Below are 57,671 nucleotides of genomic sequence, written 5' to 3'. Positions count from 1 at the left end.
CCAGTGCGGCCGTGACGAGCAGGCCGCAGACGACGATGATCACCATCCCCGCCGCCGGGTCGGCGGCGGCCAGTTGCTCATGGGTCGTGTGCATGGGCGCCGAGTACCCGTTGCCCGGTGGCGAATGCCGTGGGAAGAGGCGTGGCTGACGTGGTGTGTGCCTGGTCGCCGGTAGCGTCGCCGTGGAGTGGACGAAGAGGTATGTATCGGCCGTTTCGTTGAGCGGTGCCCTTGCGTGGGAGCCGACGGTTGACCGGGAGGGCGAGCACCCGCGAGGCGCTTTGCGCGCTCGGCTCGGCTGAGGAGGAGCATGAGCGAACTGTCACAGCGGGCCGGTAGCGGGACCGGGTCTTCCGTCGCTCCGGCACCGCTGGGCCGCGGGCTGCTGGCGTTGAGCGGTACGGCCGATCACAAGGTGATCGGCCGGCTGTACATGGTGACGGCGTTCTGCTTCTTCCTCCTCGCCGGTCTGCTCGCCCTCGGCATGCGTGCCGAACTCGCCCGTCCAGGGCTCCAGTTGATGAGCCAGGACGTCTACAACCAGCTGTTCACCATCCACGGCACGATCATGATGCTGCTGTTCGCGACCCCGATGTTCGCCGGGTTCGCGAACGCGGTGATGCCGTTGCAGATCGGTGCCCCGGACGTGGCCTTCCCGCGGCTGAACGCGCTGTCGTACTGGATGTATCTGTTCGGCGGGCTGATGGTGGTCTCCGGGTTCGTGGTGCCGGGGGGCGCGGCGTCGTTCGGGTGGTTCGCGTACGCGCCGCTCAACAGCGCGTACCACTCCCCGGGCGCGGGCGCCGACCTGTGGGTGATGGGGCTGGTGGTGACTGGCGTGTCGACCACGCTGGGCGCGGTCAACTTCGTCACGACGATCCTGTGTCTGCGCGCGCCGGGCCTGACCATGTTCCGGATGCCGATGTTCACCTGGAACGTGCTGTTCACGTCGATCCTGGTGCTGCCGGCGTTCCCGGTGCTCACGGCCGCGCTGCTGGCGCTGGAGTGCGACCGGAAGTTCGGCTCGCACGTCTTCGACGCGCACAACGGCGGGGCGTTGCTGTGGCAGCACCTGTTCTGGTTCTTCGGGCATCCCGAGGTGTACATCGTGGCGCTGCCGTTCTTCGGGATCGTCTCGGAGATCATCCCGGTGTTCTCGCGCAAGCCGCTCTTCGGCTATCTGCCGATGATCGGGGCCACGACCACCATCACCATGCTGTCCGCGGTGGTGTGGGCGCACCACATGTTCGCGACCGGGGCGGTGCTGCTGCCGTTCTTCTCGGTGATGTCGTTCCTGATCGCGGTGCCGACCGGGATCAAGTTCTTCGCCTGGATCGGGACGATGCACCGGGGTTCGCTCTCCTTCGAGACCCCGATGCTGTGGTCGGTGGGTTTTCTGGTGTCGTTCCTGCTCGGCGGGTTGAGCGGGGTGCTCCTCGCGTCGCCGCCGCTCGACTTCCATGTCACGGACTCGTACTTCGTGGTGGCGCATCTGCACTATGTGCTGTTCGGCACGGTCGTGTTCGCGATGTTCGCCGGGTTCTACTTCTGGTGGCCGAAGTTCACCGGGAAGATGCTCGACGAACGGCTGGGCAAGGTGCACTTCTGGCTGCTCTTCCCGGGGTTCCAGCTGACGTTCCTGGTGCAGCACTGGCTCGGCGAGGCGGGGATGCCGAGACGGATCGCCGACTATCTGCCGGCGGACGGGTTCACCCTGCTCAACACCCTGTCCTCGGCGGGCGCGTTCCTGCTCGGGATCTCCACGCTGCCGTTCCTCTACAACGTCTGGCGCACGGCCCACCGGGGACGGCAGGTCGACCAGGACGATCCCTGGGGATACGGACGCAGCCTGGAGTGGGCCACCTCCTGCCCGCCGCCCCGGCACAACTTCGTGGCGCTGCCCCGGGTGCGGTCGGAGTCCCCGGCGTTCGACCTGCACCATCCCCGGATCGTGCGGCAGGCGGAGCAGGAGGGCCTGCGGTGAAGGCCGAGGCACTGCTCTTCGGCGGGGTGGCCGTCTTCTTCGGTGCGTCCGCCGCGCTCTACGGCGTGTGGTCCCACGCCGATCCGGCCGGTACGGCGGCGCTGATCGTGGCGTTCGGGATGGCCGCGCTGGTGTCGTTCTTCTGCGCCACCCAGTACGTCCGGCGCGGCCCGCGCGCGCAGGACCGTACGGATGCGGAGGTGGCGGACTCCGCCGGGCCGCTGGAGTTCTTCCCGCCGCACAGCCCCTGGCCGATCGTCACCGCGTTCGGGTTCGCCGTCGCGGCGGTGGGGGTGGTGTTCGGGCTGTGGCTGTTCCTCATCGGCTTCGGCGTTCTGGCTCGGGGGGTTGCCGGGCTGGTGTTCCAGTACGCGAGCCGGGGGGCCGGTCCGGAGGACTGAGCGGCCTGCGCGGGGCACCCGGCCGGAACGACGTGACCGGGCGGTGGCCGCTCTCGTAGCCGCCGGCCAGGGTCTGCCGTACCTCCCCCGTCTCCTCGCCCTCGGTCAGCAGTTCCTGTTCCGAGTGCAGCAGCGCGCGGCACACCGTGCGGGTCACGAAGAACGCGGCGACCGGGGCCACGACCAGGGCGACCCGGAAGATCCACGTCAGGGCGTTCACCGAGATCCGGAAGCTCAGGGCGATGACGTCGTTGCCGCCGGCCAGCAGCAGCACGGCGTAGCAGGTGACGCCCGCGGCGCCGAGGCCGGTACGCACGGGCCGTTCGCGTGGCCGGTCGCCGAAGTGCTGCTCCTGGCCGTCCTCGCCGGTGAGCCGCTGCTCGACGAAGGGGTAGGCGTACAGGACGAGGAAGAGCAGCGCGGGCAGCACGACGGCCGGCAGCAGGACGTTCCACATCAGGGTGTGCCCGGCGAGGTTCGTCTCCCAGGGCGGGACCAGGCGCAGCGAGCCTTCGAGGAAGCCGACGTACCAGTCCGGCTGGGAGCCGGTCGACACCTGGTCCGGCCGGTAGGGGCCGTACACCCACACCGGGTTGATCTGCGCGACGGCGGCGAGCGCCACCAGCAGCCCGGAGACGGCGAGGGACAGACCGGTCGAGGAGGCCGCGAACTGGGGGTGGAGCGGCTTGCCGGTCACGTTCCTGTCCGTGCGTCCGGGGCCGCGCCACTGGGTGTGCTTCAGGTGGAACACCAGCATCAGGTGGACGGTGACCAGGGCGAGCAGCACGCCGGGCAGCAGCAGGATGTGCAGGGTGTAGAGCCGGGGCACGATGTCGTGGCCGGGGAACTCGGAGCCGAACGCGAACATGGCGAGGTACGTCCCGACGACCGGGATCGACAGCATGATGCCCTGGGCGATCCGCAGACCGGTGCCGGAGAGCAGGTCGTCCGGGAGCGAGTAGCCGGCGAAGCCCTCGGCGAGGGAGAGCGCGAAGAGGGTGACGCCGATGGCCCAGTTCATCTCGCGCGGTCGGCGGAAGGCGCCGGTGAAGAAGATCCGCAGCAGGTGCAGGCCGATCGCGGCGACGAAGACCAGCGCGGCCCAGTGGTGGGTCTGCCGCATCAGCAGGCCGCCGCGGACGTCGAAGCTGATGTGCAGGGTCGAGTCGAACGCGCCGGACATCAGCGTTCCGCGCAGGGGTTCGTAGGGGCCCTCGTAGACCACGTCCCGCATCTCGGGCTTGAAGAAGAACGTCAGCCACACGCCGGTCAGCACCAGCACGATCAGGCTGTAGAGGGCGAGCTCGCCGAGCAGGAACGACCAGTGGTCGGGGAAGGACTTGCGGATCAGCTGCCCCGCCCCGTCGTGGACGGGCAGCCGGGCGTCGACCGCGTCGGCGAACCGCTCGCCCCGGCCGCGTGCCCTCTTCATACGGCTGCCACGGCGGCGCCGGCGCCTTCCCCGCATCGCACTGGACCCATGTGACGCCCTCCTCAGGACCGGGTGCCGTCGTACTCTCGCCATCCCTTGCCCGAGAGGCGCGGAGCGAGTACCGCACCCCCGCGAAACACTCGCGCGGCAGGACCTCGGCACCCGATCGGACGAGCCGCCGGAGACGGCGCCGTCGTCAGGCCTCCCGGTCTCCCGGGGGCGATGACCCAGGAGCCCCGCGCGAAGGCACTCCTCCCGCTGCCACGGGGTACTCGGCAGCGGTCAGCCGGACGGACCCGGTTCAGGAGGCACGACGGCGGACTTCGGACATCGCCGGACGCGCCCGTGGTGGCGCGGGCTGAGTGAAGGCGGTGACCGCGGTGGACGGTTCCCCGAAGACCGAGGGCACCGTACTCGTCGTCATCGACCACGAGGACGCCGAGCTGCTCGTGCCCGGCGTCGGCCGGGGTGTCGTGGAGGCAGTGCCGTGTCGGCCGTGCGGGCGGGTACTCGGCGGGGGACCATCGGGGCACCGGCGTCTCCGTGGCCCGGCGGCCCGGAGCCCGGGCTTGAGGTCCGGCGGGGAGCACGAGAGGCGGCTGTCGGCGGTGGAGCCAGATCTGTTGCGGCAGGCGGTGGAGCAGCTGGGCACGGCCATGGCCGTGATCGACCCGGCCGGGCGGATCGTCGCGGTCAACCGGGCCGCCGAGCGGCTGCTGGGCCGCCCGGCGGCGGCGGTGTACGGGCGGGACCTGCATGACCTGTGCCATCGGGATCCGGGAGGCGCCCGCGTCCCGCGAGAGCGCTGCCCGCTGCTGCGGGCGCTGGCCGAGGGGCGTTCGGCGCGCGGGGACGACGACAGGTGTCTGCGGGGTGACGGACGGCTGATCCCGATCTCCTGGTCGGCCACGCCGCTGACGGACGACGGCGTCGGCGGCCGCTCCCCGGGCATGGTCGTGCTGATCGTCGAGACGGTGGAGGACCGCCGCGCCCGCAGGGAACGGGCGGAACGGGCGGAGCAGTCGGAGCGGGGGGAACGGGCGGAACGGGCCGCGCGTACGAGCGCTCTGGAGAGTCTCACCGAGCGGCTGACACTCGTCGCGGAGATCACCGATGTGCTCGGTCAGACCCTGGAGGTCGACGAGGCTCTCGCCCGGTTGAGCCGGCTCCTGGTCCCCCGCCTCGCCGACTGGGCCGCGGTGGACCTGCGGGTCGGCTCCCGGCAGGTGCACCGGGTGGCGGTGACCGGCCCCGACGGCCGTGCTGCCGGGCAGGAGGACTGGCGTGGCCAGCTGCCCCCTGCCGGGGAGTCGGTCCACTCGCCCCTGGTCCAGGTGCTGAACGGAGGCGGCCCCGTCCTCCAGGACCGGGCGGCCCTGGACGCGCCGTCCGACTCCCCGCTGGCCATCGTCCACGGCGCTTTCCTCAGAGCGACCGGCGCGGCTTCCGTCATCACGGTGCCGCTGGGGAGCAGACGGCAGGTCACCGGTGCCCTCACGCTGGTGCGCACCGACGCGGCGCGGCCCTTCGACACCGGCGATCTGGACGTGGTGAGCGACATCGGCCGCCGGGTCGGCCTGGTCATCGACAACGCCCGCCGGTTCGGCCGGCAGCGCGCGGTCGCCGAGGCCATGCAGCGCAACCTCCTCCCCCCGCTGCCCGAGCACGGCCGCATCCAGCTGGCGGCCCGGTACCAGCCCGCGCCGGCCGGCTCGCAGGTCGGCGGCGACTGGTACGACGCGTTCATGCTGAGGGACGGCGCGCTCGCCCTGGTCATCGGCGATGTCGTGGGCCACGATCTGACCGCCGCGGCCGGCATGGCGCAGTTGCAGGGCGTCCTGCGCTCCCTCGCATGGGACCGCACCGGGCCGACCGGTGCCGTCGTGGACCGCCTCGACGAGGCCATGCACGCCATCACGACCGTGCCGTTGGCCACCCTCGTCCTCGCCCGGGTGGAGGGCCCGGACACCGGCCCCTGGACGCTGCGCTGGACCAGTGCCGGGCACCCGCCGCCCCTGCTGCTCACCCCGGACGGGAACGCGCAGTACCTGGAAGCCGGGCAGGGGCTGATCCTCGGAGCCAGTCCGGACGGTGGCAGCCACCGGCCGAGCGCGGCCCACGCCCTGCTGCCGGGGTCCACGCTCCTGCTCTACACCGACGGCCTGATCGAGTCTCCCGGCAGTGACCTGGACACCGGGCTCGGCCGACTGCGCCGCCACGCCCTCACCCTCGCCCACGAACCGCTGGACACGCTGTGTGACCAGGTGGCGGCCCGGATGTCGCCCGGCAGCACCGACGACATCGCCCTTCTCGCCCTGCGCCTGCCGCTGCCCCTGCCCCTTCCTCGTTCCCTGCCTGTGATCGGGGCCGGGAGGTGATCCGTGAGGAGGCGGCCGCTCACGTCCCCGGATCCAGTACCAGGATGCGGAACGGACCGGGCGGCACGGCCGGCCGCACAGCCGGGGGGCTGTCGTCTCCTGCGTCCCGCCAGCCCCAGGACCGCATGGTTTCCACCGTCCTGTGGTCCCGGGCGTCCACCAGCGTGACGCCGAGCGCGGCGCCGTGGTCGGCGAGCAACCGCCGCTGCAGGCGCCGGGCGAGGTTCCAGACCTGGTCCTTGTACTCCCGGCGCACGCGGGGCGGCACCACGATTCCGGAGACGACGAAGAGCCCGCCGGAAGCGGCACGGCGAAGCAGGCTCTCCGCGACGTGTCCGCCGAACCCCGCCCACCACGGACCCGCGCCGGCCGTGGGGAAGCCGTAGGCGTATCCGGCCAGGGCGGTGGTCTCCGCGATCAGCAGCGCGAACCCCGGTCGTCGTGCGTCGGCCGCGAGATGGAGCAGGAAGGTGGCACGCGCCTGGTTCCACGCCTGCGCGTCCCCGCCGGAGGTCTCCGCGTACAGGTCGCCCAGCTCCTCCAGACGGTCCGCGACCTGACCACGGGTCAGCGGGCGGACGCGTTCCGCCACCTCGGGCGAGGAGCGGCGCTCCGCCTTCGCCGAGTCCGGCAGGCGAGTGCGCGGCCTGCCCCGTGCGGGTTGGAGCGCGGGGAGGGTCAAGGTCGTCGGGAGGAACACCTGCGCGGGCATCAGCAACCCTGCCCCGGGCACGGGCGAAGGCCGACCCGGCGTCGTCGATCCCCGAGAACGGCACCGGTGTCGGAGGCGGTGCACGGCATGCCCTCGGTCCCTCCACGGTACTCCCGGCCCGGCCCGCCCCGGCGGCCCGGCGGGCCTGTCACGGCGCCCGGGTCAGCCTTTGCCGAGGGCGCCCGCCGCGGCCGCCATGAGCGGTTCGGCGGTGTCCTCGGCGGTGTCCGGAGGCACCACCACAAGGTCCCAGCGCCCGCGGCCGGGGGCGAGCAGGACGACGGTGTGCGGGGCGTTCGCCGCCACGGCTCTGCGCAGTCGTACGACCTGGTTGGAGACGAGTATCCGGCCGGGCGTCGCGGACCACACCGCCCCGTTGACGGTGGCGCTGGTGATATGGCCCCATGCACGCGGCAACCCGGCCAGCAGCCGGGGGAGTTCGACGAGGAGGTCGTAGGAGCGCGGCCACCATGCTCCGTCGATGGACCGGGACAGATCGCTGTGGGGCGCCAGGCGCAGGCGGAGGACGGGGTGGGAGGGAAGCGGGGGTTGCAGTGCGGTGGTCATGAGGCTGCTGCCAACTTCCGTAGATGGATGCGCGGTTGCCGTCAGGTGCGACGCGCGGCGAACCTGTCCGTCGTGGCCTCGGACCGGCGAGGCGGTGTCCGGGGTCACGGACTGCCCCTGGGGATGGGTGGTGTGCTGGTGACGACCTGTCGGAGAGGCACGACACACCCTCGTTCGCCCCACCGTACTCCTCGGGCCGGGGGGTACCTGATTCCGCTGATCAGCGCCCGTTGGCCGGACGCGCCGGGGCGGACGTCGCGTTGACACCCATCGTCGCCGGACGTTGACTGGCAGGACGGCCGAGGGCCATGAAGGGCAGGCAGGGCGGACCGGGCCCCCGGAGCCTGAATCAGGCCGTCGAGAAGGCGAAGGGCGCCTCCAGGCGGTGATCCGCATCGCGAACGGAAGCGGTACACACGACGATGTACGACCAGACACGCGCCCAGCAGCCCGTGGAGCGGCCCCAGGGCCCGGGTGGACGCCGCACCACGGGACCGGAGCCGTTGCTCCCCTCGGCAGAACGGGAAGAGATCGTGCGCCGCCTCGGACATGCCGTCAACACCTTCGCGGACACCCCGCGCGAGGCACTGGAGGAGGCCGAGGGCGCCTTCGACGAAGCCGCCGCCCAGCTCGCGGCCGCCCTTACGGAGGTACGGCGGGTCCTCCGCGCAGGCTGGCAGGACCGGGACCCCGAAACGGACTCCGCCGAACTCCGGGCCTCGCTGAGGCAGTACCGGGAGCTCACCCAGCGGCTGCTGCGGACCTAGGCGGCGGTGGGCTCCCGCCGGAAGACGGCGGGGGCCCGTGCTGGCTCCTTCTCGGTGGCGGCGAGGGACGGGCCTCCGGCCAGGGGCGGTGCCCCGGCCGCCCGGGCTCCCCGCGCGGTTCTCCGGCCCGGCACCGCGGTTTCCGACGGCCGCCGCCGGTCGTCCGGACCTCGACGGCGGCCGCCCGGGCTCCCCGCGCGCTGCTCCCCCCTCCTTTTCGGGCGCGCGAACGGGAGCCGGGTGCCCCACGTCGGACCGTGCGTCGGCAAGCGGGGAGGCCGCCGTGCCGGTCTCGGGACGAGGGGAGGTGAAGGAGGTGCCACACCGGGGCAGCCGGCCGGGGTGGGCCACGAGAGTGACTGTTCTGCGGAGGCTGCGAACTCGGTCCTTGCCCGGATTCGGGGGCACGAGCAGCCGACGGGCTGCCGAACGGGCTGCCTTCCGCGGAAGCCGGTGGCACGGCGGAATGCCGCAAGCGTAGGTGGCTTTCCTCCGGATGAGAACCTTCCGGGGGCCTTCTCGTCCGGCCCGGCTCCGTTCGGTCACCGGGAGCGGGCAGCCCGTGAGGGCAGGACCGCTCTCCGGGTCGCCGTGCGGCCGTGGCACGCACGGGCGGTCCTCCCCGGCATACCCTTCAGAAAAGAGAGCGCTGGAAAAATGCCGACGGGCCCGCGTGGAACCCGCCGCAGCCGCCCCCGCACCGTCTCCCGGCGTATCGGGCAGCGATGCGTCCGCGTTCTGCCGGTCGCCCGCCAGGAGGTCCCTATGGAGTACGACTCCCTGCCCTCCCGGGATCACGCGGAGGTGCGCATCGTCGCCGCGACCCCGGAGGTCGCCCGGCGCGTGGCCGAGGTCCTCCGGCACTGCTTCGCCTCGACCGAGCAGCGCAGCTACCCCGCCGGGGAAGGCGGAGGCACCCGGCTCCATCTCACCCTCGACACCGCCCACACCGCGGAACCCGCACGGTCGTGGCTCACGGCCGGCGAGGCGACGGGCCAGGCGTCGGCACACGCCGATGAGGTGTGAACCGGGTCTGTGCGGCCAGGAGGGTCCGTCGTCCCGGCCGTCCCCACGCGGCCGTCAATACCTCGGAGAACGACAGACATGACGAAACTCCGCGAACGCAAGAACAACCGGAAGGCGGTCCTGCGATCCCTGTACGGGGCTGTGGAGCACAACCGCCCCGAGGTCAGCGGATCGGCGCTCCGTACCGAACTGGGCCTGCCCGACGAGGACCTCTCCGCCGCCTGTGTCTACCTGGCCGACGAGGGCCTGATCAACGTGGACTGGACCTCGCACCGGACCCCGGCCGCCGTGTCGCTGACACACGAGGGCATCCGCCTGATGGAGGAACAGGAGGAGGAACAGGAGGAGGAACAGGAGGAGGAACGGGAGGTGCAGGAGTAGCGAGAGGCAGGAGTGACAGGAGCGGCAGAAGGGGCAACGGGGTACCGGACGTTCGGGAGAGGACGCACCAGAACGCCGCCCTCCGACACGCACACGTACCGGACGCCCATGGTCCACGGCGACCCGTACCTCGACGTCCGGATCCGGTGCCAACTCGTCGACGGGCGCGGGCAGTTCAAGCTCCAGGGCGTCACAGCGCGGCCACCGGACACTGGCCGGCCGGCGTCGACTCCCCTCCCCGCGCGCACCGTTGACGGCCCAGGGCGAAGCGCCCGCGCTTTTCGAGGAGTGCCGCATCGTCCGCGCGTACGGCGAACTGGACGCGCAGACCGTCGGCCCACTGGTCCGCGCGGCCCGGCCCGGCCGGCTCCTGATCATCGTGGACCTGAGCGCGGTCACCTTCGCCGACTGCAGCATTCTGCGTCCACGACAACCACACGATCGGCCTGGTCCTCCGCTGTACCGGCATGCCCGGCCGGTTTCCCGCCCACGCGAACGCACAGGACGCCTGGGAGGGGCGGACGGCCCACGCGACGGCGTACCGCGCCCGAACCGAGGCCTGCTCCGACGGCCGGTGACGACACGCGGCAGCACACCGGACAGTGCTGCCGAACACCGGCGGGACCGGCACCGGGGTGTACCCGCGAGGAAATCTGTCATGGCGAGGCCACATCTCCGTGCCCGCCGGAGATAGGGTTGTGGCACGACGCAGATGGTGCTGATTCCTTCGGAGCACGGGTCCCACGCACACCTGGGTCCCTGGCAGCGCTCCCGGAACGAAGGTGTCATGCCCGCCGAGAACGACTCTGTCATCGGCAACCTCGACGATGACGACTACCCCGCCTACACCATGGGCCGGGCCGCTGACGTGCTCGGCACCACCCCCGCCTTCCTGAGGGCCGTCGGTGAGGCCGGTCTGATCACCCCGCTGCGCTCGGAAGGCGGTCACCGCCGGTACTCCCGCCGCCAGTTGCTCGTCGCCGCCCGCGCCCGCGAGCTGGTCGGCCAGGGCACCCCCATCGAGGCCGCGTGCCGCATCATCTCCCTCGAGGACCAGCTGGACGACGCCCTCCGCCTGAACCGCGAGATACGCCGGAAGCTGGACGAGGGCGACGCGCATATCTAGTTCCGCCGGTGCAGAAATTCCGGCTGCGGCGGGATGAGAATCGCCGGGCCGACGCCAAAGTGCACGGGCGGTTCCTCCCGGGCTGTGTTAGCGTGATAGCTGTTGCAGTTTTGGTTACCAGAGGTTTTTTCTTTGCATAGCTTTCCGGAATCTTTCCGGAGGGGTGATCATCGCGGCGACTCGACCCCGCAAAGTGCAGGGTCCGGCACTGCCCCCCAAGGGAGATTCAATATGGCATCTGGCACCGTGAAGTGGTTCAACGCGGAAAAGGGCTTCGGCTTCATCGAGCAGGACGGTGGCGGCGCTGACGTGTTCGCCCACTACTCGAACATCATCAGCAACGGTGGTTTCCGCGAGCTTCGGGAAGGCCAGAAGGTCAGCTTCGACGTCACGCAGGGCCAGAAGGGCCCGCAGGCCGAGAACATCGTCGCTGCCTGAGACTGACACGCATCGTCGCGAGCCGGTGGCTCGCGCGTCATATGGCTGGGGCCCGCGCTCTTGGGGTGCGGGTCCCAGCCATTGCGTTACCCCTACACCCCGGCACCCGGATATTCGACCTCCGGAGTTTCCGGGTTCTCCGGGATATCCGGGTTGTCCAGGTTCTCCGGGATCCCTGGTATCTGCGGATTGATGACAGCCCCGGCCTCGGCACCGAGAGTGAGAGGCCCGGCGTTCCGTTTTTTTCTTCGGCTCATTCTTGTGATTCCTCGTACGGCCGCCCGCCGTCGGACGGAATTCCTCGATACGCCGTATCGAGGAAGGTTCCACCTTGAACCGCACCCGTCGCACCAGCGGCACCTCCGGTCGCTCCCGCGTGAACGGGAGTGCCCCGCACTCGACAGGCTCCCCGCACGGAAGCCGTTTCCGCAAGCAGGAGACGGGCCACCAGGGTCCTCGCCCGGGCAGCGGGCGCAAGAGCCGCCCGGGAGCGCACTCCACCGCACGCCGGCAGGAGTTCGCGCCGCCCGTCACCCTGACCGAGCCGCTGCCCGCGGTCGAGGCGTTCGCCGAACTGGACATGCCCGCAGGACTGCTGGCCGCGCTCCGCGCCGAGGGCGTGACCGTGCCCTTCCCGATCCAGGCGGCCACCCTTCCGAACGCACTCGCGGGCCGGGACGTGCTGGGCCGGGGCCGTACGGGTTCGGGAAAGACGCTCGCCTTCGGCCTGCCGGTGCTGGCCCGCCTCGACGGGCGGCGCGCCCAGCCCCGGCAGCCGCTGGCCCTCGTCCTCGTCCCCACCCGGGAACTGGCCCAGCAGGTCAGCGACGCGCTCGCGCCCTACGCCCGCGCCCTGGGACTGCGGCTCGCCACCGTGGTGGGCGGCATGTCGATCGGCCGTCAGGCGAGTGCCCTGCGCGGCGCGGCCGAGGTCGTCGTCGCCACGCCCGGCCGCCTCAAGGACCTCATCGAGCGGGGAGACTGCCGGCTGGACCAGGTCGCCGTCACCGTCCTCGACGAGGCCGACCAGATGGCCGACATGGGCTTCATGCCGCAGGTGACCGCGCTGCTCGACCAAGTCCCTTCCGGTGGGCAGCGGTTGCTGTTCTCGGCCACGCTGGACGGTGACATCGACCTCCTGGTGCGCCGCTACCTCCACGACCCGGTGGTGCACTCGGTCGACCCGCCGGCGGGCAGCGTCACCACCATGGCGCACCATCTGCTGCACGTGCGCGACGCCGACAAGAACACCACCGCGACCGAGATCGCCGCCCGGGACGGACGCGTGATCATGTTCCTGGACACCAAGCACGCGGTCGACCGGCTGACCGAGCACCTGCTGTCCGTCGGTGTGCGCGCCTCGGCCCTGCACGGCGGCAAGTCCCAGCCGCAGCGCAACCGGACGCTCGCCCGGTTCAAGGACGGCCACGTCACGGCCCTGGTGGCCACCAACGTCGCGGCCCGCGGCATCCACGTCGACCAACTCGACCTGGTCGTCAACGTCGACCCGCCCGGCGACCACAAGGACTACCTGCACCGCGGCGGCCGTACCGCGCGCGCCGGCGAGTCCGGCACCGTCGTCACCCTCGTCCTGCCGCACCAGCGCCGAGCGGTGGACCGGCTCATGGCCGACGCCGGCATCACCCCGAGCACGGCCCGGATCCGCCCCGGCGCGGCCGAACTGCATGCCATCACCGGCGCCCGGACCCCGTCCGGCGTACCGGTCACCGTCCCCGCACCCGCACCCGCACAACGCGAGGGCAAGGGATCCGCCGGCCGTGACCGCCGGGGCCGGGCCGCCGGACGGGGCGGGAACGGCCGGGCCGCGGCCCGGGCGCGGCGCTCCGCCCCCGGGTCCACCGCATAGCCCGGCCACGGGGAACGCGCCCCCGCTACCGGCACCCAGGCCGAGACGCCGCCCTCCCCGCCCGCCCCGACGAAGAGGAGAAGCCCTTGACGCCGATTCCGCCGATGACGCCGACGACCCCGATTCCGCTCCGAGCACACCGGTCAGGCCAGGCCGACGGCACCGGTCTGACCGCCCGCGACGCCATGCTGCACGCGCCCGGGCCGCAGGTCGACGACCACATGGCGGTCGACGTGGCCCTGTCCGTGCTCATCGGGGCCCGCGTCTCCCACCTGCTCCTCCGCGACGAGGACGGGCGGTGCGCGGGACTGGTCACCCGGGCCCAGCTCGCCGCGCACCGCGGCGGCTCGTGGTTCAGCGACCGGACCCGGCTGCGGGACATCCCGCTCGACCGCGGGCCGTTCACCGCGTCGACGGCCGCACTCGGCGACGCGGAGTCCGCCATGCGGATACGGACACTGAACGTTTCCCCCGTGGTCGACGAGCACGGCTACGCCCTGGGCGTCCTGGCCCTCACCCCCTGACCGCCGTCCGGCCGCCGTCGCGCGTCCGGCCTCTCCGGAGTCGTTCCCCGGTGTTCTCACCCACCCCTGCGGAGGCATCCATGCGCTGTGTCATCGCCCGTTTCCCCTTCGACCTGACCAAGAGCGAGGTCGAGCAGTCGATGGGCGGCATCACCCCCGAACCCGTCACCGGCGTGTCCGTGACCATCGACGGCCGGATCTACCCCGTGATGCAGGTCGGGGAAGTGATCACCAGGCAGAACCGCCGGGACTTCACGTCCTTCGAGATGCGCCGCGCGCTGACCCGGCTCGGCTTCACCTGCCACGACGCGCGCCCGATCGCGCCGCCCCGGGACGCGCGAGCCGACGAGGACGCGCTCGGCTGGTGACGATTTCCGGGGGCACGGCGATTCACGCGCCGTTCGCCGGTTGAAAAGCCGAGGACCTGGCACTCGGTCTGTGAGCGGGCCGGGCACGTGAACCCGCTCCCGTGGGGTCTGCCGGTTCGGCAAGGAGCCGCGATCCGCACGAGACCGGCGTGGCCCGCTCCGCCTGGTTGCCGCCGTGAGGACACCCGGCGGCGACCGGCGCGGCCCGTTCGGACTCGATGTCAGTGCCGCCTGTTCTACTTCGGCACAGGGCAGGATCGGCGAACGACGGAGACCGGCATGGGCGTGCTGTACGACTACTTCCACGCGACTGACCACACCACGGCGGTGAACCAGGCCATCGGTCCTGACGGCGACTGGCGCCACGGGACGTCGCTGGAGGACTCGGGCGCGGACTGGATCGACGCAAAGGGCCTGGACCCGAATGTCGTGGTGGCCAAACTGGTCGCCTGTGCGGAGGGGGTCCCCTTCGCCGGTCAGCGCGATGCGCCGGAGCTGATCTGGCCCGAACCGCCCTACCCCGGGACCGAGCCCGTCGACCCTGACTCCCCCTGGAACACGGGCCTGGTCCTGGAGCAGCTGCCCGACAGGTGGCGGGACACCCTCGCCACCCTCCCCGAGGACGCGGTTCCGATGGTGACGGCCCGGTGGTACGAGATCGAGGAGGTCGATTTCGCCGACTACCTCCACGCCCAGGACACTGTGGCCATGTTCATGGCCCTGGCCCGCCGTGCGCGGACGGCGGGCGCCCACCTCTACTGCCGGTGCAGCGTGTGAGCACCGCAGGGCCATACCGATACGAACAGGGCATGTCCATCGGCTCCCCGGCATGGTCCAATCGGTCGTACGGCCGACAGCGAGTGGGGACGTATGGAGCACGCCGGCGGAGAGGGGCCGAGACCGAGCGCCCCGGAACCGGAGCCCCGCAGGGCTGCCGGGCTCCGGGTCGGTGTCCTCGGTGAACTGGCCGTGACGCACGACGGGCGGGCCCTGAGCCTCGGCGGCCCCCGGCCCCGCGCGGTGTTCGCGCTGCTGGTGCTGGCACGGGGCGCCGTGGTCACCGGCGACCGGCTGATCGACGCGGTGTGGGGCGCGGGGCCGCCACCGAGCGCGGTCGGCGCTCTCCAGGCGTACGTGTCGCGGCTGCGGAGGGAACTGGAACCGGCCCGGGCGGCCGGTGCCCGCAGCAGTGTCATCGTGTGGGAAGGCGCCGGTTACGCGATCCGTCTCGGCGCGGACCATGTCGACGCCTGGCGGTTCGAAGCGCTGCTCAAGCAGGCCGGGCAGGCCGAGCCGCCGGCGCGGCGGGCGGCCCTGCTCACCGAGGCGCTCGCCCTCTGGCGGGGGCCGGCCTTCGCCGGGTTCGCGGACGGGCCGTGGGCACGGACGGAGGCGGCGCGCCTGGAGGAACTGCGTGAGGTGGTGCGGGAGCGGTTACTGGCCGCCCGCCTGGAGTGCGAGGAGCACACCGAGGCACTGCTCGCCGAAGCCGAGGACCTCGTCGCCGGACAGCCCCTGCGCGAGGAGCGCTGGGCCCTGCTGGCCCTCGCCCGCCATCGCGCCCATGGCCGGGCCGACGCCCTCTCCGTACTCCGCCGCGCCCGCCGGACCCTCGCCGACCGGCTGGGCATCGACCCCGGCCCCGCCCTGCGCGGCGTCGAGGCCGAGATCCTGTCCCACGCGCCGCGTCCCGCCGCACCCCTGCCGTCCGCGCCGCCCGCGTCCGCCACTCTGGTCGGCCGACTCGTCGAGCGGGAGAAGGAGTTGGCGGAGCTGCGGCACTGCCTGGCGGACGCGGTCGCGGGCCGCGGCGGGCTGGTGTGTGTGCAAGGCCCGGCAGGGATCGGCCGGAGCGCACTGCTGGCGGAGGCGGGACGGCTGGGCAGGGAGTGGGGCGTACGGGTGCTGGACGTCGGTGACGGTCCGCAGGCCCGCACGGAGGTGGCGCCGGGGATCCGCCCGCGCGATCCCCACGACGTCGTGAGCCGGTTGCTCGACGCGGTGGGCGGCGGCCACGACGGCACGATGCGGGCCGCGGCCGTGGCCATGCCGGTGTCCGACGGGCGGACCGCCGGCGGGCCCGACGGTTTCGACGTCCTGCACGGGCTCTACCGGATCGTCGAGCGCCTGGTCACCGACGGCCGCCCGGCACCGCGGCCCCTGCTCCTCCTCGTGGACGACCTCCAGGCGTGCGATACGGCCTCCCTGCGTTTCCTGGCCCATCTGCTGCCGCGTATCCGGACCCTGCCGATCCTCGTCGTCACCGCGCTGCGCGCCGGGGAGCCTCCCGACCGGCGCGAGAGCGAGCAGGTGCTGGCCGACCTCGCACAGGACCCGACGGTGGTGCACATCCGGCCCGAGCCGTTGAGCGCGGCGGGCGTCGCCCGGCTGGTAGGCCGGGTGCTCGGCGGTACGGCGCACGAGGAGGCCGAACGCGTCTGCCACCGGGTGTCGGCGGGTCTGCCGCTGCTGCTGAGCCACGTGCTCGGGGCCCTGGAGGCGGCGGGGGCGGGCGCGGATCCGCGCATCGTGGCGGAGCCGGGCGTCCGTGCCGTTTCCGACCTCGTGGCCACCGTGCTGGACCGGCTGCCGTCCGCCGCCACGGCCGTCGTACGGGCGGTCGCGGTTCTCGACGGTGGCGGCGCGGACGGCGGCAGTGGTGACGGCGGCGGCGGTGGTGGGGCGTCGCTGCCGACGGTCGCCGCCTTCACGGGTCTGTCCGAGCAGGACGTGGCCACGGCGACGGCGGCCCTCGTACGGGCGGAAGTGGTCCGTGACCAGTACCCGTTGGCGTTCGTCCATCCCCTGGCCGGCGAGGCCGTGCTGCGGACGGTGTCCGCGGCCGAGCGCCCGGCCCTGCATGCGAGGGCGGCAAGGCTCCTCGACCGTGCCGGAGCGGCTCCGGAGCGGACCGCCGCGCATCTGCTCCTGGTCCCCTACCGGGGCGACCCCTGGGTGGTCGGCGTCCTGCGCACCGCCGCGGCCCGCGCGACCGCCCGCGGTGCGCACGACGCGGCCGCCACCCTGCTCACCCGCGCGCTGCTGGAGCCGCCCGCACGGGACCTCCGGCCCGAGGTGCTGCTGGAACTGGGCCGGGCCGAAGCACTCGTCGACGGGCCTGCGGCGGCCCGTCACCTGCGGGAGGTGTACGAGACCTCGTCGCTGCTGCGCGCCGGTGCCGCGGGCCTGCTCGCGCAGACCCTGATCTGCACCGGCAGGCCCGGCGAGGCGGCCGGGTTCGCGTCCCGGGCGGCCGCGGAGCCGGACGGTACGGCCGACGAGCGGCAGGGGCTGCTGGCCCTGGCGCGACTCGGCGCCTTCGCGCACGGGTCCTGCGCCGTGGGCGCCGGCGGTATGGATGTCCCGGTGCCACCTCCCGCCGGGGACGGGCCCGGCGCCCGCATGCTCGCCGCCGAGGCGGCGAGGGACGCCACCGTGCGGCGTCTCGACCGCGCCGCGGCCGTCGCCTCGGCCCGGTTCGCGCTCACGGACCGGGTGCTGCTGCACAGCGGAAGGGTGCTCTCGTGGTGCACGGCGGGCGTCGTGCTGGATCTGGCCGACGACGACGTCAGGCTGCTGTGGGACGAGACGCTGACGTATGCCGCGCAGCGGGGGTCGCTGATCGGGACGCTGACGGCGCACCTGTGGAACGGGTTCACGCAGTGGCGGCACGGTGAGTTGCACCAGGCCCGCCGGTCACTGGAGACCGCGCTCGAACAGTTCGGCGCGTGGGGGGTCGCGCCCGGTGCGCCGCACTGCCGCGCGTTCCTGACCGGGGTGCTGCTGGACCTCGGGGACATCGCCGGCGCGCGTGCCTGTGTGGAGCGGATGGGGCGGACAGAGCGGACGGGGACGCGGGCCGGGGGCGCCGAGGGGGCGCGGTTGCGCGGAGAGAGCGAGGCGCGGGTGCTGATCGCCGAAGGCCGGTACGCACCGGCGCTGGCCGTACTGGACGGCGTACGGCACCTCCAGCCGGACGTGGTGAACCCGGTGTGGTGGGACGGGGATCTGCTGCGGGTACGGGCACTGACCGGGCTGGGGGAGCGGGACCGGGCCGAACGGCTGGCACGGGAGCAGCTGTCGATGGCCCGCAGGTGGGGCGCGCCCGGCACCGTCGGCCGGGTGCTGCGGCTGTGCGGCGAGGCACGCGGGCCCGACGGCGGACCCGAACTCCGCGAGGCGCTCGCCCTGCTGGCCGACGGCCCGGCCCGCCTGGAGCATGCGCGTACCCGGCGGTCCCTGGAGGCCTTGGCCGGTGGAGAAACCGTTCAAGACGGCGCCGTACGCCGATTCCCCCCTGCGTGACCGGCGTACGACACACCGTCGGGACGAGAATCCGACGGCCGACTTGCGATCGGCTTGCAAGCGGTTCGCAAGACCGTTGGCGCATCATCCGTTCCGCGCACGAAACAGGCACACCACGACCACGAACCAGACGCACCACGACCACGGAACAGGCGCACCACGACCACGGAACAGGCGCACCACACAGCACACGCACCGCAACGAACTGACGGGGGCGGCCCGGGGGACGGGCCGGGGGGCGAAGGACATGGGCGAAGCGATACGCGCCGGGGACCGGTGGGCGGTCTCCGGCTACACACAGGACAAGGAGCTGGGGTCCGGAGCCAGTGGGCGCGTGGTCCTGGCCACGCACGACACGACCGGCACCCGGGTGGCGATCAAGTACCTCGCCGACGAGCTCCGTGACGACCCGGCCTTCCGCGAGGTGTTCCGCGCCGAGGCCCGGCTGCTGGGCGAGCTCCGCTCCCCCCATGTCGTGGAGCTGTACGAGTACGTCGAGAGCCCGCGCGGCGCCGCCATCGTCATGGAACTCGTGGACGGCGTACCCCTGCGCAGGCTGCTGCGGGAGCACGGCGCCACGACCCCGGAGGCCGCGCTCGTCGTCCTCAGGGGCTCGCTGCTCGGCCTCGCGGCCGCCCATGCGGCGGGGGTCGTGCACCGCGACTACAAGCCGGACAACGTCCTGGTCGCCGCCGACGGTTCCTCCAAGCTCGTGGACTTCGGCATCGCCGTGCCGAGCGGGGTGGCCGCGGGTGCCTCCGGTACCCCGACCTACATGGCGCCCGAGCAGTGGACCGGCGCGGCGGCCGGACCGGCGACCGACGTGTACGCGGCGACGGCGACCTTCTTCGAGTGCCTGACCGGGATGAAGCCCTACCCGGGCCGGACGCTGGCCGAGCTGGCGATCCAGCACATCGAGGCGCCGATCCCGGACGAGCTGGCTCCCGAGCCGGTGCGCCCGCTGATCCGCAGGGGGCTGGCCAAGACCCCCGAGGAGCGCCCGGAGAGCGCGGCGGCGTTCGTCGAGGAACTCGAAGCCGTGGCCGGGTCCGTGTACGGCGAGGAGTGGGAGGAGCGCGGCCGGCGCGAACTCGCCGCGCTCGCCGCCCTGTTCTTCCTCTCCTTCCCGACGGCGGACGGTTCCGCCTCGGGTACGACGGACCTGGCGACGACCGCCCTCGGGGCGGGCGCCCGTCGGATGCCCCGCCGGAGCAGGAAGATGCTGGCCGGACTGACGGCAGGGGTTGTGCTGGTGATCGGCGGGGTCGCGGCGACGGCGGTCGCCACGGGCGCGGGTGCCGGGCACCGCACGACGAACGGGGCCGGGTCCGAGTCCACTACGGGGGCGGACGGTTCGGCCGACGGGACCGGTCCGAGCGGGCCGGCAGGCTCCCCCGACGCGGCCCCCTCGGCGTCGGACGGTTCCCCGTCGCCCTCGGGGAGCGGGTCGGCCTCCGCGTCGCCGTCTGGGGACGACAGCGCCTCGCCCGACGGCGGCGGACCGTCCGACGGGTCGGCGTCCGGTGGTGCGGGCGGCACGGGCGGCGGATCGTCCGGCACGGGAGGCACGACCACGACGGGCGGCGGCACGAGCACCACGGGCGGCGGCACGGGAACCACCGGTGGCACCACCACCGGCGGCGGTACGACGACGAGCGGCGGCACCACGGGCGGCGGCGGTACGACGACGACCGGCGGCGCCACGGGCGGCGGCAGCACCTCCGCGCCGCCCGCACCCACCCTCGACGTGAAGTCCGTGCAGATCAACGTGGTCGGCCCGATGTCGGCCGCCTGCACCATCGTGGCCTCCGTCAGCGTGACGACGGACGGCGCCGCCGACGGCACCCTCTACCTCAGCTGGTACACCGGCGACTCGCCCCGCGTCGTCGGGACCGTCGTGGCCACCGATCCGGTCGCGCTGCCCAAGGGGAAGACGCAGATCTCGGGCCGCTACACCCACGCCTTCGCCGTCCCGACGCGGGACTCCTACCTCGGCGTCAGGGTCACCACCGACCCGGCCGCCGACTCCGGCAACGGCTCCTTCCAGGCCACCGCGGCGCCCGTCGACTGCGACCCGCCCCGATGAGCACACCTCCCGAGGACCCCCGACTGCGGTTCGCCCGTACCGATCCGGCGTCGCGCCCCGACGACCCGGATCTCACCGTCACCCTCCCGCCCGCGGAACCGGCCGCGACGCTTCACCTCCCGCCTTCGCAGGCGCGAGCGGGCGCGGGCGCGGGAGCGGCCGAGGGGGAGACCCGTTTCGGGCCCGGGGTACCCGGTGCGTCCGGCACGGCCGACGACCGCGCGACGGAGATCTGGCGGGGCACGCTCACGCCGGAAGGCCCGTCCGGGGTGACCGCCCGCCGCCGTCGGCCGTGGTGGCGGCGCGAGCTGCCGTCCCTGCTGGCGGTGGTCGCCGTCGTCGTGGCCGTCGTACTGGGCATGCGCTCCTGCACGGCGGCCCGGTCACCGCTGCACGTGGTGGGCGCCACGGTCACCGCGCCCGACGTGGGCCGCTGTGCGAAGACGGTCCTCGTCACCGGTGTCCTCAGGACCGACGGCAACGCCGGCACCGTCGACTACCGCTGGAAGCGCAGCGACGGCACGGCCTCCGCCGTCCTCCACCAGGAGGTCGGCGAGAACGTCAGGACCTCCGAGGTCGTCCTGCGCTGGAGCTTCGACGGCCGCGGCACCATGAAGGCCACCGCCACGCTCGAAGTGCTGTCGCCGGACCCGGTGACGGCGTCGACGAGCTTCACGTACGACTGCTCCTGACCGACGGCCTCACTCAGGACCGCTCCCGGCCGCCGCCGTGGCGTCCATGGCGGCCACGAGACCCGCCGCCCCGCACTCCCGCGCGAGCTGCCGCCCTCGGTCCAGAAGGGCGACGGACTCCTCCGCCGGCGCGTACTCGGCGAGCGCGTACAGCGCACGGGCGTACTCGAGGCGCGCCGGACCGGGCGCCAGCAGGGCGACCGCCGCACGGAGTTCGGGCTCGCCCTCGGGCCCGCGCAGCCGTCCGACGATCCGCAGCACCCGCCCCACCGTGCTGGGCGCTCCCCACCCGCGGGCGACCGTCAGCTGCTCCGCGGCCAGGGCCAGCGCCTCGGTCCGCCGGCCGGCGCCCGCGAGCGCCCGCACCCGCAGCAGCGACCACGGCCACCACGCCGGGTTGGCCGCGCCGGGCTGCAGGTGCCGTATGTCGTCGAGGGCGGCCAGCGCCTCCTCGTACCGCCCCTCCGCGTTCAGTACCCGCGCCTCGCTCTCCCCGAGCAGCCGCCGGCCCTCCGCGCCCCGGATCCAGCCGCGCATCCGCTCCAGGCAGGCGCGGGCCCCGGCGGTGTCGCCCAGGTCCAGCAGGACGGCGGTCAGAAAGGTACGGCCCTGCGGGGCGCCCGGGGCGAGGCCCCAGATCTCCGACTGCCCGACTGCGGTCTCCAGTGACCGCCGTGCCGCGTCCAGGTCTCCGTGGTGCCACTGGGTGAAGCCGCGCCACAGGTGTGTGGCGAGCACGGAGAACAGCGAGCCGCGCTCCACGGCGCGGGCCACCGCGGCGTCCCAGAGCTCGCCGACCTCCTCGTCGGCGAGGTGCAGCACGATGCCCGCGGTGTAGAAGAGCATCTCCTCCCCGGCCGCCTGGAGCACTCCGCCGGCGACGGCGAAGCGGGCGAGCGCGACGGCCCGGGTCCGGTCGCCGCCGTCCGAGGCCGCCTCCCGGGCGAGGTTGGCGGCGAGCATCCGGGCGCCGGGACCCTCGCCCTCGACGGCCGGGTCCTCGACGGTCCGCCACAGCTTCTGGTCCAGGCCGTGCATGAACCCGCTGGTGCGCTCCAGCGCCAGCAGTCCCTGCCGTTCGTCGCCCAGGTCGGCGGGCAGTTCCGCCGCCGCCCGGCGGGCGAACTCGGTCGCCTGGCCGTGGCCGCCGGCGAAGACCAGGATCCGGGCGAGCAGCAGGGCGGCGGCCGCCCTGCGGCCCGGGTCGGTCAGGGTGTCGTACGCCTGGCGCAGATGCTCCACGGCGGCCGGGCCGTTGCCGAGCATCTCGGCGCGCCCGAGGTCGAGCAGTACCTCGGGGCGGCGCTCGGGGGCGGGCGGTTCGTCGAGCGCGCGGGTGAGGTACGTCGCGGCGGCGTCGGGGGCGCCCCGGCCCGCGGCCTCCCGGGCCGCCGCGCGGAGGACGTCCACCACGTCCGGGTCGCCCCGGTGCGGGGCGAGCAGCAGCTGGGCCGCCGTACGCTCGGGCGGCGCACCGGCGGCGGACAGCGCACGGGCCGCCCGCTCGTGGCACAACTGCCGCTCTCCAGGCGGAAGTTCACGGTAGACGGCCTCCCCGACGAGGGGGTGCACAAAGGCGTAGGGGTGGCCCTCGCGCAGGATCTCGGCCTGCACGAGCGGCGCGATCGCCCGTGCCGCCGCCTCCTCCGGCCGCGCCATGAGCGCCGCCACCTCGGCGAGCGTCGCCGCCCCGTCCCCCAGCACGGCCACGGCCTGCGCCGCGTCCCGTGCTTCTTCGGGCAGCCGCGCCATCCGGCCGAGGACCAGCCCGGACACCGCCCGCGACCCGGCCTCCGCGACCCCGTCGACGTGCGCGGCGTCGGGCCGGGTCCCGCGCGCGTGCAGGGCCCGCAGCAACTGCCGGAGCAGCAGCGGGTTCCCGGCCGTGGCGCGATGGCAGGCCGCCGTGAACTCCTGCTGCGGCTCCTCGCCGAGCGTCCGGCGGACGAGACCGGCGACCCCGCCCGCCGTCAGCGGGGTGGGCCTGATCCGCACCACCGAGGGGGCCGTCGTCAACGCCTCGGGCAACTCCTCGCCCTCTTGCGGCTCCCCCGTGCGCAGGGTGACGGCGATGAGCACCGGCAGCCCTTCCAGCCGGCCCGCCAGATACGCCAGGTACCGCACCGAGCCGCTGTCGCACCACTGGAGGTCGTCCACGGCCAGCACCAGCGGGCCCGCCGTTCGCACCAGCCTCCGGGTCAGCTCGTACAGCGCGTTCAGCACCGCGAAACTCTGCGGCTGCGGCCCGCGCACCGCTCCGAAGACCGCCCCCGCCGCGACGGCGGCCCCGGCGAGGAGCGACTCCTCGCGGTCGCTCACCACCCGCTCGAACAACTGGCGTACGACCCCGTAGCCGTAGTCCTTCTCCCGCCGGCTGCCCGTCGCGGTCAGGGTGGTCACCCGTTCCCCGGCCGCCGGCCCGGCCACCTCACCCAGCAGACGGCTCTTGCCGATGCCGGCCGGACCCTCGATGAGCACCACGCGGGGCCTGCCGTCCAGGGCCGAGCGCAGGCTGTCGCGCAGCTCGGCGAGCTGGGGGCCGCGGTCCACGAGCAGGTCGGTCCGCGGGGCGGGGCGGGGCACCCGGCGGGCAGGGGCGTCGAGGGCAGGGTCCTGGGCCAGGATCCCGGCCTCCAGAGCATGCAGGGCGGCCCCCGGGGCGGTGCCGGATCCGGCGGGCGGCAGGTGCCTGGCGCCGCGGAGCGCGTCGAGGGCGTCGGCCTGGCGGTGGGCACGGTAGAGGGCGAGGGCGAGCAGCCGCCGGCGTTCTTCGCGGAGCGGGTCCTCGGCGACCAGGGATTCGAGTTCGGGCACGAGGACGGCGTCCTCGCCCCGGTCGAGGCGGGCGGCGAGCAGCCGTTCGCGGGCGAGTTCGCGGAGTTCGGCGAGGCGGGCCGACTCCCGGTGGGCCCAGGGTTCGGCGGCGTATTCCGCGTAGGCCGGGCCCCGCCACAGCCCGAGCCCGGACTCCAGGACGGCCACGGCCTCCGACGGCCGGCCCGCATCGGCGTGCGCGGCGGCGGACCGCAGCGCCTCCTCGAACCGCCAGGCGTCCACCGCGTCGGCCGCCAGCCGCAACGCGTACCCCGCCCCCTCGCTGACGATGACGCCCCCACGCGCCCTCGCCTCCCGCTCCGGCTCCAGGCAGCGCCGCAGATGAGAGACATGGGCGTGCAGCGCGGCGGCGGCGCGGCGCGGCGGCGCGCCGCCCCAGACCCCTTCGACCAGCCGGTCCCGGGTGACGACCGAGCCCCGGGCGACGATCAGCAGCGCGAGCACCGCCCGTTGCCGTCGCCCGCCCAGCTCCAGCGGCCGGGCCCGGAACGCGGCCCCGACCTCACCGAGCACTGTCATGCGCAGTTCGTGTGGCGACACACAACGCATCAAACCAGAACATCCATTCGCCTATGCGGCACGTGCTGGTGATGCAGCAGGGCGAGCGCGACGCGCGTGCCCTCCGTGTGCCCCGAGGCGACGTTCGGGTGTGCCGCAGGGCACACGGAGGGCCGGTTCGGCAACGGTGACCCCGGTGCACCCGGGGCCCGTTGACGGGGTTCCGGAGCCGGGAACGCGATCAGCTCCAGGGCGTGATCAGGAGCGCACGCCAGGGGCCCTGGCCCGGTACCAAGGTCGGCAGCGACGGTGCGGTGCTCGGCTGGCCGGCGGGCTGGTTCACCGTGCCCGGGGTCTGGGCGAGTCCGGTGGACCACAGCTGGTCGACACGCGAGCGCTCGGCGGCGTCCGGGTAGCGGTTGGTGCAGGACGTTCCGGCGCTGCCGCCCGACATCAGCTCACTGCACGGCCCGCCGTAGTCGTCCGACAGGCCCAGCACGTGCCCGGTCTCGTGGGAGACGACGCGAACCGAGTCGTACTGCCGGGTCTGGGTGTAGTCGAGGAAGACGTAGCCCTTTCCGTGGCCGTCGGTGGACGCGTAGGACCCGCGCTGGTCGTTGCCCTCGTAGTAGGAGAAGTCGGCACCGCTCGACGCCTCCTGGAGCTTGACGTCGGACTCCGAGCTGTTCCAGATCGAGGCCGCGGCCGATATCTGCGAACGGAAGCTCGGTGCCCGGGAGGTGTTGTAGTAGACGGTCACGGCCTGTGCGCCGGGCTGGGCGGCGCGCTTCTGGGCGACCGACTTGAGCACGGCCTCGAAGAACGCCTTGTTGTTCGCGGCCTCCTCGGCCGACCCGTCGTACCGCGCCACGGAGGTACCGGCGGAGGCGGACGGGGCGGTGGCCGTCCGGGCGCTCGCCGGCACCGCGGCGCCCAGCGCGCCGGCGGCCAGGCCCAGGCCGAGGGCGAGAGCGAGGGCGAGGGGTCTCGCGGACGTTCGGGACGAGTTCATGTGGGGGGCTCCTACTCACTCGGTGACGCCGAGCGCCCGGTGCGCGGTCGACTCGGCGTGAACACCGGTTCCGAACTGCGGCGACGTCCTGTGGGTCGACATTCTTAGAACGGCTTCACAGGGAGCGCAAAGGGTCCCCGCCACTACCTCGCCTCGTAGGTCGCGGCCGGCCTCGCCAGGGCGGTGTGCGGGTCTCCGGTCCGCACATGACGGCCGCAGGGAAAGCTGTCGCGGCGTCAGAAGCCTTGCGGCGCGGGGCGACGGGCGTGCGGGCCGGCCGGGCGGGATTCCGGGACGGGCGCCGGGAGCCGCATCCGAGCCAAGACGGACAAATGCCCAAATGTCCTCCATGCCGCGTCTACTAAGTACGCCGGTTGATCGGCGGGGCGCTGTGACTGAGGTCATAGGGCGTGCATGGGGTGGCGCTCGCCGTGTCCGCCGTGCCGCCGGCGCCGCCCGTTTCGGAGGGAAATCCCAGGCCGGTGGTCTAGGGGTCGGCGTCGCCGGCCCTTGGTAAGAGTCAGGTAAGATCCGGCCACTTGTGCGAGGGCGGGGGCCCTCGTAGGGGAGGGAACATCACGTGGGCAGACACGCCCTGGGACGGGGCGGGCTGACCGCCGCCGTCTCCTCACTCGCGCTCGCCGTCGTGGCCGCGTCCGTCGTCGTCCTGTCGGAGGGCGGCGGCTCCGCGGAGGCGGCCGAGACCGGCACCGCCGCGATCACACTGGTCGACCCCGGCTCCGCCACACCACGCACCGACCGCCCGTACGTCGCGGGCGACACCGGCTTCCTGCACCGGCAGACCGGCAGGGCCGGACTGCTGTGGACCGACTACACGACCGGCAGGACCGTGACCGTGGAGAACGCCGATGGCGTCTACACCCCGGGCACCGGCTGCACGTCCATCGGCTCCGAGTGCCGTAAGGCCTGGTACGGCTCGGACGGCGACCTGGTCGCCCTGCCGACCACGGCCAACGACGCGTACGCCACCCTGTGGGATCCGGCGACGGCCACCTCCAGGAAGGTGAGCTGGAACGGCTCCGGCCAGTACGGGCAGGGCTACTACCGCGCCCTCGCAGGCGACACGATCGTCACCTCCCAGGCCCTGATCGACAAGGTCGACGGCGAGTGGCGCACCCGCGCGGTCACCGGTGACGTGGCGAGCGTGGGGGGCGGCGATGTCCGCGCGGCGGACTCCGACGGTGTGCTCTGGTCGGTCAGCACCAGCAGGATCGGTTACATCGACGTCGGCTCGGCCGTGAACACCTACGCGTTCACCGACGCCACCTACGCCTCGCACTACGTGATGAGCGAGGACCGCATCGGCTGGTACGAGTCCGGCACCGCCGAGCTGCACCTGAAGTCCCGCACCGACCTCACCGGCGCCGAACAGGTCGTCACGCTGCCCGCCCATCCGGGCGCGCTCGACGGCGATCCGGTCCTGGTCGGCGACTGGCTGCTGCTGCCGCTGTCCTCCGACTCGCTCGGCTCCCGGCTGCTCGCGGTCGATGTGGACGATCCCTCGGTGCAGCAGACCCTGCTGGCGAGCGCCGGCGAGTACACGCTGGCGGCGGGGGACGGCAGCGCGCTGGTCACCGGTGGTACCGACGCCACCGACTGGTGGGTGCGGCGGGTGAGCCAGGACGCGGACGGCACGCTGAAGTTGGCGAAGGTCCAGCAGGCCCCGGCGGTGGAGAACGCCAAGACGGGCATCGCGCTCAGCCGCGGCAGCCTGCGGGTCGCCGAGGACGACCCGAAGGCCACCGCGGACACCACGTCCGTGCGCACCCTCACCACCGACGGCTCCGCCACGCTGACGGCGTCCGGGGCCACGGCGAGCGGCTCGGTCTACGAGGCACTCTGCCCGTACGAGGGCACCACGTGCTCGGCGCTGTGGGGGAACCTCGACGGCCGGGACGTCTACCTCGACTCGAACGGCGGCACCGACGAGGGCGAGGGTCTCGGCGACGACCGGCTGGTGGAGATCGGCGGCCACGACCTGGACTTCGGCGGCCAGGGCGGCCGGATCGTCGACGTCTCCGACGACTACGCCGTCTTCGACTCCGGCGGCACCGCCCCGGCGCAGTACGTCGGCGAGTTCGGCCAGGGCCAGAGGCTGAAGCGGTCCGTGCGCGCCGCCGCCCTGAACGGCTCCACCCTGTGGAGCGCCACCACCACCGCCGGCAAGCTCACCTCGTACAGCATCCCGTTGGCGAAGACGCTCACCACGGTGACCGTCCCGGGCCTGGCCTGCGTGCCGAGCGAGCTCCAGGCGGCGGGGCGCTGGGTGTACTGGGCCTGCGGGACGGACTCGGCGGGCGTGTACGACACCAAGGCCGGTACGGCGACGGCGGTCACCCCCGGCGACGTGCTGCTCGGCGACGGCTTCACCGTCCGCCACGACCACGGCACCGACACACTCGTCCTCACCGAGGCGGCCACCGGCACCACCCGTACGATCGCCGCCGGCCTGGCCGACAAGGGCCTGACGGTGGACCGCCGTTACCGCTGGACGGTCGACGAGTACACCGGCCTGGTCGCCTGGTTCGACGACTACGAGCGCACCCACGTCACCACCACGGGCATCGCCCCGTCCGCCGTGACGGCCTTCGAGACGTCGGCCGGCGGCTATGTGGACCCGGGGACGCCCTTCGAGGGCGCCTGGGTGCTGTCCCGCCCGGTCACCTCCTGGTCGCTCACCTTCACCTCGGTCCAGAGCGGCGCGAACGGCAGGGCCACCCGCACCCTCACCGGCGGCCCGACCCCGGCCCGGGTGACGGCGACCTGGAACGGCAAGGCGGCGAGCGGGAGTCACTTCCCCAACGGCCACTTCACCTGGACCCTGAAGGCGACCGGTCTCGGCACCGGCACGGCGAACACGGTGACCGGCGGCGAGGGCTTCCTGCAGCGCGGGGCCGCGGTGCGCCGCGACTTCGTCAGCCCCGACGGCCCGGACGGCCGCGGCGACCTGCTCACCCTGAACTCCTCGGGCGGGCTGACCTTCCACAGCGGCACCGGGACGGGGAAGTTCGGCGACAAGTACACGGGCACCGGCTGGCCCAGGACCGTCACGGCGATCCCCTTCGGCGACCTCGGCGGCGACCGCTGCAACGACGTCCTGGTCCGCTACAGCAGCGGCGCGCTGCGGCTGTACAAGCCGGGCTGCGGGGCGGCGGTCAAGCCGTCGACGTCGTACACGACCCTCTCGGCCGGCGGCTGGACGCAGTACAACGTGCTCACCTCGCCCGGCGACGTGAGCGGTGACGGACGCCCGGACCTGATCGCGAGGAACGCGTCCACCGGAGCGGTCTACCTCTACAAGGGGACGAGCACCGGCAAGCTCGCCGCCCGCGTCAAGCTCTACGACAACTGGAAGGGCTACAGGAAGATCGTCGGGGTCGGGGACATCACCGGCGACGGCAGGGCCGACCTGCTGGCCCAGGACACGTCGAACAACGTCTACCGCTACGACGGCAAGGGCGACGGCACCTTCGCGGCCCGCGTCGAGGTGCTGTCGAACTGGGGCGGCTCGTACAACGCGGTCGTCGGGGTCGGCGACATCACGGACGACGGCAGGCCGGACCTGGTCTCCCGCGACACCAGCGGCAACGTGTGGCGCAACAGCGGTGACGGAAAGGGCTCGTTCGGTGCACGGGTGAAGATCGCGAGCGGCTGGAGCGGCTACAAGCTCCTTTCGTAGGCGGTGGGTCCGACCGCGCGGACGGTCCGGCGTACGAGTCGCCGGCCGTCGGCCGTCTGATCCACCCCGACTCAACCACGGTGAGCCGTCAGGTCCGGGGGCAGCGGTTCGCGGGCCGCGTGCCAGGCGGGCGGGAGAGCGGCGACGCCCGTGCGGGCGGCGATCACTCCGCCCGCGATGGCGCAGGTGGTGTCGATGTCGCCGCGCCCGGCGACCGTGAACCACAGGCCCTCGTGCAGGTCGTCGAGGTGTCCCGCCGCGCACCAGAGGGCGTAGGGGACGGTGTCGGGCCCGGACATCCGGTAGCCGGAGCCCAGGACCTCCGCGGCGTGCCGAACGGAGGTGTGTGCCGGCATCCGGGCCGCGATCCGCACTCCCGACCGGACGTCGCTGTCGGGGAGTCGTGCGGCGACCGCCTGGAGGAAGTCCGGGCGGGCCGGCGCGGGGCCGCCCCGGCTGCGCGTCGCCAGCGCCGCGGCGAGGGCCACCGCCACCGCTCCGGCGATTGCCTCCGGGTGGTGATGCGAGACCTCGCTCTGGCGGGCGGCCTGCTCGGCGGCGGCGTCGAGGTCGGCGGCGAGCCAGGCGCCCAGCGGGGCGACGCGCATGGCCGCGCCGTTGCCCCAGGAGCCCTGGCCGCCGAACTGTCCGGCGACCACCTCCTGCCAGGGCTCGCCCGCACCGATCCGGCGGAGCACGTCGTGCATCGAGGCTCCGTAGCCGCGGTGCGTGTCGTCGGCGTAGGCCTCGGCGAGGCGCAGGGCGAGGCGGTCCTGGTCGACGGTGCCGCCGCCCTCGGCGAGCTCCCGGACGAGAACGAGCGCCTGGGCGGTGTCGTCGCTCCACCGCCACAGCGGCTCCGGGGGCAGGATCCGTTCCTCCAGGGCTGCCGGGCCCTCGTGGCGCAGGATGCCGAACCAGCGGTCGCCGAAGGCATCACCGAAGGCGAGCCCGGACAACGAGTCCAGCGCGGCGGCAGGCAGGTCGATCATCCGAGCAGTATCACAAGGCGACGGCGCCTCCCGGCACCCCGATCGCGGCTCGGCCGGGTGAGGCCTCCGCGACATCGGCCACCGTCATCACGGTGCCTGCGTCTCACCGGGGTGACGCTCGGCCCGCAGTTCGAACCACATGGTCTTTCCGGTGGGCGTCCGGACACTGCCCCAGGCGTCCGCGAGCAGGTCGAGGAGCTCGATGCCCCGGCCGTTCTCCGCATCCGGGTCGGCGGTGCTGCGTGCGGGGCCGGCGGACTCGGTGTCCTCGACCTCGCACAGCAGGCGCGAGTCGCGCAGCTGCAGGTTGAGCCTGAGCGGACCGCGCGTGTGCCGCAGGGCATTGGTGACCAGTTCGCTGACCAGCAGCTCGGCGGTGTCGGCGAGGCCGTCCACGGCCCACTCGCTCAGTTGCGCGGTCACCAGGCGTCGGGCTCGGCCCGCGGAGGTCAGTTCCCGCCGCAGGGGCCAGGAGGCATCCCAGGCGGTGGCGCGGCCGCGCGGTGCGTCCAGCGGCCGCAGCGGCGCGAGCAGGCGGGACCACAGAGCCCACTGCCGGGCGAGCCGCGACGGTGCGGCGGCATCAGGGGACGGCCCTTCCCGGTGGAACGCGATGCGGAGGCCGATGGCCCAGGTGGCCATGGGGATCAGTCCCTTCGCTGACGACCGGGCGGTCGGCCGGTGAACGTGCCGGGCGTGCGCCGGGCTCTTGCGTGTAGCAGTCGCTACGCCCTCAAATATAGACGTAGCTACCGCTACAGTAAATACCCGTCCAAGACCGAAATAACGGACGGCTGGGAATTCTCGCCCGTGCGTCCGTGCGCATCCAGGAGCCCTCCATGCCTCGCCCACCCGATCCGGCCAAGCGACGCGACCTTCTCGACCGGGTCCGCGAGTACGTCATGCGCAACGGCGTCGCGGACCTGTCCCTGCGACCTCTGGCCAAGGCGCTGGGCACCAGCGACCGCATGCTCCTGTACTACTTCGGCACCAAGGAACGGATGGTCGCCGAGGCCCTGGACATCTACGAGCGTCGGCCCCTCCTGCGCACCCGCGCACTGCTGGAGGCCGTCGGCCCGCCCGCGAGCCCCGCGGACCTGCGCCGCTTCATGGAGGAGGTGTGGCGACAGTTCGGCGACCCCGACGTACGCGCCGCACTCCCGCTCTACTTCGAGATCATGAGCGCCAGCGTGCTCCACCCCGGCCGCTACGGGCCCGTCATGCGCGGCATAGTCACCGAGTGGACCCTCCTGCTGACCGGCGTCTTCCGCGACCTCGGCATGGCCCAGGAGCGAGCGCACACCCAGGCCACCCTCCTGGCCGACGCCTCCCTCGGCCTGCTGATGACCCCGCTGGCGGACGGCCACTGGGACCGGGCCGACAAAGCCTTCCAGGCCCTCCTCGACAGCCTGGAACCCGGATGGCAGATCACGGCGTGAACACCTTTCCGGCGTCATCGTGGTGCCCGGCCGCTTCCAGGGCATCGTGTATCCGTGACCGAACCCGGTACCGCCCCGCGACCGACCGGCCGCCGTCCCGCCTGGCTGACCCGCAACGTGAAAGTGCTGTGCGGGGTGTCCTTTCTCCAGGACGCGGCCAGCGAACTCCTCTACCCGATCCTGCCGATCTTCCTGACCGTGGTGCTCGGTGCCCCGCCCGCCGTGGTCGGCGCGATCGAGGGAGCGGCCGAGGGCGCCGCATCGATCACCAAGGTGGCCTCCGGGCGCCTTGCCGACAGGTTCGCCCGCCGTCCGCTGATCGCCACGGGATACGGCCTGGCCGCGGTCGGCAAGCTGCTCGTCGCGCTCGCGACCGCGTGGCCGCTGGTCCTCGTCGCCAGGGTCACCGACCGGCTCGGCAAGGGCATGCGCGGGGCGCCTCGCGACGCCCTGCTCGTCGAGGGCGTTCCGGCCGGACAGCGCGGCAGGGTGTTCGGGCTGCACCGGGCCGCCGACACCGCCGGCGCGGTGGTCGGCCCGCTCGTCGGGCTGGTTCTGTACGAGGCGCTCGACCACCGGTTGCGCCCGCTGTTCTGGATCGCCGTGATCCCCGCCGTCGCGTCGGTCGCGCTGGTCGCCGCCGTCCGTGACCCGCGGACCGAAGGAACCGGCGGCTCCCCGGCGCGGGCCGCCCGCACGCCCTGGCGGTCCCTGCCCCGCCCCTACTGGCGGGTCCTCGGGGTGCTGCTCGCCTTCAACCTCGTCAACTTCCCCGACGCGCTCCTCCTGTTGCGCGCCCACGACCTGGGCCTCTCGACGGCCGGAGTGGTGGGCGCGTACGCGGTCTACAACCTCGTCTACGCCGCCCTGTCCTACCCCGCGGGGGCGCTCTCCGACCGGCTGCCGCGCCCGCTGGTCTTCGCCTCCGGACTGGTCTTCTTCGCGACCGGCTACCTGGGCCTCGGCCTGATCCACAGCCCCTGGGCGGTGTTCGTGGTGCTGCCGCTCTACGGCGGTTTCGCGGCCTGCACCGACGGCGTCGGCAAGGCCTGGATCTCCACGCTCGTCCCGGACCACCAGCAGGGCACCGCGCAGGGCCTCTACCAGGGCGCCACCGGCGCCGCCGTGCTGCTCGCGGGCGTGTGGGCCGGGCTCGCCTGGGGTGCCGACGGCCGCCTTCCGCTGCTGATCTCCGGCGGTATCGCGGCGGTCCTCGCCTGTGCACTGCCGGTGATCGCCCACGCGCGGACCGCGGCCGTCTGACCCCACGCCCCCGACGAGGCGGTCGGTTCCGGCCATGTGTAGTGACAGGTTCTGGTCAAGGGCGCTCCAAATGCCGGACGCTCGCCGCCGCCGGTGGTCGGGTCGTCCCCGACGGCTGTATCCGTGCCCGTTCGGGAGGACCTGGTGTCAGTACCGACCCGTAAGAGACGTTGGTTCACGATCTGTGCCATCGCCGCATCCGCCGCACTCGTGGCGATACCCGCCGGCGCCGCGCCCGGCGGAGCCGGCAGCCCCTTCGGGGCCCGCGCACTGGCTCGACTGGCCGCCGAGCGCGGGCAGTCGGTGGGAACCGTCAGCCCCAAGGCGAAAGCCGGTGACGACGACGGCGGCGGTGACGACGGCAACGAGGCCGACGAGATAGCCGAGGGCGCGGACCAGTACGCCGAGGCCCGCACCTCACCCGGCGTCGTCGCACCGGGCGCGTACGGAGCCGCCTGGACGAGCCTCACCAACCTGCCGACCACCGGCGGCAGTTGGCGCAACATCACGAACCTGCCGTACAACTCGGACGACCCGCGCTACCGCGACTACGACTCCAACTCCAGCGGCGGCTCGGGCAATGTGACCGGCCGGATGGCCGCGATGGCCGCCGACGACGACGGGTACGTGTACGCGGGCAGCGCGGGCGGCGGAGTGTGGCGGTCCCGGTCCGGGGGCGGGCACTGGCAGCCCATCAGCGACAAGCTGCCCTCCCAGTCCACCGGCGCGCTCGCGCTGGACGGCGCCGGGCGGCTGTGGCTGGGCACCGGCGAGGCGACGACCAACGCGGACGCGTACCTGGGCAGCGGCGTCTACGTCCTGTCCGACCCGCACCACGGCACGTTCTCCACCCGCAGCCGGGTCGGCGGCGACGAGCTGGAGTCCACCACCATCCACGAGCTGCGCTTCGGCGGCGGCAAGGTGTGGGCGGCGACCAGCGAGGGCGTGTGGAGCCACTCCACGAAGAAGCTCGGCGGTGCCTGGAAGCTGGAGTTCGCGCCCAACCCCGACTATCTGCCGGGCGGTTCGCTCGCGGACGACGACTCGGCGGCGTACAAGAACATCGCCAACGACATCGCGATCGACCCCAAGGACCCCTCCAAGGTGGTCCTCGCGGTCGGCTGGCGCAGCGGTGACGACTACAACGGCTTCTACACCAAGGGCGCGGGCGGCACCTGGACCCGGATCACCAGCGGCCTGGGCGACCTGCCCGCCGACGCGGACGACGTCGGCAACGTCACCTTCGCCCGCTCGGCCGACGGCTCCCGCTACTACGCCATCGACCAGTCCCCGGAACAGCTGAACACCAATCCCGACAGCGGTCTTGAGGGCATCTACGTCTCCAAGTCCGGCTCCCCGACCGGCCCCTGGACGAAGATCGCCGACTACAAGGGCCTGGCCGCCGACGGTTCGGCGCTCACCTCCAGCGGCTACATGCCGGGCGTGCAGGCCTGGTACAACCAGTTCCTGGCCGTCGACCCGGCGAACGCGGAGCACCTGTACGCGGGTCTGGAGGAGGTCTACGAGACCAAGGACGGCGGCAGCAGCTGGTCGACCGTCGGCCCGTACTGGAACTTCGGCTTCCCCTGCTGGAGCATCGACCCCGCCAAGCAGACGGGCGACTGCAGTCAGACCACCCACTCCGACCAGCACGGCGTCGCGATCGGCAGCTACCACGGCAGGAGCTTCGTCTACGTCGGCAACGACGGCGGCGCCTACAAGCGCCCGCTCGACGGCTCCCAGGACGCCTCCGGGCACGCCACCGACTGGACCTCGCTCAACGACGGCACCATCGACACCCTCCAGTACTACTCGGTGGGCGTCGGCAAGGACCTCACCTACGGCGGCGTCTCCGTCACCGGCGGCCTCCAGGACAACGGCCAGTCGATCCTGCGCAGCAACGACAAGGTGATGGGCTCCGACTTCGGCGGCGACGGCGGCGACACCCTCACCGACCCGGCCAACGGCTGCAACCTCGCCGAGGAATACGTCTACCTCGCCATCCAGGTGACCCAGAACTGCGCGGTGAACGACGGCGGCTGGGTCACCGACCCCAGCAAGATCACGTCGTACAACGTGGCTCCCGCCGACAACGCCACCGGTGAGGCCCGCTTCATCGCCCCGATCACGGCCGACGCGAAGAACCCGGCGACCTGGATCGCGGGCGGCCGGCACATCTGGGTGCAGACCCACGGCTACGCCATCCGCAGCGGCGACGAGTGGAAGAGCGTCTACGACCTCGGCGAGGGCCGTACCGCGACCGCCGTCGCGGCCTCGGGCGGCAAGGTGTACGCGGCCTGGTGCGGCCCCTGCAACAACCAGGGCTTCGCCCGCGGCATCTCCGTGGGCAACGCGGACGGTACCGGCTGGCACGACATCACCCTCCCGGCCACCGGCGCGGACGGCACCGTGCCCAACCGCTACCTCGCCGGCTTCGCCGTCGACCCGAAGAACGCCGACCACGTCTACCTCGCGGTCAACGGCTTCTCCCGGCACTGGACCGAAGGCCCCGGCGCCGGCGTCGGCCACGTCTTCGAGTCCACCGACGGCGGCACCACCTGGAAGGACATCTCGAAGAACCTCCCCGACGTGCCGACCAACTCCGCGGTCGTCACCCCGGACGGCGGCCTCGCCGTCGCCACCGACCTCGGCGTCGTCTACCGCGCGCCGGGCCGTACGGCCTGGCAGCGCGTCGGGAACCTCCCGGCCGTCGCCGTGCTCCAGCTCAAGCTGGGTCCGGACGGCAGGACGCTGTACGCGGCCACCCACGGCCGCGGCATCTACACGATCGACGTACGCGACTGCCGCTGACGCGGCGGCGGTCGCAGGGGTGGTCCCGGGTCTCCGGGGTCACCCCTGCGTCGTGTAGGGCACCACACCCACGTGCAGAGTGAAGGCGACCCGCGCGGCGCCCGCCACATCCGGCGCCTTCGCCGACGCGGTGACGTCCGCCGTACCGCCCCTTGTCCCCGCACACCGCAGCGAGGCGTGGAACGTACCGTCCGCGTCGGCCCGCAGGCCGGACGCGAGGACGAGCGCCGGCGCGGAACTCCGCACGGCCGTCCACCGCTTGTCGTCCGTGCGCGGCCGCAGGACGAGCGACACCACCGTCCCGGGCCGCACGCAGAGCCGCTGTACGACCGGGCCGCCAGGGCCGACGGCGACCTCCGCGTGCCCGGCGGCGCAGTCCGCCGGCGAAGCGGAGGGACTGGTGGCCGGCACCGACGGGCTTTCCCCGGCCGGGCTCGTGGCCGGGGTCGTGGCCGGGGGCGTCGACGGCACCGCCGAGCCGTTGCTCTCCGACGGTCCTCCCACCGGTCCGCCGCCTTCCGACGCGTGGCATCCCGCCAGGACGACCACCACGGCGACCATCCATCTCCCGGCCCACCACCGCATCCCAGCACCTCCCGGTCCTTATCCGAACGGCCGCCCACAGCGTGCCCCGGGTTCGTCAGTCGTCGAGTGCCTCTTCGCCGTCGGGGCCCGAGAAGACGAGCTGCGTGACGGCGGTCCCGTAGTCGTCCTTGGCGGTGACGCGGTACAGGCCGGGGCCCGGCAGGGTGACTTCGGCACCGAGCCTGTCGTCGTCGACGGCTTCGAACCGTACCGGCGTCTTCCAGTCGGTGTCCGTGGCGGCGACGGTGCATTCGACCTGGGCGGGGTCGTCCGTGCCGGTGACGACGCAGTTCCAGGGGGTGCCGGCGGGGGCGTAGTCGGGCAGGGCGAGGCCGATGCCGTCCTCGGCCTGGTCCGGGCCGAGGTGGTCGTCCTCCAGAAGGAAGTCGGCGATGACGCGCCGGGCTTCGCGGCCGTTGGCGATGGCACCGTGCTGGGCGAAGACGGGGACGGTCCGGCGGTCGAGGGAGGCCGATTCGCGATGGACGGTGCCGTCTCCCCAGACCTGGTAGCGGCGTGGCGCTCCGTTGGCGTCGCGTTTGACGGTGCCGTCGGTGTCGGTTCGGAAGCAGTACTCGGAGGCGACGACGAGGCCGCCCACGAGCTTCATCGACTGGACCGTGTTCTGGCGGATGCCGACCACGGGGCGGTGGTGCGGCAGCGGCTGGTCGTAGAGGGTGGCGAAGAAGTCATCGGCGGCCTCGGCCAGGTCCTTGTCGCCTCCGAGGTCGGCGACGTCCGCGGGCGTGAGGCGGCGGACGTCGAGGGCGTCCTCCAGGCAGCGGAAGCGGGGCAGCAGCTCGTGGACGGCGGGCATGGTGGCGGCCGCCGCGGCGAGGCGGGCGTGCGGCAGCGGCAGGGGTCCGCCCTGGACGGCGTTGAGGATGTTCGCGGCGACCACCGAGCCGCGGAACGGGGTACCGAGGGTCATGACTCCGCGGGTGTCGGCGGCCAGTTCGCTGTCGCCGCCGGTGGTGAGGGCGGCGTGGGCGACCAGGCCCCCCATGGAGTGGGCGATGAGGACCAGGCGGGCCGGCCGCTCGTCGACGGCCTGCCGGCGGGCCTCGGTGTGGGCGGGGTGGTCGAGCCAGCGCCGGAGGTGGTCGCGGGCCTCGCGGGCGAGCCGGCGGGCGTTGACGGCGACGGGCAGCCGCCAGTCGTACGGGAACGTCATGATCGCGTCGCGGTGGGCCACGGTGGCCTCGATGGTGCGCAGGAGCTTGTGGTACGGCTCGATGCCGCGGAGGAACGGGCTCCAGGCCGGGGTCTGCAGCAGACGGGGTGCCCGGACGCGGCTGTGGTCGCCTTCCAGCTCGGCGGGGGTGAGCCGGAGCGGCGTGAGGCCGGTGCGGGTCAGCCAGGCCCTGGCCAGCCAGCCGGGGTTCGCCAGGCCCCAGATCACCTTGCCGGTCGAGGTGTCATGGAGTTCGCTGCCCATGATGCCGGGCACGAGGACGACCGCGTCGTGGGTGACCGCGGGAGTCAGGCCGGGTTCGGTGGGCGGCGCTGGATTTGGCAAGGTTCCCCCCGTGGACGAGTTCATGGCTGTCACACTAGTGACATGCAACACACGGGGGATGAAGTTCTGCAGGACCCCGCGTTAGCGGGCGAGAACCTGTCGGTACAGCGCGTCCTGCTGACGCTGGCGGTGCGCGACTACGGCGACGACGACGATGCCGAGGCGTTCGCCGAGGGCATCGACCGGCAGCTGGAATCGGTGCGCGCGTGGTGGCGGACGCCGGGCCCGCCGCCGGCGTTCCGGCAGGTTCCGCCCCCGGATCTCAAGACCCGGGGCGACGTCGAGGACTTCCTGCGGGAGCAGGACGTGAGGGAGTTGCGCGGTCGCGCGCTGGTGCTCTTCATCACCGGGCACGGGATCCCCGGCAAGTCGGACACGCACTTCCTGCGGCTGCCCGCCACGGTGGAGCAGCGGCCGCTGGCCACGGCGGTGCGGACCTCGGACATCATCGCCGCGGCCCTGGACTCGCACGTCGACAACGTGCTGGTCATCGTCAACACCTGCTTCGCAGGCGGCATCCATGCCGAACTCGCGGCGCTGCAGAAGGACATCCGGCGCAGTCGCCGGCGAGACTGCAACCTCGATGTCCTGGTCACCTGCGGTCATGACAGCAAGATCCAGGTTCTGCGGTTTCCCACCCTGTTGCAGGAGGCCCTGCAGCGCCTGCGCCGCAACGCCGGTATCACCACTCCGTACCTGAGCGTCCCGGACTTCATGGCCGCGTACGCCCGCGGGCTGCGGGAGGACGAGGAACGGGCGTTCAAGCTGCAGCGCGTCTTCGACGGCGGCAACTACCGGCCCTCCCCGTGCCTGCCCAACCCCGGCTACGTGCACCTGCCGGAAGTGCTCGGCGCGACGCGGCGGCACGAACCGCTGGCGGCGGAGTACTGGTTGGACCGGGCCACAGGACGGGCTCAGGAGAGCGATCAGGGCTGGTACTTCCGGGGCCGTATGCGGCTGAACCGGTCGATCGCGGAGTTCCTCGGCCCGCACTCCCCGCGCGGCGTGCTCCTGGTCACCGGGTGCGCGGGCAGCGGGAAGTCCGCGGTGCTCGCCCGGGCCGTGACCCTGAGCGATCCGGTGTTCCGGAAGGAGCCCCTCTACAAGACGGCCCAGGACTCGGCCCCGCGGGACACGCTGCCGCCGGAGGGGTCGGTGACCGCCGCGGTGCTCGCCCGCCAGCTGGACGCCGCGCAGGTCGCCGCCGACCTGCTGCACGCCCTGGGGCAGAAACCCGCGACGGTGCCGGCGGCCGGGGACGCGGTGGACGTCTGGTCGCGGCAGATCCAGGACTGTGTACGGGGCTGGGGGCACACCGTGACGATCGTGCTCGACGGCCTGGACGAGGCGGCGGAGCAGGCCCGGATCGTCGGGGACGTGCTCGCCCCGCTGGCACCGTTCTGCCATCCGTCGGTGCCGGGGCAGCGCCAGGACGAGGACGCCTCGGCGGTCCCCGCGGTGCGGTTGCTGATCGGCGTGCGCTCCAGCCGGCCGGCCGGAGACAGTCCGGGCGGCGCGGGCGCCGACGAACTGGGCATGCTGAGGACGTTGAGAGACACGTTCCCGGCCGCCCGTGTGGAGCGAACGGACGGCGACAGCAGCAAGGACGACATCGCCGAGTACGTCACGGCGCTGATCGGCGATGCCATGGACGCCGACACCCGCCGGCGCGTGGTGCCGGCGGTCGTCGAGGCCGTCTGGCCCTCGTTCATCGACGCCCGGCTCGCCGGTGACCAGCTGCGCAGCACCGGCGACCCGTTGGCACTGGCGCGCAGCGAGGGCTGGCACACGAAACTGGAGCGCGGCATCAGGGGCCTGCTCCAGCACGACCTGCAGCAGGTCCAGCAGGTCCAGGGCCTGCCCCCGGAGGTCGCCCTGGCACTGCTGCAGGCGGCGGCCTACGCCAAGGGGCAGGGAGTGCCCTGGGGAGAGGTCTGGCCGACCATAGCGGGCGTCTTCCTCATGCCGAAGCGGCTGGCGGCCGAGGAATGGGATCCGATGATCGAGAAACTTCTCAGCGGACGGCTCAGCGGCTATCTCGCGCATGCCGTGGAGGACGACCGGCGCGTCTACCGGCCCGCGCACGAGGAACTGGTGGACGTGCTGCTCGACCCGGACGCGGGCCTGCTGGACCTCGGAGGCCGGGATGCGTGACGGCGCCGACAGCCGTCACACGGCCATCCACCGCGAGATCGCCGCCGCGCTGGCCGGGCTGGTCCCGGCGGATCCGGCCATCCCGCCCCATCCGTATCTGCGCCGGCACCTCGCCGAGCACGCCGCGGAGGGGCACGTGCTGGACGACGAACACGTCCCGCCGGCCCTGCTCGCCTGGGAGACCAGCTCCGATGTACGCCGGCTCCTGGCCACGGACGACAACAGGTCGGGCGGGCGGCAGTGGTTGCAGGCCTGGGCCGTGCTGGAGCCGTTCGCGCGCCATGCGGATCCGGTGTCCCGGCTGACCAGTCTGTGGCTGTCCCAGTACGCCGCGGCCTCGCTGCCGCGGTCCCGGGCGGAACCGGTGGCGCCCGCGGAGACGTTCAGCGCATCGCCGGTGACCCCGCTGTGGAGCCACTACGCCAGCCCGGTTCCGGCCTGGACCGCCACGCCCAGCGACGTGACCTCGCTCGCCGCGGTCGAGAGCGCGCACGGCGAAGCCACCGCCGTCGCGGCCGGCGACAAGGCCGGCACCCTCCGCATCCTGCGTCTCGACGGGAGCCTCGCCCACGCCCCCATCGAGGTGCACCGGGGGGCCATCAGCCACCTGATGCCGCTCCGGGGCGGCCTGATCATCACCGCGGGCACGGACGGCTGCGTCGCCGCCGTGGACGCGGTCAACGGCCGGCTCATCCGCAAGGTCGTCGTGTGCCGGGAGCGCACCTGGGTCAGCTCCCTCACCGCCTACCAGCCCGCCGGACGCCTGCCGCTGCTGCTGGCCGCGTTCAGCGACGGCCATGTCGAGGCCTTCGACCCGGGACGCTTCCAGGCCCACACCATCGCGCTGCCCGAGCTCCAGGACTCCTCGGCCGTCATGTGCAGCGTCCGGATGCCCGACGGGCACGCCTGCCTGCTCTTCACCCAGCGTGACACCGTCAACTGCTTCGACGGCCGCACCGTCGCCCTGCACTCCCGCCACCCGGCCCGCGTCCGCGCCCTGTTGCCCATGCCCCGGGCGGGTCAGTACGCCGTGGCCGACGAGGACGGCCACGTGTCCCTGTACGACCTGACGGCCACCGCGGCCGACGTGGCACCCCTCGCCACCGCGCGCCACGCCGCCCCCGTGACCCATCTGCTCGTCACCGCTGTCGACCGGCGGCCGGCTCTCGTCTCGGCGGCGGGCGACGGCACCCTGCGTCTCTGGGAGCTCCCGGGTCTGAAACCCGTCGAGGGAGCCCTGCCCGCGCACACGGCGCCGGTCACCGCGATGGCCTGCCTGGACGACGGCGGGCAGAATCGTCTCTTTACGGCGGGCGCCGACCGCGTCGTCCGCAGTTGGCCGGTCGACCGCCAGACCTTCGCACTGGCGCCGAAGGCCTGGAACCACATCACCGCGAGCGCGTTGTCACCTGCTCCGGCACGTCTTCTCGCCGCGGCCCGGGCGTCCCGGATCGTCGTCTGGGATCTTGCGACCAACAGGCATCGGACCCTCCTGAAGGGCCGCAGGGTGACCGCCCTGGCCTGGCCCCGCCGGCACGGCCGTCTGCTGCTGGCCGCTGCCCTGAGCGACCACAGCATCGTCTGCGCCGACCTCGAGACCAAGCAGCAGACCGGACCGGTGCTGCGTGGCCACTTCCTGCCGGTCAACGCGCTGGTGGCACTGTCGGCCGCCCGGGGCGAACTGCTGGCCAGCGGGAGCGCCGACGGCCGGGTCTGCGTGTGGGATCCGCAGACAGGCGACCTGCTGCAGGACTTCGGCCACCACAAGCTCAGCGTGCGCTGCCTGGCCACCCACCGATCCGACGACGGGACCCTTCTGGCGTCCGGCGGCAGCGACGGCGCCGTCCGCGTGTGGGACGTGGACGGCCTCGGCCAGGTCGGGCGCACGATCAGGTGCGATCAGGACATCATCAACGACCTCGCCTTCGTCTCCTGGCACGACGGCGGACTGCTCATCGCCAGTGCAGGTCAGGACGGCACCTTGAAACTGTGGGACGTCGAGACAGGGCGGCTCTCCGGCGAGCTCGCTCTCGACGACGGCGAGCTCGGAGCCGTCACGGCTCTGCGTCTGTCACCGGAGCGAACGGCCCTCGCGGTGGCGGGCCGGACGAGCATCCACCTCTGGGACGCGACGGCCGACCGCCACCTGCTCCGGATCGTCACGGGCGCGCCCCTGCGCACCTTGAAGACGGTGCAGGACCCCGATGGCGCGGCGTCCTCGATACTGCTCGCCTCCGGCGAAGCGGGGACCATGGCCTTCCGCCTCCACCATGAACAGCTATGAACAGCTGTGAGGTCGTGCGCCGCCCCATTGCACCAACGCACCACCTGTGCGCCGTCCGTCATCCCCGCTGACAGCGGACACGCGGATCGCGTAACGAGAGAATCTCCAGCCACGTTGGTCAGGTACCCATGCCCTGATCACCCCTGTCAGAGCGGCACGAGTGAGGATCCATGACAGTCGCGTTATCCGGCCCGCCCCCGGCACCCGGTGCCACCGTGCGCCCTTCGCCGGACGCGGTGCGGCGGAAGGGGAGACAGACCGGCCGTCAGGAGGGGCAGCAGCGATGACCATCCCACCCGTAACCCTGACCGCCGCCCCGCCCGAGGGCGTGTGGCGTCTCGGCTGGGCCCGCAATCCCGTCGCGTACAACCGCGTGGAACCGGACACCTTCGACAAGTCGGCGGCCGGCCGGTACAGCCTGTACTCCTACAGCACGCTCTACTGCGCCTCCACCCCGGCAGGGTGCTATGCCGAGGCCCTCGCCCCCTACCGGGTCAGCCCCAAGATCCGCGAGCTGATGGGCAACGCCGGCGCCGGCCACCCGGGTCTGATGGCCCTGGGGGACATCCCCTCCAGCTGGCGGGAGGAGCGCATCCTGGTGCGCCTCATCCCCACCGACCGGACGCAGTTCCTCGACATCGAGACGGATGAGACCCGGGCGGTCCTCGCGGCCGACCTGAAGGAAGAGCTCAGCGCCGTCGGTGTCACCGGACAGCTGACCGACGACGACCTGCACGGCCCGAACCGGCGGATCACCCGCCAGATCGCCGCCTGGGCCGTCGCCCAGCGCAACGCGGCCGGCCACCACCTCGTCCAGGGGATCACCTTCCGCTCCGGCTACGGCGGACGGCGCTGCTGGGCCATCCTCCGCGACACCGAACTCACCGAGGTGGAGCGTTGCGCCATCCGGGTGGAGGACATCGCCCTGCAAGAGGTGGCCGACGAGTACGGACTCACCGTCAGGTGAGCGAACTGCGTCGCTTGGCCGTACGTACCGTCGCCCGATCAGGTTGTTGCGCGCACCCGGCGTCACGCTTCTGCAACTTGATGCACGGTGGTAAAAGCCCAGCTCACAGCAGTTCACAGGCGACAACTGGTGGAATTTAAGAGTGTTTTTAGGGTGGAAAACCGTAGAGTAAGCACACCCTAAACGGGTACTCTCTCGTCAACGCCACTGAGGAGTAAGCATGTTGACCAACATCACCTTCATAGCGCGCCACTTACCCAGAGACATACGGAGGTGCCGACCAGGCGCCACGAGCGAGTCCCTCATCGTCAGCGTCTCCTCCAGGCCGAGGTGGTGTGCTGCCTCCAGCAGTCGACCGGACACCGGCGGCCGCGGCACGGCTCGTCACAGCCGCTGCGGTTTCCAGCCGCGCCCGACCACCCCCGCAGCCCTCGCGCACTGAGCGCCGATCCTTTGCCGCGCACCGGCCGGCGAGGAAACGAGGAGACCATGCAGACTCAGCAAGAGACCACAGCAGAAGCCGAGGCCCGCGCACACCGCGACACAGCCGGCCAGCCCGTCGCCGAGATCGCCCGCTTCCTGCAGGAGACCTTCAGCCAGCGAGTCGCCGCACTCATCGCAGGCGTGGACGACGCCCGGCAGGTCGGCCGGTGGGCCAGAGGGCAGAACGCCCCGCGATTCGACTCCGAGTTCCGCCTCCGCACCGCCTACCAGGTGTTCACGTACATCGCCAACTGCGAGAACCAGCACACCGCCCGGGCCTGGATGATGGGGATGAACCCGCAACTCGAGGACGACTCGCCCATCGAAGCCATCGCGGACGAACGCTTCAAGGACGTGATGGCCGCCGCCCGTTCCTTCCGCCGCGGCGACCTGTAGGGCCCTGAGGCACTCACGAGACACGGGTCCGGACCCTCGCGTCGGCCGGGAAGACCGTGTCCCGCGTGCGTGTCCCGGCCGGCGGCCACCACAGAGGGAGATGCGCCGTGTCCGTCCGCCCCCGCTTCCTGTTCGTGACCGATCTCGCCTACCAGGCCCGGGGACGGCGCTACTGCGACGAGGACATCTTCCTGACCTCCCGGCTGCGCGAGGCCTTCGACCTCGCCCTGTGCCACCCCCTGGACGCCGGGGCGCTGATGGACGACTTCGACGCGGTCGTGGTCCGCAACAGCGGCCCCGTGCTGCACTACCAGCGGGACTACGACGCCTTCCGGGCGAAGGCCGCCGCACGGGGCACCCGGGTCTACAACCCGCTGTCCGGGCGCGGCGACATGGCCGGCAAGCAGTACCTGCTGGACCTGACGGCCGACGGGTACCCGGTCATCCCCACCGTCGACCGGCCCCAGGACCTGCACCTGCTGCCGGAGGCCGCGCGCTACGCGGTCAAGCCGAAGGCCGGAGCGGACTCCATCGGTCTGGCCTTCGTGCCCCGGGACCGGCTCGGCGGCCTCTCCTACGGCGACATCCTGGTCCAGCCGGGCATCGACTTCCGCTACGAGGTGTCGTTCTACTACATCGACGACGCCTTCCAGTACGCCCTCCACGCCCCCGACCCCGGCCGGCGCTGGGTCCTCGAACCCTACGAGCCCACCGACGCCGATCTCGCCTTCGCCCGCCGCTTCATCGACTGGAACACCCTCGACCACGGCATCCAGCGCGTGGACGCCTGCCGCACCCGGGAAGGCGAACTGCTCCTGGTCGAGCTGGAGGACCTCAACCCCTACCTCTCCCTCGACCTGGTCCCCGACCGGACCCGCGACGACTTCGTGACCGGCCTGACCGCCTCCCTCCACCGCTTCCTGGCCGCTTCGCCCCGCACCTGACCCGAGGGCCGCGCGGTCGGCGCGACACGGGCGGTGCGGGGGTCACGGGTACGCCGATGACGCCGGGGCGGCTACCAGGCGAGGGCGTCCGCGGCGTTGTCCTGCCAGTAGGTCACCGTGGCGGCGCTGTTGAAGAAGACGCCGCCCTGCGGCAGCTTCAGGGTCTTCTCCTTGTCGGTCGCGTTGCCCTTCCTGTCGGTGAAGATCACGCCCAGGGTCTTCTCCTTGGCCCCGCCCTCGCCCTCGGGGGTGGACGTCGTGATGCCCGCGTACGCGGACTGGCCGTGCTCGAGCGTCACCACGGCCTGCGGCGTGGTCTCCGTGGCCCACGGCAGGGGGGCCTGGGCGTCGGCGCCGGCCCTCAGGAAGGGGGCGATGTAGGCGTAGCAGGGCTTGGTGCCGGTGTTGGTGGCCTTGAGCAGCAGGTGGTTGATCGGACGGGACACCTGGGTGACGGTCAGCTTGGTGTTCGCCGCGGTGCAGGTGACGACCGCCGGGGCCTTCTTGGTGGCGGCGGAGGCGGTCTGTTCGGTGGCCTGGAAGCCGACGAGTGCGAGGGCGGCGGCGACCACCATGGAGGAGGCGGCCGCACGGGAGGCGAGACGAGTGGCGATACGCATGGATGAGCTGCTTTCTCTTGACGGTCTTCTGGTTCTGGGCGCGCCGGAAGTGCGGGCCGTGAACGCGGGATCGGACGAGGACGGCCGCCATGTCCGGTGCGGCGCCGTGCTCGGACGACCCAAGCCTGTGTCCTGCGGCGTTCCGGCCGCCATTCCCCTCGGGAGTTTCGGGATGCTGGAACGCTCGCACCGGCTCTGAGCTGCAAGAACACGGCCGTCCTGGAACGCCGGATGGGACGGCGCGCCGGACCACCCCCACGCGCCCCGGCTCCGGCAGGCCCTACTGTGATCTCCGTGAGGCAGGCAGGCGCTGGGAAGGATGATCGGCGATGACGCCCCTGAGCACCGGGGACCCGGAGTCCATAGGCGGGTACACCCTTCTCGGCCGGCTCGGGGCGGGCGGCATGGGAGTCGTCTATCTGGGAGTCTCCGCCTCGGGACGGCAGGTCGCGGTCAAGGTCGTACATGGGCCGTACGCCCAGGAAGAGGAGTTCCGGACGCGCTTCCGGCAGGAGATCGCGGCGGCGCGCAGAGTGAGCGGTGCCTTCACCGCGCCGGTCGTGGACGCCGACCCGGACGCCGACCGGCCGTGGATGGCGACGCTCTACGTGCCGGGGCTGAACCTCGCCGAAGTCGTCGAGAAGAACGGCCCGCTGGACCGGCGGGAACTGCGTGCCCTGGGGCTGGGGCTCACCGAGGCGCTGCGCGACATCCACCGGGCGGGCCTGGTGCACCGGGACCTCAAACCGCGCAACGTCCTGATGACCGAGGACGGGCCGCGCGTCATCGACTTCGGCATATCGCGCGCCGCCGACAACCAGAACCTCACCACGACCGGGCGGATGATCGGCACTCCGCCCTTCATGTCGCCGGAACAACTGGCGGCTCCCCGGGACGTCACCCCGGCCTCGGACGTGTTCGCGCTGGGGTCGCTGCTGGTGTTCGCGGCCGTCGGCACGGGACCGTTCGACGCCGACAGCCCGTACATAACCGGCTATCAGGTGGTGTACGGGACCCCGGACCTCGACGGGGTGCCCGAAGCGCTCCTGGGCGTCGTCGAGCGCTGCCTGGACAAGGACCCGGCCGCACGACCGGAACTGACGGACATCCACCGCATGCTCCAGGCACTGCCGGAGTCCGACGCCACCGGCTCCCCGAACACCGCGCGGTCCGCGACCGCCACCGCCACCCGCACCACCGGCAGTGCCGCCGAGGCCGCCACCGTCACCGGCAGCGGCACCGCCGCCGGCCGACGACGCCGGGCCCGGATGCTGCTCACCGGACTCGGCGCGGCGCTGGCCGTCGCGGCGCTGTGTGTCGGGGTGGGTGTCCTCGGGTCGGACCCGGGCACCACCACCACCGCCTCCGAGACCGCCCGTGCCGCGGCGCTGCCCGACGGCTGGCGGCCGTGGCGGACGGAGCTGCGGAACGAGGTGAAGGGTGTCCCTCTCGACTACAACACCGCCGGGTGCGTGGCGGCCGCAAGCGCCCTGTTCTGCGGCGGTACGGGATTCACGGCCGCCAGGGTCGACGCGGCCTCCGGCCGCATCCTGTGGCGGACCGGCACCCGCCCCCAGGGAGCGCAGCCGATCGGCGTGCGCGACGGGCTGGTCTACGTGTACGAGGACCCGGACGACAACATCAGGCGCGTGGTGGCCCTCGACGCCGCCACCGGGCATCCGCGGTGGCGGCGCGACATCAACAAGTCGCAGGACGCGGTCCTGTACGACGGCGGACTGCTGGCCATGTCCCCCGACTACTCCTCGTTCGTGGCCTACGGGTCTTCCGGCAGGGAACTGTGGCGGGCTCCCTCGCTGGACGAGTACTGCACTCCGTGGGCGCCGGGAGGCGTCCCCTACGCCCTGTGCTCGAAGGGCACCGAGGCCGGCCAGGCCCCGGTCGAGCTGATGAGGCTCGGACCCGGCAGCCTGACCGAGACGGCCACCCTGCCCAGGAAGGCGGAAGCGCTCGGGGCGGTCGGCGGGCAGCCCCTGTTCCTCGCCCCCCAGACCGCGAAGGACGTGTACGAAGCCGGGTACGAACGGCCGTACAACGCGCTGCTGCGGGTGGTTCCGGAAACCGGGCAGGTCAGGCGGATACCGCTGGCGCGTCCGCTGTCCGGCGCGGCCACCCTGGTGGACGGTGTCGTCTACTTCGTCCGGTCCGACGGGTCGGTCACCGCGGTGTCCGCGGACAGCGGCAGACAGCTCTGGCGGAAGGTGACGGACGTGGAGAGCCTGTCCGCGCCCGCGGTGTCGGTGACGTACAAGCGGGTCTACTTCTCCAACCGCTTCGGCCGTCTGCTGGCACTGGACAGCCGCACCGGAGCGGAGATCTGGCGGACCTCCGCACTGGACGACCCCGGGGACAAGGCGCAGAGCTACCCGCCGCGCGTGCTGCTCGTCAAGGACGCGATCGTGGCGACGGCCGGCGACACGGCCTTCTCCCGGAGCCCCGACAAACCCGCCTGACCGAGTGCCTGGCCGAGTGCACGGCCGAGTGCATGGCCAAGTGCAGCTGAAGGGTGCGGACTTGGTCCTCGGGTGCGGCGATCCGCGCCCGCCCGCGGCGCCCGTCGCTACGGTGGGTGTGTGAGCGGTGATCCGGGACGGCGTCTGCTGTGGTGTGGGTCGGGCGGGCTGGTGCTGGGTGTGCTCGGCTCGGCGGTGGCCGTGGCGGGGGCCGGTTCGGGGTGGCGGCCGCTGGTGGCGTCGGGGCTGGTCCTGGTCCAGGTCTGTGCGTTGTGGTGGGTCGTGCGCGGCCCGGCTGCCGTGCTCGGCCTGGCGATGGTGACGGGCCTCGCGGTATGGGCGCTGCTTCCCGCGGTGAGCCCGACGGGCGCGTTGCTCGCCGCGCAGGTCGCGCTGTGCGTGCTGGTGGCGACACGGCCCAGGCGGATCTCCCTGTGGGGTGCGGCGGCGATGTGCGCACCGGCGCCGCTCGCGCTCCTGGCCGGCGGCCCGCTCGGTCTGCCGCTCTACCTCCTGGCCGTGGCCCTGGCCTGGACCGCCGGGGAGCTGTACCGGACCCGGCGGGCCAGGGCGGCGGCCGAGACGCGGCGGGCGGTGGCGGAGGAACGTGCCCGTATCGCGCGCGAGGTGCACGACGTGGTCGCGCACACCGTGTCCGTGATGGTGATCCAGGCGAGCGCCGCCGAGGACGGCTTCGCGGCCCGTCCCGAACAGGCCAGGCAGGCGCTGCGGGACATCGACGCGGTGGGACGCTCGGCCCTGACCGAGCTGCGGTGGCTGCTGCGGGCGTTCCGGGACGACGAACAGGACGGGCCGGACGGGCTCGACGGGCCGGACGGGCCGGAGGACGGGACCGGCCGGGAGCGGGTGGGGCTGGCCCGGCTGGACGAGCTGCTGGACACGGCGCGCGCGGCCGGGTTGTCGGTCGTCGTACGGCGGGACGGCCCCGGGGACGCTCCCGACGGAGGCGCGACACCGGTCGAACCACCGGTCGAACCACCGGTCGAACCACCGGTCGAGCCACCGGTCGTACAGGCGACCGTGCCGCCGGCGGCTGTGGATCGCACGGCCTACCGGATCATCCAGGAGGCGCTCACCAACGTCCTGCGCCATGCGGCCGGCGCCGACGAGGTGCGGGTGTCGGTACACCTCGGCGCGGCGGCGGTGGACATCGAGGTGGCCGACAACGGCCGGCCGCGGGCCCGGCCCACGGGGGCCGCGGGTTCGGGGCACGGTCTCACCGGCATGCGGGAACGCGCGGCACTGCTCGGCGGCAGCCTCCGGGCCGGGCCGCTGGACGGCGGCGGATGGGGCGTGCGCGCGACACTGCCCACGGGGGGCGAGGGACCGCCCAGGGAGGACGCGTCATGACGATCCGTGTCGTGGTGGCCGACGACCAGGCCCTGGTCCGTACGGGATTCCGCATGATCATCGATGCCCGGGACGACCTGGAGGTCGTCGGCGAGGCGTCCGACGGCGGTCAGGCGGTACGGCTGGTGCGCCGGACGCGCCCCGACGTGGTGCTGATGGACGTACGGATGCCGGTCCTGGACGGCATCGAGGCGACCCGGCAGATCGTGGCCGACGGCGGTGCGACCCGGGTGCTGGTGCTGACCACGTGGGATCTCGACGAACACGTCCTGGCGGCGCTGCGGGCGGGAGCCTGCGGATTCCTGCTCAAGGACATCCGGCCCGCCGAACTGGTCGACGCCATCCGGGGCACGGCACGCGGCGACCTGCCGCTGGCCCCGAGCGTCACCCGCCGCATGCTGGACAAGCTGCTGCGCGCCGCGCCCCGGGTGAGCCCACCGGAGGGCCTGGAGAGTCTGTCGCGGCGGGAGACCGAAGTGCTCACGCTGGTCGGGCAGGCGCTGTCCAACGCCGAGATCGCCCGGGAGCTGGCCCTGTCGGAGGCCACCGTCAAGAACCACGTCTCCGCGGTCCTGCGGAAGCTGGGGCTGCGGGACCGGGTCCAGGCCGTGGTCGCGGCCTACGACTGCGGACTCGTCAGGCCGCGCCGCCCCTGAGACCGGCCGGACGGGTCCGCACACTCTCCGCACACCCTTCGTGCACTCTCCAGGGACTCTCCGTGGACTCATCCTTGAGGATGAGCCGGCCGGGCACTCCTCCTTGCCGCCCAGTGCGGATCCCTTCCCGGGGCCGATCAGCGACGGCCGCGGCGGGCCTAGCGTCGATGGTGTGACCGACACGCTGCCCTACCGCATGTATCTCCTCGCCCACGACGACTCCGCCCGAGGCCCCTTCGACCGCCGCAGGACCGGGTTCCTGGTGCGGACCGCCGTACTCGTCGAACTCGCGCTGCGAGGCAGTCTGGTGGAGACCGGTGACGGGGTCGTCCGGGTGACCGGATCGGGACCGTCGACCGGGGACCCGGTCCTGGACGAGGTCATGCGGGAGGCCGCCGGCTCCTCGCACGGCTGGAAGCACCTGGTCCGGCTGCACCGCTCGCGGACGCTGGCGGCCGTGGAGGACCGGCTCGTGGCCCGCGGGCTCCTCACGGCCGCCGGGCGCGGCGGACCGAGGGCCCGGTTCTCCGCCCGGCGCCTCAGGGCGGCGGACCCGGCGGCCGTCAAGGCGCTCACCGACCATGTCTCGGCCGTCCTGCACGACCGCGGCCCGGCCGCCGAGGTCGCCGTCGCCGATGCCGCTCTGGTGGCGCTGTGCGCGGCGGGCGGGGTCCCGTCGGTCGTCCCGCGCCGCGCCGCCCGTGTCCACCGGGCCCGCATTGACGCCCTCACCGGCCGCCTCGGCACGCTCGCGCCCGGTCTGGAGAAGGCCGTACGCGGGCTTCGTACGACCATGGTCGCCGCGCAGGGAGGCATGGGCGGCGGCTGAACCACGACCGCAACAGGACCGCACCGCACCAGATCCGCACCGCACCAGGACCGCACCGCAACGGGGGAGACAATGACGGTACGACGACTGACCACGGCCCTGGCATGCCTGGCCGCCGCCCTGAGCTCGGCCTGGACCGCCGTCCCGGCCCGGGCGGCCACCGAGGCGGCACCGCGATCCGCCCCGGTCGTACGGACCCACGAAGGCGCCCTGCGCGGCAGCGCCGGGGACGGTTACCGCACCTTCGAGGGCATCCCGTACGCGGCTGCCCCGGTCGGTGCCCTGCGCTGGGCCCCGCCCCGGCCCGCCGCCCCGTGGACCGGCGTCCGGGACGCGACCCGGCCCGGCAGCGCGTGCCCGCAGCAGGCCGGCGAGGTACCCGGCGGCAGCACGGACGAGGACTGCCTCCACCTGAACGTGACCGCGCCCGCGTCCGCCTTCACCTCGCCCCGGCGTCCGAAGCCGGTGATCGTCTGGCTGCACGGCGGCGGGTTCACCACCGGCGCCGGCAGTTCCTACGACGCCCACCGGATGGCGGTGCGCGGGGACATCGTGGTGGTCACCGTCAACTACCGGCTGGGCGCCCTGGGTTTCCTCGGACACAGCGGACTGCCCGGCTCCGGCACCTTCGGACTCGCCGACCAGCAGGCGGCGTTGCGCTGGGTGCGGGCGAACATCGGCGCCTTCGGCGGTGACGCCCACGATGTCACCCTGGCCGGTGAGTCGGCCGGCGGCTTCAGCGTCTGCGCGCAGCTCGCCTCGCCCTCGGCCGCGGGCCTGTTCGACCGGGCGATCATCCAGAGCGGGCCCTGCACCGGCCGGCCGGAGCGTCCCTTCGCGCCCGCCGCGGCTGACCTGCCCACGGTGCGGGCGGCCGGGGCGCGGTTCGCGGCGGCGGTGGGCTGCGGGACCGCCCACGACGTCCTGGCCTGCCTGCGGCACGTGAGCGTCTCCCGGCTGCTCGCCGCGCAGGACACCGACCAGCAGCCGGCCTACGGCACACCGCTCCTGCCGTACGACCCCGGCACGGCCCTCGCGCGGGGACGCTTCGCTCACGTCCCGGTGCTGATCGGCAGCAACCACGACGAGGGCAACGGCTGGGCCGCCGGAATCATCCAGGCCGGAAATCCCGTCACCCCGGAGACCTGGCCCGACACCGTGGCCGCCTTCTTCCCGGATCCGGCGCAGACGGCCGCGATCGTCCGCACCTACCCGGTCACTGCATCCGACGGCGGCCCCGTGTTCGGAGCGGTCATCGGCGACAGCAACTTCGCCTGCCCCACCCTGCGCACCGCCGCCCTGCTCGACACCCGAGTCCCCGTGTGGCGCTACGAGTTCGCCGACGAGCACGCCCCCTTGCTCACCCCGGGCACCCCGCCGTTCCCGCTCGGCGCACCGCACGCGAGCGAACTCCCGTACCTGTTCGACCTGGGAGGCCGACCCCGGACCATGACCCCGGCCCAGCACCGGCTGGCCGACCTGATGATCGACTACTGGTCCCGCTTCGCGCGCACCGGCGACCCGGACGACGTGCCCTCGTCCGGCGTGGACCCGCGGCCCTGGCAACCCGGCGCGGTGCAGTCGCTGGCCCCCGGCCGCACCGGCCCGGCGCGGACCGCCGCCCAGCACCGCTGCGCCTTCTGGAACGCCCAGCGGTGACCGAAGCCCCGGCTCCGGCGCCGGTTCGTCCAGGGCGTCGCCGGCCCGGCGGTCAAGGGCCGAGCCCCTCGCCGGGCAGCCACTGCAGGGCGAACCAGAGCTCCATCCGGGCCCCCGGGTCCTGGAGGTCGACGTCGAGGAGGTCGGCCACCCGGGCCAGGCGGTGCCGGACGGTGTTGCGGTGCACCGCCAAGGCCGCCGCGGTGCGGTCCCAGCTGCCGTGCAGGGTGAGCCAGGTCCGCAGGGTGTCGAGAAGGACCTCGGCGCCCGGCGGGCCGGCCGGGTCCAGGGCGGCGAAGCGGGCACGGGCGAGTTCGCGGGCGTCGGCCGGAGCGACCAGCGCGTGGAGGGTGAGCGGGTCGGTGGTCTGGACGACGGCGGGGGTCCCGGCGGCGAGGGCGCGTCGCAGGGCCCGTTCCGCCTGCGTGTCGGCGTGCGGCAGGTCGGCCGCGGCGGCGGGCGCGCTGTAGCCGAGGACCCAGCCCAGCTCGGCCGCCCGGTCGGGGACGGCGGGCCGGGCGCCGGCGGCGCAGGGGACCAGCGCCTTGAGGGCGAGGCCGTCGATGTGTACATACGGGGTGCCCAACAGGCTTGCCAGAGCGGCCAGTTGAGCCAGGTCGGCGACGGCGGACGGGTCGCCGGGGCCGGGTGCTGCGGCGGGGCGGCGACGGCCGTGGACCACCGTCCAGTGCCCGCCCGCCGCCGGCCCGTCCCGGGGGGCCAGCGCGGGGGCCACCTCGACCGGCGCGGCCCCGAGCATCAGCCGTACCAGGGCGCCGACGCTGTGGGTGTCGGTGCTCAGGGCGTGCCGCGGGCTGGTGAGCAGGGCCAGCAGGACCGTCGCCGTGCCGGTCACCTGGCGGTGCACGGTGGTCGGGGGTGCGGTGGCGGCCTGTCCGAGGGCCAGTGCCGCGGCGGCCGTGCCCTCGGCACCGGCGGGCAGGGTGTGGACGGTGAGGTGGATGCCCTGGTCGGGGTCGTGGCTCGCCGCCGCCTTCGGGCCGCCGTCCCGCCGCAGGGTGCGTACGGCGAGGTCGCGCAGCAGGTGCGGGGCGGCGGGGCGGCGGCCCGCCGCGAGGAGTTCGGTGCCCTGGGCGTCGTACAGGACCGACCACGCCCCGGTGTGCGCGGCGAGCTGGCCGAGGACGGAGCGGAGGGCGTCCGGGCGGGCGGCGGCCGAGGCCAGCGCCGACTGGGCCCGGGAGACCTCCCGCAGCTCGCGGTTGCGGTCCTCGGCGATCGCCGCGTAGGCGGCCTGCCCGACGGCGACGAAGGGGGTGGCCGGCGGCAGGCGCAGCAGCGGCAGGCCGTGCCGGTCGCAGGCGCGGACGAGGTCCGGCGGCACCTCGGCGTGCACGGGGGCCACCCCGAAGCCGAGCGCGGCGACTCCGGCGGCGACGACTCGTCCTACGTAGGTGTCGATGCCGTCCGGGTCGTCCGGGAGCCGTACGCCGGAGGTGAGCAGGAGCTCGCCGCCGACGAGGTAGGGGGAGGGGTCCTCCAGCTCCGTGGTGCCGACCGTGCCGACCGTGCGGTCCCCGGCCGGCGGCCCGGCGACCTGGGTGAGGCCGAGGGCCGGGTCGGCGAGCAGCACGCCGAGGCGCACGGACGGCTGCCCGGCACCGGCAGCGGGGCCGGCAGCGGGGCCGGCTCCGGCGTCGGCTCCGGCGTTGGCTCCGATGTTGGCTCCGGCATTGGCGGATTCATCCAACGGGCGTCTCCATATTGGACAGAAGCGGCACTTCAGCCCCAGTACACCCCGTGGCTACGGTCGTGTCACCCCCCACTCCTCCCCGCTTCTCTCCCCCGTCCCCGGAGGATCCCGTGACTTTCGACTACCTCGTCATGGCCGTCTACCTGCTGGGCATCATCGGCGTCGGCTGGTGGGGCAAACGGCGTGCCGCCTCCAAGAGCGACTTCCTGGTCGCCGGCAGACGCCTCGGCCCCCTCATGTACACCGGCACCATGGCCGCCGTCGTCCTCGGCGGCGCCTCCACCATCGGCGGCGTCCGCCTCGGCTACACCTACGGCATCTCGGGCGCCACGATGGTCGGCGCCATCGGCCTCGGACTGCTCGCGCTGAGCGTCTTCTTCTCCGCCCGGATCGCCCGGCTGCGCGTCTACACGGTCGCGGAGATGCTCTCGCTCCGCTACGGCGACGCGGCCAGCGTGATCTCCGGCCTCGTCATGTGGGTCTACACCCTGATGCTGGCGGTGACCTCGACGATCGCCTACGCCAGCGTCTTCGACGTCCTCTTCGACGTGCCGCGCTGGGTCGCGGTGGTCGTCGGCGGCACGATCGTCGTGGGCTACTCGGCGCTCGGCGGCATGTGGTCCATCACCCTCACCGACATGGTGCAGTTCGTCGTGAAGAGCCTCGGCGTGCTGGTCCTGCTGCTGCCGATCGCGGTGGTGAAGGCGGGCGGCTTCGGCGCCATGGCCGACAAGCTCCCGCACGGCTACTTCTCGCCCACCTCCATCGGCGGCCAGACCATCTTCACCTTCGTGCTGATCTACACCTTCGGCATGCTGATCGGGCAGGACATCTGGCAGCGCGTCTTCACCGCCCGCAGCGACAAGGTCGCCTCCTGGGGCGGCACCGTCGCCGGTCTCTACTGTCTGGCCTACGCTCTGGCCGGCGCGTTCATCGGGATGGCGACGAAGACCCTCTACCCGAACCTGGCCGACGCCGACCAGGCCTTCGCCACCATCGTCAAGCACGTCCTGCCCACGGGCGTCCGGGGTCTGGTGCTGGCCGCCGCGCTGTCCGCGATGATGTCCACCGCCAGCGGCGCGCTGATCGCCTCCGCGACCGTCGCCAACAACGACATCTGGGCCCGGCTGCGCCGCCGTACGGTCTCCGGCGACCACGACGAGATCAGCTCCAACCGGCTCGCCATCGCCGTCCTCGGCGTCGTCGCCATGGGGATCGCCTGCGTCCTCGGCGACGTCATCTCCGCGCTCACCGTCGCCTACAACCTGCTCGTCGGCGGACTCCTGGTCCCGATCCTCGGCGGCCTGGTCTGGCGGCGCGGCAACCTGCCGGGCGCGCTGACCGCCATGATCGCGGGCGGTACGACGGTGATCACCTTCATGTTCACCGACGGCCTGCTCGCCAACGAGCCGATCTACTACGGCCTCCTCGCCAGCCTCGTCGCCTACGTCGGAGTCAGCCTCGCCACCAGGCCGACCGAGGAGACGGTCCTGGAGACCTGGCGCCGCCGCCTGGCCGGCGAGCCCGCCCCTGCCGCCGCGGCGCCCGAACTCAGCGCCGCCTGACCGCACCCGCACCACGCACCCGCACCTCGCACCACGCACCGGCGCCCGCACGTGCCCGTACCTCGATGAAAGGTCCCCCGATGCCCACCCCCGCCTCGGAAGAACTCCGTCTGCGCCGTGAACTCGCCGCCGTCTACCGGCTGGTGGCGCACTTCCGGATGACCGACCTGATCTTCACGCACATCTCGGTACGGCTCCCGGGCCCGGAGCACCACTTCCTGATCAACCCCTACGGCCTGCTCTTCGAGGAGATCACCGCCTCGAACCTGGTGAAGATCGACCTGTCCGGCAACCCGGTCGAGGAGACCCCGTACCCCGTGAACCCGGCCGGGTTCGTCATCCACAGCGCGATCCACGCCGCCCGCGCCGACGCCCGGTGCGTCCTGCACACCCACACCAGGGCCGGCTGCGCGGTCGCCGCCCAGGAGGACGGCCTGCTCCCGCTCAACCAGATCTCCATGGAGTTCTACGGCAGGCTCGGCCACCACGCCTACGAAGGCGTCGCCCTCAACCTCGCCGAGCAGCAGCGGCTGGTCGCCGACCTCGGCGGCCACCCGGCGCTGCTGCTGCGCAACCACGGCCTGCTGACCGTCGGCGAGACCCCCGGCCAGGCGTTCCTGCGCATGTACTACCTGGACAAGGCCTGCGAGATACAGACCACGGCAATGGCCGGGGGCGCGAAGCTCGTCCTCCCCGACCCCGAGGTCTGCGAGCTCACCGCCCGCCAGCTGACCGGCCAGAGCCACGACTCCGACCTCCAGGACGACAAGGCCTACGACCTCGCCTGGTCGGCCCTGCTCCGGCTCGCCGACCGCATCGCCCCCGACCACCGGGACTGACGGGCCACAGCGCTTCCAGCAGAGCGCTCGGCAGCGCCCCCGAAGGGGCGCGGGGCCCTGTCGGATATGCGGCTGCCGCCGCGTGGGCGCGACCAGCCACGACGGCGCCGCAGACGGCAGACGGCATGTCGCGGCGTTCCGGCGGAGCGCTCGGCTCAGTGCTCGTGCGGTTCGTCGCGGTGGACGGGGCCGTGCGCCTCCTCGCAGTGGCCGTCGGCGTCCAGGGGGAGCAGGTCGCGGTCGCCGGGCAGGGCGCTCTGCAGCACGGCGGCGGGGGCGTGGTCGACCTGGAGGGTGGTGTGGGTGATGCCGTGGTCGTGGCGCAGGAGTTCCTCCAGGTCGCGGCGGACGGCGTGGCAGTCGCCGCCGGGCTCGACCAGGATGTGCGCGGACAGGGCGGCCTGGCCGGAGGTGATCTGCCAGACGTGCAGGTCGTGGACCTCGACGACCTTGGACTGGGCGACCAGCTTGTCGCCCAGGGCGTCCGGGTCGACGTGGGCCGGTGCCGCCTCCAGGAAGATGCGGCCGGACTCGCGCAGCAGCCCGTAGCCGGCCTTCACCATCAGGGCGACCACCACGAGGGTGGCGATGGCGTCGGCGCGGGCGAAGCCGGTCAGGACGACGATCAGCGCGGCGATCGCGGTGCCGATGAAGGCGAACAGGTCGTTGAGGATGTGCTGGTAGGCGCCCTCCACGTTCAACGACGACCGGTTGGCCTTGGACAGGCACCAGGTCGCGGCCACGTTCACCACGATCCCGGCGAGCGCGGTCGCGAGCATCAGACCGCCCTCGACGTGCGGCGGGGAGATCAGCCGGCGTACCGCCTCGTAGGCGAGCCACCCCCCGAGCAGCAGCAGGGTCAGGCCGTTGGCCTGGGCGGAGAGGATCTCGGCGCGCTTGAGGCCGTAGGTGAAGCCGCCCTTGGCCGGGCGGGCGGCCAGCCGCATGGCGATCAGCGCGAGGACGATCGAGGCGGCGTCGGTGAGCATGTGCGCCGCGTCGGAGATGAGG

The 57,671-nt window shown here is 73.1% G+C and carries 45 protein-coding genes (2 of these 45 cut by a window edge); 32 read left to right on the top strand and 13 right to left on the bottom strand.

Annotated features, from left to right (window positions below; all coding sequences use genetic code 11):
- Positions 1–94, bottom strand: partial view of a DUF6479 family protein gene (locus tag ACWGKQ_RS01365; protein WP_453289798.1) — the 5' end (the start) only. The gene continues 200 nt to the left of window position 1, outside the view; only the first 94 of its 294 coding nucleotides appear in the window; its start codon is at positions 92–94; its stop codon lies beyond the left edge, outside the window.
- A 216-nt stretch (positions 95–310) separates the two neighbouring features.
- Between ACWGKQ_RS01365 and ctaD the strand changes: the two genes are divergently transcribed.
- Together ctaD and ACWGKQ_RS01355 are read left to right on the top strand one after the other, a co-directional pair.
- Positions 311–1,984 (top strand): aa3-type cytochrome oxidase subunit I, encoded by a 1,674-nt coding sequence (ctaD, locus tag ACWGKQ_RS01360; RefSeq protein WP_453289797.1) that lies wholly within the window; start codon positions 311–313, stop codon positions 1,982–1,984.
- Positions 1,981–2,385 (top strand): cytochrome c oxidase subunit 4, encoded by a 405-nt coding sequence (locus ACWGKQ_RS01355; RefSeq protein WP_453289796.1) that lies wholly within the window; start codon positions 1,981–1,983, stop codon positions 2,383–2,385. The genes ctaD and ACWGKQ_RS01355 overlap by 4 nt, the downstream gene beginning before the upstream one ends.
- On the opposite strand, the gene qcrB is transcribed toward ACWGKQ_RS01355, so the two are convergent.
- Positions 2,303–3,817 carry a cytochrome bc1 complex cytochrome b subunit gene (gene qcrB, locus ACWGKQ_RS01350; protein WP_453289795.1) on the bottom strand — a complete coding sequence of 505 codons (1,515 nt, stop codon included), beginning with the start codon at positions 3,815–3,817 and terminating at the stop codon, positions 2,303–2,305. The two genes, ACWGKQ_RS01355 and qcrB, sit on opposite strands and share 83 nt — an antisense overlap.
- Before the next feature lie 362 nt (positions 3,818–4,179).
- Between qcrB and ACWGKQ_RS01345 the strand changes: the two genes are divergently transcribed.
- Positions 4,180–6,195 (top strand): SpoIIE family protein phosphatase, encoded by a 2,016-nt coding sequence (locus ACWGKQ_RS01345; RefSeq protein ID WP_453289794.1) that lies wholly within the window; start codon positions 4,180–4,182, stop codon positions 6,193–6,195.
- A gap of 19 nt (positions 6,196–6,214) precedes the next feature.
- Here ACWGKQ_RS01345 and ACWGKQ_RS01340 read toward each other — a convergent pair whose 3' ends face one another.
- Together ACWGKQ_RS01340 and ACWGKQ_RS01335 are read right to left on the bottom strand one after the other, a co-directional pair.
- On the bottom strand, positions 6,215–6,907 hold the full coding sequence (locus ACWGKQ_RS01340) for a hypothetical protein (RefSeq protein WP_453289793.1): 693 nt from the start codon (positions 6,905–6,907) through the stop codon (positions 6,215–6,217).
- A 162-nt stretch (positions 6,908–7,069) separates the two neighbouring features.
- On the bottom strand, positions 7,070–7,474 hold the full coding sequence (locus ACWGKQ_RS01335; RefSeq protein WP_453289792.1) for a DUF5994 family protein: 405 nt from the start codon (positions 7,472–7,474) through the stop codon (positions 7,070–7,072).
- Positions 7,475–7,896: 422 nt separating this feature from the next.
- Here ACWGKQ_RS01335 and ACWGKQ_RS01330 point away from each other — a divergent pair, with 422 nt between their 5' ends.
- The 12 genes from ACWGKQ_RS01330 (at position 7,897) to ACWGKQ_RS01275 (ending at position 21,054) form a co-directional block, all read left to right on the top strand.
- Complete coding sequence (locus ACWGKQ_RS01330) at positions 7,897–8,241, top strand: hypothetical protein (protein WP_453289791.1); 345 nt, start codon at positions 7,897–7,899, stop codon at positions 8,239–8,241.
- A gap of 765 nt (positions 8,242–9,006) precedes the next feature.
- Positions 9,007–9,267 (top strand): hypothetical protein, encoded by a 261-nt coding sequence (locus ACWGKQ_RS01325; protein ID WP_453289790.1) that lies wholly within the window; start codon positions 9,007–9,009, stop codon positions 9,265–9,267.
- Between the two features lie 78 nt (positions 9,268–9,345).
- Positions 9,346–9,648, top strand: a complete 303-nt coding sequence (locus ACWGKQ_RS01320; RefSeq protein WP_453289789.1) for a hypothetical protein — start codon at positions 9,346–9,348, stop codon at positions 9,646–9,648.
- A gap of 787 nt (positions 9,649–10,435) precedes the next feature.
- Positions 10,436–10,774, top strand: a complete 339-nt coding sequence (locus ACWGKQ_RS01315) for a helix-turn-helix domain-containing protein (protein WP_453289788.1) — start codon at positions 10,436–10,438, stop codon at positions 10,772–10,774.
- A 231-nt stretch (positions 10,775–11,005) separates the two neighbouring features.
- On the top strand, positions 11,006–11,212 hold the full coding sequence (locus tag ACWGKQ_RS01310; protein ID WP_181807290.1) for a cold-shock protein: 207 nt from the start codon (positions 11,006–11,008) through the stop codon (positions 11,210–11,212).
- Between the two features lie 331 nt (positions 11,213–11,543).
- On the top strand, positions 11,544–13,079 hold the full coding sequence (locus ACWGKQ_RS01305) for a DEAD/DEAH box helicase (protein ID WP_453289787.1): 1,536 nt from the start codon (positions 11,544–11,546) through the stop codon (positions 13,077–13,079).
- Between the two features lie 86 nt (positions 13,080–13,165).
- Entirely contained in the window at positions 13,166–13,603 is a 438-nt protein-coding gene (locus ACWGKQ_RS01300; protein ID WP_453289786.1) for a CBS domain-containing protein, read from the top strand.
- A gap of 80 nt (positions 13,604–13,683) precedes the next feature.
- Entirely contained in the window at positions 13,684–13,971 is a 288-nt protein-coding gene (locus ACWGKQ_RS01295; RefSeq protein WP_453289785.1) for an SCO5918 family protein, read from the top strand.
- 279 nt (positions 13,972–14,250) lie between these two features.
- Positions 14,251–14,748, top strand: a complete 498-nt coding sequence (locus tag ACWGKQ_RS01290; protein ID WP_453289784.1) for a hypothetical protein — start codon at positions 14,251–14,253, stop codon at positions 14,746–14,748.
- A gap of 192 nt (positions 14,749–14,940) precedes the next feature.
- Positions 14,941–18,276, top strand: a complete 3,336-nt coding sequence (locus ACWGKQ_RS01285; RefSeq protein WP_453289783.1) for a BTAD domain-containing putative transcriptional regulator — start codon at positions 14,941–14,943, stop codon at positions 18,274–18,276.
- A 247-nt stretch (positions 18,277–18,523) separates the two neighbouring features.
- Positions 18,524–20,362 carry a serine/threonine-protein kinase gene (locus ACWGKQ_RS01280; RefSeq protein WP_453289782.1) on the top strand — a complete coding sequence of 613 codons (1,839 nt, stop codon included), beginning with the start codon at positions 18,524–18,526 and terminating at the stop codon, positions 20,360–20,362.
- A complete protein-coding gene (locus ACWGKQ_RS01275; protein WP_453289781.1) occupies positions 20,359–21,054 on the top strand; it encodes a hypothetical protein in 696 nt (231 codons plus the stop codon). The genes ACWGKQ_RS01280 and ACWGKQ_RS01275 overlap by 4 nt, the downstream gene beginning before the upstream one ends.
- Before the next feature lie 9 nt (positions 21,055–21,063).
- On the opposite strand, the gene ACWGKQ_RS01270 is transcribed toward ACWGKQ_RS01275, so the two are convergent.
- The gene (locus tag ACWGKQ_RS01270) at positions 21,064–24,408 is read right to left on the bottom strand and encodes a BTAD domain-containing putative transcriptional regulator (protein WP_453289780.1); all 3,345 of its coding nucleotides are present in this window, start codon (positions 24,406–24,408) and stop codon (positions 21,064–21,066) included.
- 220 nt (positions 24,409–24,628) lie between these two features.
- Positions 24,629–25,399: a snapalysin gene (gene snpA / locus ACWGKQ_RS01265; RefSeq protein WP_453289779.1), complete on the bottom strand. Its 771-nt coding sequence runs from the start codon at positions 25,397–25,399 to the stop codon at positions 24,629–24,631.
- A gap of 580 nt (positions 25,400–25,979) precedes the next feature.
- Between snpA and ACWGKQ_RS01260 the strand changes: the two genes are divergently transcribed.
- Positions 25,980–29,099 (top strand): FG-GAP-like repeat-containing protein, encoded by a 3,120-nt coding sequence (locus tag ACWGKQ_RS01260; protein ID WP_453289778.1) that lies wholly within the window; start codon positions 25,980–25,982, stop codon positions 29,097–29,099.
- A gap of 71 nt (positions 29,100–29,170) precedes the next feature.
- Here the strand turns inward: ACWGKQ_RS01260 and ACWGKQ_RS01255 are convergent, their stop codons facing one another.
- Positions 29,171–30,091, bottom strand: a complete 921-nt coding sequence (locus tag ACWGKQ_RS01255) for an ADP-ribosylglycohydrolase family protein (protein ID WP_453289777.1) — start codon at positions 30,089–30,091, stop codon at positions 29,171–29,173.
- 87 nt (positions 30,092–30,178) lie between these two features.
- Entirely contained in the window at positions 30,179–30,733 is a 555-nt protein-coding gene (locus tag ACWGKQ_RS01250; RefSeq protein WP_453289776.1) for an ATP-binding protein, read from the bottom strand.
- 197 nt (positions 30,734–30,930) lie between these two features.
- Between ACWGKQ_RS01250 and ACWGKQ_RS01245 the strand changes: the two genes are divergently transcribed.
- The 3 genes from ACWGKQ_RS01245 (at position 30,931) to ACWGKQ_RS01235 (ending at position 35,604) form a co-directional block, all read left to right on the top strand.
- Positions 30,931–31,530 carry a TetR/AcrR family transcriptional regulator gene (locus ACWGKQ_RS01245; RefSeq protein WP_453289775.1) on the top strand — a complete coding sequence of 200 codons (600 nt, stop codon included), beginning with the start codon at positions 30,931–30,933 and terminating at the stop codon, positions 31,528–31,530.
- Between the two features lie 54 nt (positions 31,531–31,584).
- Positions 31,585–32,793 (top strand): MFS transporter, encoded by a 1,209-nt coding sequence (locus ACWGKQ_RS01240; RefSeq protein ID WP_453289774.1) that lies wholly within the window; start codon positions 31,585–31,587, stop codon positions 32,791–32,793.
- Positions 32,794–32,937: 144 nt separating this feature from the next.
- Entirely contained in the window at positions 32,938–35,604 is a 2,667-nt protein-coding gene (locus ACWGKQ_RS01235; RefSeq protein ID WP_453289773.1) for a glycosyl hydrolase, read from the top strand.
- Between the two features lie 39 nt (positions 35,605–35,643).
- Here ACWGKQ_RS01235 and ACWGKQ_RS01230 read toward each other — a convergent pair whose 3' ends face one another.
- Positions 35,644–36,108, bottom strand: coding sequence for a hypothetical protein (locus ACWGKQ_RS01230; protein WP_453289772.1), 465 nt, complete (start codon positions 36,106–36,108; stop codon positions 35,644–35,646).
- A gap of 136 nt (positions 36,109–36,244) precedes the next feature.
- Positions 36,245–37,708 (bottom strand): lipase/acyltransferase domain-containing protein, encoded by a 1,464-nt coding sequence (locus ACWGKQ_RS01225; protein WP_453289771.1) that lies wholly within the window; start codon positions 37,706–37,708, stop codon positions 36,245–36,247.
- Between the two features lie 42 nt (positions 37,709–37,750).
- On the opposite strand from ACWGKQ_RS01225, the gene ACWGKQ_RS01220 reads away from it, so the two are divergent.
- The 5 genes from ACWGKQ_RS01220 (at position 37,751) to ACWGKQ_RS01200 (ending at position 44,936) form a co-directional block, all read left to right on the top strand.
- Complete coding sequence (locus ACWGKQ_RS01220; protein ID WP_453289770.1) at positions 37,751–39,862, top strand: ATP-binding protein; 2,112 nt, start codon at positions 37,751–37,753, stop codon at positions 39,860–39,862.
- Positions 39,855–42,146, top strand: coding sequence for a WD40 repeat domain-containing protein (locus tag ACWGKQ_RS01215; RefSeq protein ID WP_453289769.1), 2,292 nt, complete (start codon positions 39,855–39,857; stop codon positions 42,144–42,146). The genes ACWGKQ_RS01220 and ACWGKQ_RS01215 overlap by 8 nt, the downstream gene beginning before the upstream one ends.
- Positions 42,147–42,429: 283 nt before the next feature.
- Positions 42,430–43,113 carry an RES domain-containing protein gene (locus tag ACWGKQ_RS01210; RefSeq protein WP_453289768.1) on the top strand — a complete coding sequence of 228 codons (684 nt, stop codon included), beginning with the start codon at positions 42,430–42,432 and terminating at the stop codon, positions 43,111–43,113.
- A gap of 489 nt (positions 43,114–43,602) precedes the next feature.
- The gene (locus ACWGKQ_RS01205) at positions 43,603–43,992 is read left to right on the top strand and encodes an XRE family transcriptional regulator (RefSeq protein WP_453289767.1); all 390 of its coding nucleotides are present in this window, start codon (positions 43,603–43,605) and stop codon (positions 43,990–43,992) included.
- Between the two features lie 107 nt (positions 43,993–44,099).
- Complete coding sequence (locus ACWGKQ_RS01200; protein WP_453289766.1) at positions 44,100–44,936, top strand: hypothetical protein; 837 nt, start codon at positions 44,100–44,102, stop codon at positions 44,934–44,936.
- A gap of 71 nt (positions 44,937–45,007) precedes the next feature.
- Here ACWGKQ_RS01200 and ACWGKQ_RS01195 read toward each other — a convergent pair whose 3' ends face one another.
- A complete protein-coding gene (locus ACWGKQ_RS01195) occupies positions 45,008–45,556 on the bottom strand; it encodes a DUF4232 domain-containing protein (RefSeq protein WP_453289765.1) in 549 nt (182 codons plus the stop codon).
- Between ACWGKQ_RS01195 and ACWGKQ_RS01190 the strand changes: the two genes are divergently transcribed.
- The 6 genes from ACWGKQ_RS01190 to ACWGKQ_RS01165 all read left to right on the top strand — a co-directional run bounded on the left by ACWGKQ_RS01190 (position 45,555) and on the right by ACWGKQ_RS01165 (position 52,542).
- Entirely contained in the window at positions 45,555–45,755 is a 201-nt protein-coding gene (locus ACWGKQ_RS01190) for a hypothetical protein (protein ID WP_453289764.1), read from the top strand. The genes ACWGKQ_RS01195 and ACWGKQ_RS01190 overlap by 2 nt on opposite strands.
- A gap of 130 nt (positions 45,756–45,885) precedes the next feature.
- The gene (locus tag ACWGKQ_RS01185) at positions 45,886–48,027 is read left to right on the top strand and encodes a protein kinase domain-containing protein (protein ID WP_453289763.1); all 2,142 of its coding nucleotides are present in this window, start codon (positions 45,886–45,888) and stop codon (positions 48,025–48,027) included.
- Between the two features lie 120 nt (positions 48,028–48,147).
- The gene (locus ACWGKQ_RS01180) at positions 48,148–49,398 is read left to right on the top strand and encodes a sensor histidine kinase (RefSeq protein WP_453289762.1); all 1,251 of its coding nucleotides are present in this window, start codon (positions 48,148–48,150) and stop codon (positions 49,396–49,398) included.
- On the top strand, positions 49,395–50,054 hold the full coding sequence (locus tag ACWGKQ_RS01175) for a response regulator (RefSeq protein ID WP_453289761.1): 660 nt from the start codon (positions 49,395–49,397) through the stop codon (positions 50,052–50,054). Before ACWGKQ_RS01180 ends, ACWGKQ_RS01175 begins: the two co-directional genes overlap by 4 nt.
- Before the next feature lie 172 nt (positions 50,055–50,226).
- Positions 50,227–50,883, top strand: coding sequence for a GOLPH3/VPS74 family protein (locus ACWGKQ_RS01170; RefSeq protein ID WP_453289760.1), 657 nt, complete (start codon positions 50,227–50,229; stop codon positions 50,881–50,883).
- Between the two features lie 72 nt (positions 50,884–50,955).
- On the top strand, positions 50,956–52,542 hold the full coding sequence (locus ACWGKQ_RS01165; RefSeq protein ID WP_453289759.1) for a carboxylesterase/lipase family protein: 1,587 nt from the start codon (positions 50,956–50,958) through the stop codon (positions 52,540–52,542).
- Between the two features lie 52 nt (positions 52,543–52,594).
- Here the strand turns inward: ACWGKQ_RS01165 and ACWGKQ_RS01160 are convergent, their stop codons facing one another.
- Positions 52,595–54,253 (bottom strand): PucR family transcriptional regulator, encoded by a 1,659-nt coding sequence (locus ACWGKQ_RS01160; RefSeq protein WP_453289758.1) that lies wholly within the window; start codon positions 54,251–54,253, stop codon positions 52,595–52,597.
- A 113-nt stretch (positions 54,254–54,366) separates the two neighbouring features.
- Here ACWGKQ_RS01160 and ACWGKQ_RS01155 point away from each other — a divergent pair, with 113 nt between their 5' ends.
- Together ACWGKQ_RS01155 and ACWGKQ_RS01150 are read left to right on the top strand one after the other, a co-directional pair.
- Complete coding sequence (locus ACWGKQ_RS01155) at positions 54,367–55,821, top strand: sodium:solute symporter (RefSeq protein ID WP_453289757.1); 1,455 nt, start codon at positions 54,367–54,369, stop codon at positions 55,819–55,821.
- Between the two features lie 80 nt (positions 55,822–55,901).
- Entirely contained in the window at positions 55,902–56,660 is a 759-nt protein-coding gene (locus tag ACWGKQ_RS01150; protein WP_453289756.1) for a class II aldolase/adducin family protein, read from the top strand.
- Between the two features lie 155 nt (positions 56,661–56,815).
- Here ACWGKQ_RS01150 and ACWGKQ_RS01145 read toward each other — a convergent pair whose 3' ends face one another.
- Positions 56,816–57,671, bottom strand: the 3' portion of a protein-coding gene (locus ACWGKQ_RS01145; protein WP_453289755.1) for a cation diffusion facilitator family transporter. The gene runs 185 nt beyond the window's last position; 856 of the gene's 1,041 nt are visible here — the last part of the coding sequence; its start codon lies beyond the right edge, outside the window — the gene reads right to left on this strand; the stop codon is at positions 56,816–56,818.

It is taken from the genome of Streptomyces sp. NPDC054770 (genome assembly GCF_053611985.1).
This window is presented reverse-complemented; position numbering and strand designations above follow the sequence as displayed.

Excerpts from the sequence above, each read along its gene's own strand:
- ACWGKQ_RS01290 (WP_453289784.1), top strand. The coding sequence starts at position 14,251 with ATGGGCGTGCTGTACGACTACTTCCACGCGACTGACCACACCACGGCG.
- ACWGKQ_RS01150 (WP_453289756.1), top strand. The coding sequence starts at position 55,902 with ATGCCCACCCCCGCCTCGGAAGAACTCCGTCTGCGCCGTGAACTCGCC.
- ACWGKQ_RS01220 (WP_453289770.1), top strand. The coding sequence starts at position 37,751 with ATGCAACACACGGGGGATGAAGTTCTGCAGGACCCCGCGTTAGCGGGC.
- ACWGKQ_RS01275 (WP_453289781.1), top strand. The coding sequence starts at position 20,359 with ATGAGCACACCTCCCGAGGACCCCCGACTGCGGTTCGCCCGTACCGAT.
- ACWGKQ_RS01340 (WP_453289793.1), bottom strand. The coding sequence starts at position 6,907 with ATGCCCGCGCAGGTGTTCCTCCCGACGACCTTGACCCTCCCCGCGCTC.
- ACWGKQ_RS01175 (WP_453289761.1), top strand. The coding sequence starts at position 49,395 with ATGACGATCCGTGTCGTGGTGGCCGACGACCAGGCCCTGGTCCGTACG.
- ctaD (WP_453289797.1), top strand. The coding sequence starts at position 311 with ATGAGCGAACTGTCACAGCGGGCCGGTAGCGGGACCGGGTCTTCCGTC.
- ACWGKQ_RS01315 (WP_453289788.1), top strand. The coding sequence starts at position 10,436 with ATGCCCGCCGAGAACGACTCTGTCATCGGCAACCTCGACGATGACGAC.
- ACWGKQ_RS01255 (WP_453289777.1), bottom strand. The coding sequence starts at position 30,091 with ATGATCGACCTGCCTGCCGCCGCGCTGGACTCGTTGTCCGGGCTCGCC.
- ACWGKQ_RS01280 (WP_453289782.1), top strand. The coding sequence starts at position 18,524 with ATGGGCGAAGCGATACGCGCCGGGGACCGGTGGGCGGTCTCCGGCTAC.
- ACWGKQ_RS01245 (WP_453289775.1), top strand. The coding sequence starts at position 30,931 with ATGCCTCGCCCACCCGATCCGGCCAAGCGACGCGACCTTCTCGACCGG.
- ACWGKQ_RS01215 (WP_453289769.1), top strand. The coding sequence starts at position 39,855 with ATGCGTGACGGCGCCGACAGCCGTCACACGGCCATCCACCGCGAGATC.
- ACWGKQ_RS01165 (WP_453289759.1), top strand. The coding sequence starts at position 50,956 with ATGACGGTACGACGACTGACCACGGCCCTGGCATGCCTGGCCGCCGCC.
- qcrB (WP_453289795.1), bottom strand. The coding sequence starts at position 3,817 with ATGAAGAGGGCACGCGGCCGGGGCGAGCGGTTCGCCGACGCGGTCGAC.
- ACWGKQ_RS01320 (WP_453289789.1), top strand. The coding sequence starts at position 9,346 with ATGACGAAACTCCGCGAACGCAAGAACAACCGGAAGGCGGTCCTGCGA.
- ACWGKQ_RS01190 (WP_453289764.1), top strand. The coding sequence starts at position 45,555 with ATGGATGAGCTGCTTTCTCTTGACGGTCTTCTGGTTCTGGGCGCGCCG.
- ACWGKQ_RS01335 (WP_453289792.1), bottom strand. The coding sequence starts at position 7,474 with ATGACCACCGCACTGCAACCCCCGCTTCCCTCCCACCCCGTCCTCCGC.
- snpA (WP_453289779.1), bottom strand. The coding sequence starts at position 25,399 with ATGAACTCGTCCCGAACGTCCGCGAGACCCCTCGCCCTCGCTCTCGCC.
- ACWGKQ_RS01185 (WP_453289763.1), top strand. The coding sequence starts at position 45,886 with ATGACGCCCCTGAGCACCGGGGACCCGGAGTCCATAGGCGGGTACACC.
- ACWGKQ_RS01330 (WP_453289791.1), top strand. The coding sequence starts at position 7,897 with ATGTACGACCAGACACGCGCCCAGCAGCCCGTGGAGCGGCCCCAGGGC.
- ACWGKQ_RS01205 (WP_453289767.1), top strand. The coding sequence starts at position 43,603 with ATGCAGACTCAGCAAGAGACCACAGCAGAAGCCGAGGCCCGCGCACAC.
- ACWGKQ_RS01325 (WP_453289790.1), top strand. The coding sequence starts at position 9,007 with ATGGAGTACGACTCCCTGCCCTCCCGGGATCACGCGGAGGTGCGCATC.
- ACWGKQ_RS01295 (WP_453289785.1), top strand. The coding sequence starts at position 13,684 with ATGCGCTGTGTCATCGCCCGTTTCCCCTTCGACCTGACCAAGAGCGAG.
- ACWGKQ_RS01250 (WP_453289776.1), bottom strand. The coding sequence starts at position 30,733 with ATGGCCACCTGGGCCATCGGCCTCCGCATCGCGTTCCACCGGGAAGGG.
- ACWGKQ_RS01210 (WP_453289768.1), top strand. The coding sequence starts at position 42,430 with ATGACCATCCCACCCGTAACCCTGACCGCCGCCCCGCCCGAGGGCGTG.
- ACWGKQ_RS01195 (WP_453289765.1), bottom strand. The coding sequence starts at position 45,556 with ATGCGTATCGCCACTCGTCTCGCCTCCCGTGCGGCCGCCTCCTCCATG.
- ACWGKQ_RS01270 (WP_453289780.1), bottom strand. The coding sequence starts at position 24,408 with ATGACAGTGCTCGGTGAGGTCGGGGCCGCGTTCCGGGCCCGGCCGCTG.
- ACWGKQ_RS01310 (WP_181807290.1), top strand. The coding sequence starts at position 11,006 with ATGGCATCTGGCACCGTGAAGTGGTTCAACGCGGAAAAGGGCTTCGGC.